52 protein-coding genes and 3 pseudogenes (1 of these 55 running past the window's edge) are annotated in these 57,671 nt (G+C 59.7%); 33 read left to right on the forward strand and 22 right to left on the reverse strand.

Translation table 11 applies throughout. From position 1 onward, the window contains the following. From ACFFP0_RS17700 to ACFFP0_RS17745, 10 genes are all read left to right on the forward strand, one after another. A partial coding sequence (locus ACFFP0_RS17700; protein WP_377263328.1) for a DNA methyltransferase occupies positions 1-578 on the forward strand: 578 nt, incomplete at its 5' end. Between the two features lie 593 nt (positions 579-1,171). Continuing rightward, positions 1,172-2,788 (forward strand): GMC family oxidoreductase, encoded by a 1,617-nt coding sequence (locus tag ACFFP0_RS17705; protein WP_377263329.1) that lies wholly within the window; start codon positions 1,172-1,174, stop codon positions 2,786-2,788. 73 nt (positions 2,789-2,861) lie between these two features. After that, on the forward strand, positions 2,862-3,986 hold the full coding sequence (locus ACFFP0_RS17710) for a transporter substrate-binding protein (RefSeq protein ID WP_377263330.1): 1,125 nt from the start codon (positions 2,862-2,864) through the stop codon (positions 3,984-3,986). Next, complete coding sequence (locus tag ACFFP0_RS17715; RefSeq protein WP_377263331.1) at positions 3,979-4,575, forward strand: ANTAR domain-containing response regulator; 597 nt, start codon at positions 3,979-3,981, stop codon at positions 4,573-4,575. Before ACFFP0_RS17710 ends, ACFFP0_RS17715 begins: the two co-directional genes overlap by 8 nt. 383 nt (positions 4,576-4,958) lie before the next feature. Then, a complete protein-coding gene (locus ACFFP0_RS17720; RefSeq protein WP_377263332.1) occupies positions 4,959-6,179 on the forward strand; it encodes an ABC transporter substrate-binding protein in 1,221 nt (406 codons plus the stop codon). Between the two features lie 102 nt (positions 6,180-6,281). Beyond that, entirely contained in the window at positions 6,282-7,148 is an 867-nt protein-coding gene (locus ACFFP0_RS17725) for an ABC transporter permease subunit (protein ID WP_377263333.1), read from the forward strand. Further along, positions 7,145-8,134 (forward strand): branched-chain amino acid ABC transporter permease, encoded by a 990-nt coding sequence (locus ACFFP0_RS17730; RefSeq protein ID WP_377263334.1) that lies wholly within the window; start codon positions 7,145-7,147, stop codon positions 8,132-8,134. Before ACFFP0_RS17725 ends, ACFFP0_RS17730 begins: the two co-directional genes overlap by 4 nt. Then, entirely contained in the window at positions 8,131-8,865 is a 735-nt protein-coding gene (locus tag ACFFP0_RS17735) for an ATP-binding cassette domain-containing protein (protein ID WP_377263335.1), read from the forward strand. The genes ACFFP0_RS17730 and ACFFP0_RS17735 overlap by 4 nt, the downstream gene beginning before the upstream one ends. Next, positions 8,858-9,568 carry an ABC transporter ATP-binding protein gene (locus ACFFP0_RS17740; RefSeq protein WP_377263336.1) on the forward strand — a complete coding sequence of 237 codons (711 nt, stop codon included), beginning with the start codon at positions 8,858-8,860 and terminating at the stop codon, positions 9,566-9,568. Before ACFFP0_RS17735 ends, ACFFP0_RS17740 begins: the two co-directional genes overlap by 8 nt. Positions 9,569-9,610: 42 nt before the next feature. After that, entirely contained in the window at positions 9,611-11,095 is a 1,485-nt protein-coding gene (locus ACFFP0_RS17745; protein ID WP_377263337.1) for an amidase, read from the forward strand. 39 nt (positions 11,096-11,134) lie between these two features. On the opposite strand, the gene ACFFP0_RS17750 is transcribed toward ACFFP0_RS17745, so the two are convergent. Beyond that, positions 11,135-11,824: a GntR family transcriptional regulator gene (locus ACFFP0_RS17750; protein ID WP_377263338.1), complete on the reverse strand. Its 690-nt coding sequence runs from the start codon at positions 11,822-11,824 to the stop codon at positions 11,135-11,137. 136 nt (positions 11,825-11,960) lie between these two features. Here ACFFP0_RS17750 and ACFFP0_RS17755 point away from each other — a divergent pair, with 136 nt between their 5' ends. From ACFFP0_RS17755 to ACFFP0_RS17770, 4 genes are all read left to right on the forward strand, one after another. Next, a complete protein-coding gene (locus tag ACFFP0_RS17755; protein ID WP_377263339.1) occupies positions 11,961-12,539 on the forward strand; it encodes an amino acid synthesis family protein in 579 nt (192 codons plus the stop codon). Between the two features lie 74 nt (positions 12,540-12,613). After that, positions 12,614-13,948 carry an amidase gene (locus ACFFP0_RS17760; RefSeq protein ID WP_377263340.1) on the forward strand — a complete coding sequence of 445 codons (1,335 nt, stop codon included), beginning with the start codon at positions 12,614-12,616 and terminating at the stop codon, positions 13,946-13,948. 21 nt (positions 13,949-13,969) lie between these two features. After that, entirely contained in the window at positions 13,970-15,127 is a 1,158-nt protein-coding gene (locus ACFFP0_RS17765) for an FAD-dependent monooxygenase (protein ID WP_377263342.1), read from the forward strand. An 11-nt stretch (positions 15,128-15,138) separates the two neighbouring features. Beyond that, positions 15,139-15,861 (forward strand): enoyl-CoA hydratase/isomerase family protein, encoded by a 723-nt coding sequence (locus tag ACFFP0_RS17770; RefSeq protein WP_377263343.1) that lies wholly within the window; start codon positions 15,139-15,141, stop codon positions 15,859-15,861. A 152-nt stretch (positions 15,862-16,013) separates the two neighbouring features. On the opposite strand, the gene ACFFP0_RS17775 is transcribed toward ACFFP0_RS17770, so the two are convergent. The 3 genes from ACFFP0_RS17775 to ACFFP0_RS17785 are packed head-to-tail and all read right to left on the reverse strand — an operon-like array spanning position 16,014 to position 19,061. Then, positions 16,014-17,291, reverse strand: a complete 1,278-nt coding sequence (locus ACFFP0_RS17775; RefSeq protein ID WP_377263344.1) for a TRAP transporter large permease — start codon at positions 17,289-17,291, stop codon at positions 16,014-16,016. Then, positions 17,288-17,851, reverse strand: a complete 564-nt coding sequence (locus ACFFP0_RS17780; RefSeq protein ID WP_377263345.1) for a TRAP transporter small permease — start codon at positions 17,849-17,851, stop codon at positions 17,288-17,290. The genes ACFFP0_RS17775 and ACFFP0_RS17780 overlap by 4 nt, the downstream gene beginning before the upstream one ends. 19 nt (positions 17,852-17,870) lie before the next feature. Next, positions 17,871-19,061 (reverse strand): amidohydrolase family protein, encoded by a 1,191-nt coding sequence (locus ACFFP0_RS17785; protein ID WP_377263346.1) that lies wholly within the window; start codon positions 19,059-19,061, stop codon positions 17,871-17,873. 179 nt (positions 19,062-19,240) lie between these two features. Here ACFFP0_RS17785 and ACFFP0_RS17790 point away from each other — a divergent pair, with 179 nt between their 5' ends. Beyond that, a complete protein-coding gene (locus tag ACFFP0_RS17790; RefSeq protein ID WP_377263347.1) occupies positions 19,241-20,248 on the forward strand; it encodes a TRAP transporter substrate-binding protein in 1,008 nt (335 codons plus the stop codon). Between the two features lie 225 nt (positions 20,249-20,473). Here the strand turns inward: ACFFP0_RS17790 and ACFFP0_RS17795 are convergent, their stop codons facing one another. From ACFFP0_RS17795 to ACFFP0_RS17840, 10 genes and pseudogenes are all read right to left on the reverse strand, one after another. Next, on the reverse strand, positions 20,474-21,184 hold the full coding sequence (locus ACFFP0_RS17795) for a GntR family transcriptional regulator (protein WP_377263348.1): 711 nt from the start codon (positions 21,182-21,184) through the stop codon (positions 20,474-20,476). A 107-nt stretch (positions 21,185-21,291) separates the two neighbouring features. Beyond that, positions 21,292-22,236 carry an ABC transporter permease gene (locus ACFFP0_RS17800; RefSeq protein ID WP_377263349.1) on the reverse strand — a complete coding sequence of 315 codons (945 nt, stop codon included), beginning with the start codon at positions 22,234-22,236 and terminating at the stop codon, positions 21,292-21,294. Next, positions 22,233-23,309, reverse strand: a complete 1,077-nt coding sequence (locus ACFFP0_RS17805) for an ABC transporter permease (RefSeq protein ID WP_377263352.1) — start codon at positions 23,307-23,309, stop codon at positions 22,233-22,235. The genes ACFFP0_RS17800 and ACFFP0_RS17805 overlap by 4 nt, the downstream gene beginning before the upstream one ends. After that, on the reverse strand, positions 23,306-24,121 hold the full coding sequence (locus ACFFP0_RS17810; RefSeq protein WP_377263437.1) for an ATP-binding cassette domain-containing protein: 816 nt from the start codon (positions 24,119-24,121) through the stop codon (positions 23,306-23,308). The genes ACFFP0_RS17805 and ACFFP0_RS17810 overlap by 4 nt, the downstream gene beginning before the upstream one ends. Positions 24,122-24,364: 243 nt before the next feature. Continuing rightward, positions 24,365-24,847: pseudogene (locus ACFFP0_RS17815) on the reverse strand (ATP-binding cassette domain-containing protein); the annotation flags it as partial. Next, positions 24,844-25,875, reverse strand: a complete 1,032-nt coding sequence (locus tag ACFFP0_RS17820) for a BMP family lipoprotein (protein WP_377263353.1) — start codon at positions 25,873-25,875, stop codon at positions 24,844-24,846. The pseudogene ACFFP0_RS17815 and the gene ACFFP0_RS17820, both read right to left, overlap by 4 nt. A gap of 156 nt (positions 25,876-26,031) precedes the next feature. Then, complete coding sequence (locus ACFFP0_RS17825; protein ID WP_377263354.1) at positions 26,032-27,009, reverse strand: aldo/keto reductase; 978 nt, start codon at positions 27,007-27,009, stop codon at positions 26,032-26,034. A 12-nt stretch (positions 27,010-27,021) separates the two neighbouring features. Then, on the reverse strand, positions 27,022-28,440 hold the full coding sequence (locus ACFFP0_RS17830) for an aldehyde dehydrogenase family protein (RefSeq protein ID WP_377263439.1): 1,419 nt from the start codon (positions 28,438-28,440) through the stop codon (positions 27,022-27,024). 94 nt (positions 28,441-28,534) lie between these two features. Beyond that, entirely contained in the window at positions 28,535-29,263 is a 729-nt protein-coding gene (locus ACFFP0_RS17835; protein ID WP_377263356.1) for a cysteine hydrolase family protein, read from the reverse strand. Positions 29,264-29,269: 6 nt separating this feature from the next. Further along, the gene (locus ACFFP0_RS17840) at positions 29,270-30,244 is read right to left on the reverse strand and encodes a nucleoside hydrolase (protein WP_377263357.1); all 975 of its coding nucleotides are present in this window, start codon (positions 30,242-30,244) and stop codon (positions 29,270-29,272) included. A gap of 577 nt (positions 30,245-30,821) precedes the next feature. Here ACFFP0_RS17840 and ACFFP0_RS17845 point away from each other — a divergent pair. Then, positions 30,822-31,244, forward strand: coding sequence for a transposase (locus ACFFP0_RS17845; RefSeq protein ID WP_377263358.1), 423 nt, complete (start codon positions 30,822-30,824; stop codon positions 31,242-31,244). Next, complete coding sequence (locus tag ACFFP0_RS17850; protein WP_377263359.1) at positions 31,180-31,659, forward strand: IS3 family transposase; 480 nt, start codon at positions 31,180-31,182, stop codon at positions 31,657-31,659. The genes ACFFP0_RS17845 and ACFFP0_RS17850 overlap by 65 nt, the downstream gene beginning before the upstream one ends. On the opposite strand, the gene ACFFP0_RS17855 is transcribed toward ACFFP0_RS17850, so the two are convergent. After that, a protein-coding gene (locus ACFFP0_RS17855; protein ID WP_377263361.1) for an IS630 family transposase occupies positions 31,631-32,585 on the reverse strand; the annotation gives its coding sequence in 2 pieces (ribosomal slippage) (positions 31,631-32,248 and positions 32,250-32,585; 954 coding nt in all). The genes ACFFP0_RS17850 and ACFFP0_RS17855 overlap by 29 nt on opposite strands. 214 nt (positions 32,586-32,799) lie before the next feature. Between ACFFP0_RS17855 and ACFFP0_RS32085 the strand changes: the two genes are divergently transcribed. The 10 genes from ACFFP0_RS32085 (at position 32,800) to ACFFP0_RS17905 (ending at position 44,670) form a co-directional block, all read left to right on the forward strand. Continuing rightward, complete coding sequence (locus tag ACFFP0_RS32085; protein ID WP_512699794.1) at positions 32,800-32,994, forward strand: integrase core domain-containing protein; 195 nt, start codon at positions 32,800-32,802, stop codon at positions 32,992-32,994. Positions 32,995-33,457: 463 nt separating this feature from the next. After that, complete coding sequence (locus tag ACFFP0_RS17865; protein WP_377263363.1) at positions 33,458-34,660, forward strand: acyl-CoA dehydrogenase family protein; 1,203 nt, start codon at positions 33,458-33,460, stop codon at positions 34,658-34,660. Between the two features lie 83 nt (positions 34,661-34,743). Next, positions 34,744-36,084 carry an NtaA/DmoA family FMN-dependent monooxygenase gene (locus ACFFP0_RS17870; RefSeq protein WP_377263365.1) on the forward strand — a complete coding sequence of 447 codons (1,341 nt, stop codon included), beginning with the start codon at positions 34,744-34,746 and terminating at the stop codon, positions 36,082-36,084. 21 nt (positions 36,085-36,105) lie between these two features. Next, positions 36,106-37,728 carry an ABC transporter substrate-binding protein gene (locus ACFFP0_RS17875; RefSeq protein WP_377263367.1) on the forward strand — a complete coding sequence of 541 codons (1,623 nt, stop codon included), beginning with the start codon at positions 36,106-36,108 and terminating at the stop codon, positions 37,726-37,728. 4 nt (positions 37,729-37,732) lie between these two features. Beyond that, positions 37,733-38,758 carry an ABC transporter permease gene (locus tag ACFFP0_RS17880; RefSeq protein WP_377263370.1) on the forward strand — a complete coding sequence of 342 codons (1,026 nt, stop codon included), beginning with the start codon at positions 37,733-37,735 and terminating at the stop codon, positions 38,756-38,758. Further along, on the forward strand, positions 38,755-39,603 hold the full coding sequence (locus ACFFP0_RS17885; protein ID WP_377263372.1) for an ABC transporter permease: 849 nt from the start codon (positions 38,755-38,757) through the stop codon (positions 39,601-39,603). The genes ACFFP0_RS17880 and ACFFP0_RS17885 overlap by 4 nt, the downstream gene beginning before the upstream one ends. Further along, positions 39,600-41,216, forward strand: a complete 1,617-nt coding sequence (gene nikE, locus ACFFP0_RS17890) for a nickel ABC transporter ATP-binding protein NikE (RefSeq protein ID WP_377263374.1) — start codon at positions 39,600-39,602, stop codon at positions 41,214-41,216. The genes ACFFP0_RS17885 and nikE overlap by 4 nt, the downstream gene beginning before the upstream one ends. Continuing rightward, a complete protein-coding gene (locus tag ACFFP0_RS17895) occupies positions 41,209-42,582 on the forward strand; it encodes an LLM class flavin-dependent oxidoreductase (protein ID WP_377263376.1) in 1,374 nt (457 codons plus the stop codon). Before nikE ends, ACFFP0_RS17895 begins: the two co-directional genes overlap by 8 nt. A 162-nt stretch (positions 42,583-42,744) precedes the next feature. Further along, on the forward strand, positions 42,745-43,737 hold the full coding sequence (locus ACFFP0_RS17900; RefSeq protein WP_377263378.1) for an MsnO8 family LLM class oxidoreductase: 993 nt from the start codon (positions 42,745-42,747) through the stop codon (positions 43,735-43,737). Between the two features lie 45 nt (positions 43,738-43,782). Continuing rightward, positions 43,783-44,670, forward strand: coding sequence for an aldo/keto reductase (locus tag ACFFP0_RS17905; protein ID WP_377263380.1), 888 nt, complete (start codon positions 43,783-43,785; stop codon positions 44,668-44,670). A gap of 172 nt (positions 44,671-44,842) precedes the next feature. Here the strand turns inward: ACFFP0_RS17905 and ACFFP0_RS17910 are convergent, their stop codons facing one another. After that, positions 44,843-45,559, reverse strand: a complete 717-nt coding sequence (locus tag ACFFP0_RS17910) for a GntR family transcriptional regulator (RefSeq protein WP_377263382.1) — start codon at positions 45,557-45,559, stop codon at positions 44,843-44,845. Positions 45,560-45,711: 152 nt separating this feature from the next. Here ACFFP0_RS17910 and ACFFP0_RS17915 point away from each other — a divergent pair, with 152 nt between their 5' ends. The 6 genes and pseudogenes from ACFFP0_RS17915 to ACFFP0_RS17940 form a co-directional block, all read left to right on the forward strand. Then, positions 45,712-46,518 (forward strand): ABC transporter ATP-binding protein, encoded by an 807-nt coding sequence (locus tag ACFFP0_RS17915; protein WP_377263384.1) that lies wholly within the window; start codon positions 45,712-45,714, stop codon positions 46,516-46,518. Positions 46,519-46,537: 19 nt separating this feature from the next. Continuing rightward, a complete protein-coding gene (locus ACFFP0_RS17920; RefSeq protein WP_377263385.1) occupies positions 46,538-47,533 on the forward strand; it encodes an ABC transporter substrate-binding protein in 996 nt (331 codons plus the stop codon). An 86-nt stretch (positions 47,534-47,619) separates the two neighbouring features. Continuing rightward, a complete protein-coding gene (locus tag ACFFP0_RS17925; RefSeq protein WP_377263441.1) occupies positions 47,620-48,309 on the forward strand; it encodes an ABC transporter permease in 690 nt (229 codons plus the stop codon). Positions 48,310-48,322: 13 nt separating this feature from the next. Further along, positions 48,323-50,689 carry a CehA/McbA family metallohydrolase domain-containing protein gene (locus tag ACFFP0_RS17930; protein ID WP_377263387.1) on the forward strand — a complete coding sequence of 789 codons (2,367 nt, stop codon included), beginning with the start codon at positions 48,323-48,325 and terminating at the stop codon, positions 50,687-50,689. Between the two features lie 327 nt (positions 50,690-51,016). Next, complete coding sequence (locus tag ACFFP0_RS17935) at positions 51,017-51,244, forward strand: hypothetical protein (RefSeq protein ID WP_377263389.1); 228 nt, start codon at positions 51,017-51,019, stop codon at positions 51,242-51,244. Positions 51,245-51,629: 385 nt separating this feature from the next. Next, a pseudogene (locus tag ACFFP0_RS17940) lies at positions 51,630-51,830 on the forward strand (ATP-binding protein); the annotation flags it as partial. Here ACFFP0_RS17940 and ACFFP0_RS17945 read toward each other — a convergent pair. From ACFFP0_RS17945 to ACFFP0_RS17970, 6 genes and pseudogenes are all read right to left on the reverse strand, one after another. Then, positions 51,817-52,172, reverse strand: a pseudogene (locus ACFFP0_RS17945) (TrbI/VirB10 family protein); the annotation flags it as partial. The pseudogenes ACFFP0_RS17940 and ACFFP0_RS17945 overlap by 14 nt on opposite strands. A 76-nt stretch (positions 52,173-52,248) precedes the next feature. Continuing rightward, complete coding sequence (locus ACFFP0_RS17950) at positions 52,249-53,205, reverse strand: PLP-dependent cysteine synthase family protein (RefSeq protein WP_377263391.1); 957 nt, start codon at positions 53,203-53,205, stop codon at positions 52,249-52,251. Between the two features lie 85 nt (positions 53,206-53,290). Further along, positions 53,291-54,625, reverse strand: a complete 1,335-nt coding sequence (locus ACFFP0_RS17955; RefSeq protein ID WP_377263393.1) for a CapA family protein — start codon at positions 54,623-54,625, stop codon at positions 53,291-53,293. A 28-nt stretch (positions 54,626-54,653) separates the two neighbouring features. Next, positions 54,654-55,409, reverse strand: a complete 756-nt coding sequence (locus ACFFP0_RS17960) for a sulfite exporter TauE/SafE family protein (protein WP_377263395.1) — start codon at positions 55,407-55,409, stop codon at positions 54,654-54,656. Between the two features lie 79 nt (positions 55,410-55,488). Next, positions 55,489-56,619: an NAD(P)/FAD-dependent oxidoreductase gene (locus tag ACFFP0_RS17965; protein ID WP_377263397.1), complete on the reverse strand. Its 1,131-nt coding sequence runs from the start codon at positions 56,617-56,619 to the stop codon at positions 55,489-55,491. 52 nt (positions 56,620-56,671) lie between these two features. Then, positions 56,672-57,671 carry the 3' portion of a DHA2 family efflux MFS transporter permease subunit gene (locus ACFFP0_RS17970; protein ID WP_377263399.1) on the reverse strand. The gene runs 443 nt beyond the window's last position, so the window shows 1,000 of its 1,443 coding nt (coding positions 444-1,443); its start codon lies off the right edge, out of view; its stop codon occupies positions 56,672-56,674.

Here is a 57,671-nt window from a genome sequence, read left to right on the forward strand (position 1 = left end):
ATCTGATGGAACTGGGGATGATGTTTCGCCATGACATCACAGTTGAGGTGAAATCTACATTACCTATTCCCGGTCGATTATACCCTGCTCACTATTCATTACTTTATTTCACGAAGGGGAAGCCCAGGACGTTTAGGAAAATTCGCACGCCTATTGAGGTCTGTCGGCATTGTGGTGGAGAGATCAAAGATTACGGCGGGCATCGGCACGCGATGAACCCACTGGGCGTCAATCTGAAAGACGTGTGGACTGATATTCCGACAGTTCGACACTGGAAATTCAAATCGAAGGGCCGGCCAGCAAACGCCCTATCAACTAAACTCCTCGATCGCGTAGTTGAGATCAGCACGATCGAGGGAGATTTGGTCGTAGACCCATTTGGTGGGTCCGGTACGACTTTCGCAGTTTGCGAGAAGAAGAACCGTTATTGGATCGGCAGCGAACTGGACTTCTCACAGCAGATCAAAGAGCGGTTAATAAACCAAGATATAGCTCACCACGCAAACACCGATCACGTTGAGGATTTGAACCGCACCGGATTTGCCGGGGACTCTCATGAGAGAGTAAAGCCGATATGAGCAAGACAACGAACAAGTTCTCATCTGAAGTCCGTGAGCGTGCCATCCGCATGGTGCTGGATCACGAAGCCTTATCACGGCCGGTACGATAGATACTGCCTACGGCCTATATCTTTCCAACAACTGTCGCCCCGACGCGGCAGCGAGGCCCGGAACACCTCCAGCGCCATCGCCCAATCCTTCTCCGTCATATTCGTGGACATCGCCGACCTCCAAATCAGTCGGCTCTCCATGAATCAGACAAATCCCCTCAGAGGAATCCTAGCCTCTCTTCATGCGGCAATCCGTCCACCCTGCTTAGCGCATTGAAGGGGATCCGGTTCGACGGACGTGCTTCAGGTTCCTATCACAGGGGCCGGCGGCGAGAAGAAGCATTCGAACCGGGAGTGCGAGATTCTGCCCAGCTTCAGTCAATCTCATCGGATATGATGAACCCATTCCCGCACAATATAGATATCCATGGGCTCCATCATGCTGAGTATCTCCATTGGCAATTGTAACTTGACGATTTGATTATTGTCTTACAATCTGTCGATTATTGAATTCCGAACACCGGCTCGCAAGCAGTCGGATCGACAGGGGAATACGAGGAAATGCAGGAATTCGACTATATCGTCGTGGGTGCCGGCTCGGCGGGATGCGTGCTGGCCAACAGGCTGACTGAGAACGGAAACACGTCTGTCCTGCTGGTCGAGGCGGGCGGCTGGGACCGCGATCCGTTCATCCATATTCCTCTCGGCTGGGGCCGCATTCTCGGCAAGCGGCTGCATGACTGGATGTATTTTTTCGAGCCGGACGCCCGCTTCGGCGGCAGAGCCATCGAATGCGCCCGCGGCCGCGTGATCGGCGGCTCTTCCTCCATCAATGCCATGCTCTATTGCCGCGGCCACGCACAGGATTACGACCGCTGGGCCGATTCCGGGTTAAGCGGCTGGTCTTACGAAGACGTGCTCCCCTATTTCAGGAAGCAGGAAGACTGGGAAGGCGGCGCCGACCGTTACCGGGGCTCGGGAGGGCCGCTGAAAACCACGCTGTCCCGCTACGACGACCCCCTGACGCGGGCCTATGTTCAGGCGACCGTCGACAGCGGCCTTCCCGTTTGCGAGGATTACAACGGAGCAGAGCAGGAGGGTATCGGGCAACTGCAATCGACCATCGGCAACGGCAGGCGATGCAGTGCTTCCGTGGCCTATCTTCATCCGGTTCGGACACGGAAGAACCTGAAGGTCGAAACCCTCGCGCTGGTGCGAAACATCGAATTCGAAGGAACTGTCGCCACCGGCATATCCTACAGCCGTAGCGGGGAGGTCGTCCGCGTTCGGGCGCGGCGGGAAGTGATCCTGTCGGCCGGCGCGATCAATACGCCGCAGCTTCTCATGCTGTCGGGTATCGGCGACCCCGCTACGCTGCGCGACCACGGCATTCCGGTCATGGCCTCCTCGCCAGAGGTGGGAACGGGCCTTCAGGACCATGTTTCCGTCGCAATCGAATATCAAAGATCGCAATCCGGACCCTTCGTTCGAGCGATGCGCCTCGACAGGATTCTGGCATCTCTGGCGCAATGCTATTTTCGCGGCAAGGGCTTCGCAACCGAATTGCCGGCCGGTCTTACGGGCTTCTTCAAAACCACGGATGCCGAATCCATTCCGGACATTCAATTGATCTTCCGGGCCGGACCGCTGGCGGCGTGGCCGTACTTCGCACCTTTCCGGCAGCCGTTTCCCGACGCATTCGCCGCCCGCGCGGTGCTGCTGCGCCCGGAAAGCCGGGGCTGTGTCGAGCTTCGAAGCCGCGACCCGGCAGACAAGGTGCGCATCCACCACCGGTTCCTGAGCACGCCGAACGACCTGTCGCGCATGAGGATGGGCCTGCGCCTGCTGGAGAGGATCGGTATGCAGAAGCCGCTCGCCTCCTATGTCGCCGGGCAGGCCCCGCCCCGCCCCGGCGCATCGGACGAGGAACTCGACGCGCATATCTTTTCGACGGCGGCGACCGCCCACCATCCGCTGGGAACCTGCCGCATGGGCGCCGATGGAAATGCCCCCGTCGATGGCCGCCTGCGGTTGCGCGGGGTCCGCAATCTCAGGGTGGTGGATGCCTCGGCGATGCCGGATATGATCGGCGGCAACATCAATTCCGCCGTCATCATGATCGCCGAGCGTGCAGCCGACCTGATCGACGAAGACCGGAATGCCGCCACCGCCGGCTAGGGCCTGGCCTCTCGCCCGTTCGGGAGTGGCATAAATGTTGCTTCGCATATGGATGTCAAGAATGGGTTGAACGATGGGTGAATTGTTTTCAAGCCGCGAGCCTGTCCGCATCGGAGTGCTCTTCTCGCCAAGCAGTCTCTTCCGGGATTTCGAGACGGCATTCATGCAGGGAACGATCGCGGGCATCATGTCCGTCAACCGTGGCGGCGGCATAGGCGGACGGTCGATAGAGCCGGTATTCTACGATCCACAATCGGACCCGCCGCGTTATCCGGCGCTGGTCAGCCGGCTGGTTCTGGAGGATGACGTATCGCACATATTCGGCTGCATGACTTCGCCGACGCGCAAGGCGGCCATGCCCGTCGTGGAAAGGCTGGGGGCGCTCCTGTGGTACCCCAACCAGTATGAAGGCTTCGAAATCTCGCCCAACATCGTCTATGGCGGCCCCTGTCCCAACCAGTACAACGTGCCGCTCATCGAATATATCCGGGAAACGGGACGCCGAAGGGTCTTCATGGCCGGCTCGGACTATTCGTTCCCGCATGAATGCCTGAGGATCTTCCGCGAGTTGGCCGAAGGACTGGGAGTGGAAATCGTCGGGGAAACCTACCTTCCCCTCGATGCGCCGGACAACGCCTATTTCCGCATGGTCCGCGACGCGCGGTTGGCGGGAGCCGACATCGTCGTCTCGGCGGTCGTCTATCCTGGCCTCCAGAAACTGTTCCGGGCCTTCCGCGCCTCTGCCGTGAATGCCATCGACATGCCGCTTGCCAATGTCGCCGGCTCGGATCTGGATTTCTCCGTGGCCGATCACGAATGTGTCAGCGGCCATATCGCCGTCGGCTCCTATTTCGCCGGGGCCGAAGGTGCCGGCAACAGGTCGTTCGTCCACGACCTCCAGACTTTGTACGGTCAGCGGGCGCGGGCCAACATGCACACCCTGGCAAGCTACAACCAGATCCGCCTCTTTGCCAGAACGCTGGAGGCATCGGGCAGTCTGGACCTCGATGCGATGCGGGACGCCCTGCCGAATGTCAGCATCGATTCCATCGAGGGAAAGGTGAGCGTCGATTCGACATACCAGTGCATTCTTTCCTGCCCGAGGATCGGCGTTGCCAATGACCGGGGCCGATACGACGTGGTCCGCACCGCGCCGACGACCGTCACGCCTGACCCCTATATGGTCGCCTATGCCTGACAGCGCCCATAGAACCAGACCGTATCCCGATCTGCCGCGCAACCTCAGGAGCGCCCTTTCGGTTCTGCTTGTCCACCCGCCGGGAGCCGATGCGGGGATCATCATCTCGCAACTCGACCGCCTGAACGCCGATGTCGCCTCGCTATGGCCGTGGTCGGGGCCTCTGCCTCCGGCCGACCTCGCCGTGGTTTTCACCGAAGCTGCTCGAAGGGAGCAGACAGGCGACATGCTGCACGCATTCGACGGCGCTATCGTCGCCTCCGTCGACCCGCACGAGAAGGGCGTCATCGACAGCCTTCTCGCAGTCGGCGTTCATGCCCTGCTGGTCAGGCCGTTACGAATAGACACGATCATCTCCCAGATCGCCATGGCGCAGGCGATCCATGCGCAGCAATCGAGCTTGCAGCGGAAACAGGCGCATCTCGAGGAACGGCTGCGAATGCGCCGCACGATCGAAAAGGCTGTGGCGATTGTCACCCACCGGCTGGAATTGGCGCCCGACCAAGCCTATGGCCATCTGCGCAAATTCGCGATGGAAAAACGCCAGTCGCTCGAAGCCGTCGCACGGGGCATCGTGGATGGCGAATGAAGCACCGAGCGCCCGCTACCTCGGCAGCCCGGTGCTTGCCGCAATCGCAAATGCTGAAAATTTATGCAGATATCATGGTTTTCTGTAATTGCTCATGAAATCAGCAAGCATGTGTTGACAGCAAGACAGGCCCGTGCCAGATTTGAACGTAAGGAACGCGGCATTGTCGAAATCCGGCACCGCAGGCGGCAACGAAGCCGCCCCAAACCTTTTCTAAATCTGCCCGGCTTGGCGCTTGCGCAAGCGACTCTTTCACACCCTCCGTATCCGTGACATGCGTCGGCGAATGTCGTGACCCGTGCGTGTCAAGTTCGTGCACCTTCCTTTCCTGCAGTCGTCATCATCGGCGTCGCAAGATGTGCCGAACCATGGAGGTTTACGAAATGCAACTGAACAGACGTCTATTTCTCGCCGCCGCCGGAACCGCCCTGGCGTCGCCTTATGTATCGCGGTCGTGGGCTGCCGACGACGAAATCGTCATCGGCAGCATTTTCGACGGCACGGGCATCTTCCAGCCGCTCGGCCGGCCGAAAGCGAACATCCTCAAGATGGCGATCGATGAGACCAATGCCGGCGGCGGCCTGCTCGGCAAGCAGGTGCGGCTGGTGCATTACGATACGCAGTCCAGCAACCAGCTCTATGCCCAGTACGCCCAGAGCCTGATCCGCACGGACAAGGTAGACTTCGTTTTCGGCGGCGTGACGAGCGCTTCGCGCGAAGTCATCCGGCCGATCTTCAAGCGCAGCGGAACGCCCTATTTCTACAACATGGCCTACGAGGGCGGCCTGTGCGATGGCGGCACCTACATTACCGGCATCACCACCCCGCAGATCCTCGAATCGCTCATGCCCTATCTGGTAAAGACCTTCGGCAAGAAGGCCTACATCATCGGGCCGGACTATAATTTCGGCCAGATTTCCGAACAATGGATCCGGCAATATGCGCGCGACAACGGCTGCGAGGTCGTCGGCTCTGAACTCTTCCCGCTTGACGCATCGAATTTCACCGCCTCGCTGTCGAAGATCCAGGCGGCGGCTCCCGATTTCGTCATCGACAGCCTGGTCACGCCGCCGCAGTTCTCCTTCTACAACCAATGGGCGACGGCCGGCATGAAATCCCGTATCGGGCTGGCCTCCCAGACACTCGGCAGTTTCGGCCAGAATCTCATCATGCCTCCGGAAGTGCTCGAAGGGGTCGTCGTCGGCATCGACTACGTCCAGGAGCTGGACAACCCGTTGAACACGGCCCTCGTCAAGAAATACCAGGAAACCTTCGGCACCGGCGACTATCTCGGCAATCTTGTGGAGGCAGATTATGACGGCTGGCTGTTCTTCAAGGCAGCGGTGGAAAAAGCCGACACCAAAGACAAGGCCGATGTCGTTGCAGCGCTAGCTTCCGGCCTTGAGCTGGCGACACCGCGCGGACATGTGAAGCTCGATCCTGCAACCCATCATTGTGTCATGGACGTTCGCGTCATGGATATCCGCAATGCTGCCTATCGCGTCATCGAGACCACGTCCGCCGTGCCGCCGGCTGATCTCGTCGGGCGCTGCGATCTGATTGCGGCTCCGGCCAGCAACGTCCAACTCGGGCCGAAGGCGTGATCCGGCAACCTGTCCCCGGCGGGATCGCATGAAAATGCCAGAACGGCACAGAAACCGTGTGTTTCCGGCCGGCAGGCCGGAAACACACGGGAAGGAGCATTCATGGACCAGATGCTGATAGGTCTCATCCAGATATTTTACGCAATCGGACTGCTTTTGCTGACCAGCATCGGCCTTGCCGTCGCCTTCGGAATGATGCGCATCGTGAACTTCGCGCATGGCGAATTCATCATGCTGGGCGGATTCACGATGGTCTTCGCCTGTCAGGCGGGTATCAATTTCTTCGTTTCCATGCTCGTCGTCACGCCGCTGGTAACCGCGCTGCTCGGCATGATCGTGGAGCGGATCATCATACGCCCGCTCTACGGGCGCATCATCGACACCATACTGGCGACCTGGGGCCTGAGCCTGCTGCTCATCGGTCTGGCCTCGACCTGGATCGGCTACTATCAGACGGGGCTGACCGCGCCGTTCGGAAACATCGCCATCGGCGGCGAACTGGTCAGCACCTATACGCTCTTCATCATCGCTCTCGCCGCCGCGACCGCGGCCATCGTTTACGGCGTCCTGCGCTTCACATCCTTCGGACTGCTGTGCCGCAGCGTCATGCAGGACGTCGACATGGCCTCGGCGGTCGGCATCAACACAGGCCGTATCTACGCCCTCACCTTCGGCATCAGCACGGCCCTTGCCGGCCTCGCGGGTGCGGCGATCGCGCCGCTGACCGGTATCGTCCCGACGACCGGCATAGCCTATGCGACGCAGGCCTTCATCACCGTGATCTCCGGCGGGGCCAATGCCGTGATCGGAACGATCGTCGCCTCTTCCCTGTTCGGCGCCATCTACCAGATCGTCAGTCAGTACAGTTCGAACATTCTCGGCCAAATGGCGATGCTGCTGTCGGCAATCGTCATTCTCCGCCTGCTGCCCTCGGGGATCACCGGACGTTTCTTCAAGGGGTCGATATGACCGATACCGCATTTCGCAAACTGGAACTGGCCTTCGCAGCCCTGGCCGCCGCCATGTTCATGGTTCTGCCCGTATTCACGGGCGAAGGATCGCTTCTTTCCGTGACGGTGTTCCTGATTCTCGCCCTGCTTTCGATCAGCATGTCGCTGGTGTGGGGAATGGCCGGCATTTTCAGCTTCGGGCAGACCGTGTTCTTCGGCATTGCCGCCTATGCTTATTCCGTCATCATGATCAACACCGACAACACGCTTCTGTCGGTCGGAGCCGCCGTGGCGATCGCCTGCGCCGTCGCCCTGGCGATCGGCTATTTCACGATCTACGGCCGGGTCAGCGATCTCTACATCGCCGTCATCACGCTGGCCGTGTCGCTGCTGATCTACCAGTACATCAACACGCTGTCGGGGGATGCCGCCCGGATCGGCGCGGCCAATCTCGGAGGTTATACGGGCATGCCCGGTGTGCCGCCGCTGTCGATGCCGGGTGATCCAACGCTCTATGCGGATGTCTACGGCATGTATTTCATCTCGCTCGGCGCGCTGATTGCCGCCTTCACCGGCATACGGCTTCTGGAACGCAGCGTTTTCGGCCAGTCCGTCATCGCCGTCCGCGAAAACGAACTGCGCGCCGAACTGCTCGGCTATGACAGCCGTTTCTACCGGCTGGTCGTCTTCGTCGCCGGCGGTGCCATAGCCGGCTTCGCCGGTGTTCTCTACGCCGCCTGGGGCGGCTTCATCGAACCGAGCGTCTTCAGCCTCGCCTTTGCGGCGCAACCGATCATCTGGACCGTGGCCGGGGGCGTCGCCAGCCCCATCGGCCCGGCTCTCGGCTCGCTGCTGGTGCAGAGCCTCACCACCTGGCTCGGCGCCCGGCAGATCGCCGACAACAACATCGTTCTCGGCCTCATCTTCATCGCCTTCGTTCTCTTCGTGCCGCAAGGGCTGGTGCCGGCCATCCGTCGTCTGGTCGTTCGAGAGACCTCGCCATGACCGCTTCCCCCTCTTCACTTCTGTCAACGGATGCGCTGACCATGCGCTTCGGTGGGGTGACCGCCGTCGAGAATGTCGATTTTTCCATCGGGCCGGGTGAATTGCGCTGCCTCATCGGGCCGAACGGTGCCGGAAAATCCACCTTCTTCAAGCTTCTTTGCGGCATGCTCACGCCGACATCCGGGTCCGTGCGTTTCGACGGCAGGTTCATTTCCGGTCTCCAGAGGCACGAGATCGCCAATGCCGGCATCGGCATCAAGACCCAGGTGCCGAACTTGTTCCAGAACCTTACCGTGAGGCAGAACCTGACAATCGCCGCCCGCCGCAACCGCGAGGGCGCACCCTGCGCGGACGTCGTGGGCGATATTCTCGATACGTTCCGTCTCGGTCCGCTAGCCGATATGCTGGCCGCCCGGCTGGCGCATGGACAGCGTCAGAGGGTCGAGATTGCCATGGTGGTCGCCACCAGCCCCAGGCTCATCCTTCTCGACGAGCCTGTTGCCGGACTGGGCGACGAGGAGACGGAGCACATGGCCTCCCTCATTCTCGAACTGAAAAAGAGGGCCGCGCTGATCGTGGTCGATCACGATATCCGCTTCATTCGCATGATCGGCTCACAGGCCACGGTCTTCCATCGCGGCGCCGTGCTGATGGAGGGCGATATCGAAGCCGTCCTTTCCGACGAGACCGTGCGCGACGTTTATCTCGGCAGGATGTCCGGACATGCTTGAAATCAGGAACCTGAAAGGCGGTTACGGCTCCATCGACGTGCTGCGCGGCATCGACATCACGGTGGCCAAGGGCGAGTTCGTCGGCATACTCGGCCACAACGGCATGGGTAAATCCACGCTGTTGAAAACGATCATTGGCCATCTGCCGGCGGCGGGCGGTACGATGACCTTCGAGGGCCGTTCCATCGCTGCGCTCCCGCCCCCTGCGCGGGTGCATCTCGGTATCGGATATGTACCACAGGGCCGCCGCATCTTTCCCCAGCTCACCGTGCGGGAAAATCTCACTGTCGCCGCCCGCGCGACGCGCCGGCCTGCGGCCATCGTCGACGAAATCATCGCCGAGCTTCCGGCACTGGAACGGCTTTCCTCGCGCAAGGGTGGTGCGCTCAGCGGCGGCGAGCAGCAGATACTGGCGCTGGGGCGGTGCCTGTGCACCCAGCCCAGGCTGCTGCTGCTCGACGAGCCGACGGAAGGCGTGCAGCCATCCATCGTCGAGCAGATGGCCGCAACCCTCGCGCGGCTGCACGTTTCGCTCGGCCTCTCGACCATCCTCGTCGAACAGAATCTCGATTTCATCCGCGCGCTCGCGGATCGCATCGCGGTGCTCGAACGTGGACGCATCACAAGCGAGATGAGCCGGGCGGAAGCCCATGATGCCCATCGGCTCTCGGCCCTGATGGGTTTCGCAACCCCTTCCCCGTAAATCACCGGAACCAGATTCCGATTTTCAAAACTGGAGCATGACATGGCCTACCATTTCCCCGACGTGGACGGATTGTCCGCAATCGCCCGAGAACTCGGCATGAACCTGAACAGGGAGGACGCGATAGCGCTGCACGCGCTGATGGACGGCATGACGCCCGCCATGCGGCTGCTGGAAACGCTCTCTCCCGGGCAACCGGAAATCAAGTATCCGCGCACGCCCGGCTACCGGCCCGATCCCTCGGAAAACCGGTATAACGCTTGGCGCTACAAAACCTCGATCAAGGGTGCGCCGACCGGCAAGCTGGCGGGCAGGACCGTCGCCATCAAGGACAATGTCTGCGTCGCGGGTGTGCCGATGAGCAACGGCTCATCAATCCTCGAAGGCTTCGTCCCTGACGTGGACGCCACGGTAGTGACCCGCATTCTCGACGCCGGCGCGGAGATTACGGGAAAATCCACCTGCGAATATCTGTGCCTGTCGGGCAACAGTTCCACCTCCGCCGACGGGCCGGTGGAAAACCCGAACGCGCCGGGATGCACCACCGGCGGCTCCAGCAACGGTTCGGCGGCGCTGGTGGCGGCGGGCGAGGTCGATCTAGCCATCGGCGCCGATCAGGCAGGTTCCATTCGCATGCCGGCCTCCTTCACCGGCATCGTCGGCCACAAGCCGACCTGGGGCCTGGTCCCTTATACCGGCGCGCTCAGCATCGAATACACCTTCGACCACCTCGGCCCGATGGCCCGCAGTGTGGCCGATTGCGCACTGCTTCTCGAAGTGATCGCAGGCAATGATGGAATCGACGGCCGCTGGCGCGGCGCCAGGGCGGAAAATTATACCGAGGCGCTGGGCCGCGGCGTCAAGGGCCTTCGCATCGGTGTCGTGAAGGAAGGCTTCGGCCGCGAGGAATCGGAGGAAGGCGTGGATGCCGTGGTGCGGGCGGCCGCCGCCCGCCTTCAGGCCGACGGCACCGAAGTCGAGGAAATCTCCATTCCCTGGCACCTCTATGGCACCGAGATCTGGAAGCCCATCGCCCTCGAGGGCAACTACATGGCCATGATGTACGGCAACGGCGTGGGCTACGGTCGTGACGGAGACTATTCCATCGCCTTCATGCGCGCCTTTTCCGGCTGGCAGAAACATATCGACGAACTGGCTGCAACCGGCAAGACGACCGTTCTGGCCGGGGAAATATTCCGACGGCACGGCGGCATGCTCTACGCCAAGGCCCATAACCTGCGCCGGCGGCTTCGCGCCGAATACGACGCGGCGCTCGCCCGTTACGATGTGCTTGTGATGCCGACCACGCCAATGACCGCCCGCAAGATCGTGCCGCACGATGCGCCGATCCTCGAACTCCTGACCGATAGCTGGACGATGCAGAACAATACCTGCCCGTTTGACATCACCGGGCATCCGGCAATCTCCGTCCCCTGCGGCCATCACGACGGCAAGCCCGTCGGGTTCATGATCGTCGGCAGGCACTTCGACGATGCCACCGTCTTTCGTGTCGCGGATGCCGTCTGACCGCCGCGCGAAGGAGCCTGACTTCCGCAGGCGGCGCGATTACTGCGTCGCCTGCATCGCAGCCTTGGCCGCAGCGCAGGCATTCTCGATGTGGACGCGGGCGGCGGCACGGGCGGCGGCCGCGTCGTGCCGTGCAATCGCATCGTGGATGGCGGTCAGTTCCTGAAACGAATGTTTCGAGCGAGCCGGATGGGACATGGACCGCGCCCGCAAAACGTTGATTCTGGCATTCAGTCCTTCCAGAATGTCCTTGATCACGGCATTTCCCGCCATATCGGCGATAATCTGATAGAAGTGGGTCGAAGCGGAAACCTCGAGCAGCTTGTCCGAACTGGACATGCCCTGATGGAACTGATTCAGCGCTTCGCCGAGCGCCTGGATGCTTTCCTTGTCGGCGTGGTCCGAGGCAAGGGCGGCGACTTCCGGCTCCAGCAGGATGCGCGTCTGGTAGATCTGCTCGGCATCCTCCCAGGCGAGTTTGGCGACGAAACAGCCCCGGTTCGGTATGAACTGCACCAGACGTTCGCTTTCCAGATGCCTCAGCGCCTCGCGAAGCGAGGGGCGGGAAATTTCGAGCGCTGCGCACAGGTCGGCTTCCACGAGCCGCTGGCCGGGCAGGAAGTCCCCGGCAATGATGGCCTGCCGGAGGACGCGCACGACCTGGGCGCGAATCCCGTCCTTCTCGATCTTGATTTCCACAGCCTTCACATTGGCCCGAACAGCAGCCACGGCCCGTCCTCTTCGTTGTGCAATGCTTAATTGTTTCCATTCTCATATCGTTAGGGGAGCATGAAACGCAATTGCAAAATTGACAGACAATATGATAAAGACTATCGTAAGATTGTAAGACAATACGGAGATTTTTATGGATTTGAGTATTCGCAGGATCGTGACGCAGGTCGATGATCTTTATGAAGAGGGCGCAACGCGCGTGCAGACGCCTCTGCGCAAGGCAGCCGTGATTTTCATCGTCGAAAATCCCTATGTCGGCACGAAGGGCAGCGATCTCACCCCCCTCATCGAGGTCAGTCCCGAGCTTGGAAAACGTGTCGGCGAAAAGCTGCTCGCGGTCATGGGCGACCATGAGATCCAGGGCTATGGCAAGGGAGGACTGGTCGGGATCGGCGGAGAGGCCGAGCATGCCAACGCCCTGCTGACCACCGCTTTCGCCAATCCGATTCGCGATGCGATCGGCGGAGCCGATGCGTGGATCTCGTCGTTCCAGAAGCTTGCCTGCCCCGGCGACAAGATAGACATTCCGATGAACCACAAGGACGATGTCTACGTCCGCTCCCACTACGACGGCATGACTGTCAGCGTTGCGGGCGCACCGCAGGCTGACGAGATCGCCGTCATTTTCTGCGCCTCCTCCGGCAAGCGTCTGAACTGGCGCGTGGGCGGGCTGACGCATGAGGAGGTCGTCGCGCGCAAAGCTTCCGATTGATAGGCCTGTTGGCGTTCCGAAGAACGCCAACAGGCGCTTCTCCAGAGAAAGATGTTATTTCGGGAATCCAGCAGATGCCAGAGAATGTTTCATACGTGTCCCGCGCCGGGGCCTTTCGGACGGGCGCGGATTCGCCTGTTCAGGCCCTCGAAAATCATCTGCGGGTTATCGGCGCACGCGAGCCCGATGTCCGCGCCTTCGTGTGTCTCGATGTGGATGCCGCCAGGCGGCAGGCCAAAGATTCCGAGGCCCGGTGGCGGAAGAATGCGCCACTCTCTGCGCTGGACGGCATGGTCATCGGCGTCAAGGACATCATCGAGACCGTCGATTTTCCGACCGGACAGGGCCTGCCGGCTCTCGAAGGTTTCCGGTCCGGCCGCGATGCCGCCAGCGTCGCGGCGCTGAAAAGCGCCGGCGCGATCGTGATCGGCAAGACAACTACGACGGAATTCGCCTCCACCGAACTGTTCTACCCGACCCGTAACCCGCACGACGCCGCCCGCACGCCGGGCGGTTCGTCGTCCGGTTCGGCCGCAGCCGTCGGATGCGGCATGGTCCAGCTGGCGCTCGCCTCCCAGGTGGTCGGCTCCACGCTCAGGCCGTCGAGCTATAATGGCGCCTTCGGATACAAGCCGACCTGGGGCGGCCTCAACCGAAGCGGCAGCTACGATTATCTCAGCCAGAGCTGCGTCGGGATCATCGGCCGCCATCTCGACGACATGTGGGTCGGTACGCGGCAGATCGCCATCCGCGCCGGAGGCGACCCGGGCCATGTCGGCGTTCTCGGACCCGACGTGCCGGTGTCCGTCCAACGGCCCGCGCGCGTTGCGGTGCTTCGCACGGATGGATGGCTTCGGACATCCGATGCGGTGAAATCGGCCTTCGAGGACAAGCTCGTCCGTCTCGGCGCCGCGGGCGTGGAGATCGGAACGGCGCAGAACGATACCCTGGTTGCGGCATTGGAAAGCGCGATCGAAAACGCCCTCGACAAGACCTGGAACGTCCTCGTATGGGAAATGCGCTGGCCGCTTAACGTTTATGGCGATCAGTCCCACCTTGGCATGTCCGATGCCATGCGCATGCGGCTCGCCCAGGGGGAAGCCATGAACCAGGCAAGCTATGCCGAGGCCCTGAGCATGCGCGACAGCGCACGGGCGCGATTGCGCGACGTATCCGGCGCTTATGACTGCATCCTCACGCTCGGCGCCGTGTCCGCCGCTCCCGCGGACTTCTCGACCACCGGCGATCCCTCCTTCAACGTGCCGGCCTCCTATCTCGGCGCCCCCGCGCTCAGCCTTCCGGTTCTGGAAGACGGTGGTCTGCCGCTTGGCCTCCAGATCATCGGCGGCCATCACCAGGATGCCCGCATCTTTGCCGTCGCAAAATGGTTGCTTGATAATATCCAATAACTGAAAATGGGAATATTCCAGATGACTAAAGTTCGCAAGGTACTGGTCGCCGGCGGCGGTGTCGGGGGACTGTGCGCCGCGATAGCCCTCACATCGCGGGGCGTGGAAGTCGATCTCGTCGAAAAGCGGCCCGATTTCAACGTGCCGGGCGTCGGGCTGGGTCAGCCTGCTTGCGCGCTTCGCGTCTACCGGGAATTCGGCATCCTTGACGAGATTCTCGATACTGGCTTTTCCTACAATCATATGTCGATCTTCGACCCCCAGCGGACGCTGATTGCCGAGCATCGTTTCCTGATGGGCGGTAACGGGCTGCCGGCTTTCTGCGCCCTGTCCCGATCGAGCCTCCATTCGACCCTCTACCGGCGCGCGCTGTCGCTCGGCGTCGAATTCCGTTTCTCGACCGAAGTGGCGGAATTCGTCGGCCCGCTCGGCACCGCGGTACGCTTCAACGACGGAAGCGAGGCGGACTATGATGTCGTCGCAGGCTTTGACGGCATTCGTTCCACGGTTCGGCAGTTCATTGTCGGCGACATGTTCGGCCCCCGTCCTTCCGGCATCGGCGCATGGCGCATCCAGGTCGACCGGCCATCCTGCGTCACCGGCATGGAGTTCCTTCAGGGCATCGACGGCAAGGCGGGAGCCATTCCGATCGCACAGGACAAGATGTACCTGTTCAACATTCGCCCGGAGACGCCGGGAGAAATATTCCCCCGGGAGAAACTGCATGTCCTGCTGAAGGAGCGCCTGGCGCAGTTCGGCAGTTATGTGGCGGAGATCGCCGACAGCCTCACGCCGGAAAGCCCGATCGTCTACGGCGCGCTGGAACCGTTCATCGTTCCCTATCCATGGCACAAGGGTCATGTCGTCATGGGCGGCGATGCGGCTCATATCGTTCCGCCGCACCTGACCGCCGGCGCCGCCATGGCCGCCGAGGACGGCTATGTTCTCGCGAAGCTTCTGCTTTCCGGTGACGGCAGCGTCGACGATCGTCTGACGGCCTACGGAAAAGTGCGCTTCGCCCGCAACGCTTTCGTTTATACCTTCGCAAGGGAATGGCTTTCCATGGAACAGTCCGTTCATTCCCCTGCCGATCTTGCGGCCGCCAAGGACGAATATGCCAGAAACGCCGATGGACGCATCGCCGTGGCGGACCGTATTCTCGACGCCTTCGAATGCTGACGGAGAACACTATGACAGTCATACGCTCCTGCACTAACGATGTGCTGACACTCGGCCTCAACCGCCCCGAGGCTGGTAATCGCATCAGCCCCGAAATGATCCGCGCTCTGCTGGAAGATTACCGCAATGCCGACCCGCTGAACGGCGGCCCGGCGGTCGTCATCCTCAAGGCGGAGGGCGATGTTTTTTCGCTCGGACGGCAGCGGCCGGCGCAGCAATCGGCCGATCCCGCCGACATCGTCGCCGAATTCAGCCTGATCCAGGAACTGAACGAAGCCGTGCAACATTGCCGTGCCGTCACCATCTCCGCCATTCACGGCCGGTGCGAGGGTGCAGGTCTCTCCCTTGCCGCCCGTGCAGACATCGTGCTGATCGCAGAGGATGCCGTGGTGAGCTTTCCGGAAATTCCGCACGGCATTCCGCCGACCATCGTGCTCAGCCACTACCGCTATGTCCTGCCGCGCAACATTCTCGGCGACCTGATCTTCACCGGGCGTGAATTGTCGGGGACCGAGGCGGTGGCCGGCGGGCTTGCCGCCCGTGCCGTTCCGGCAGGGGATCTGTCGTCCGTCGCCGAAACGCTTGCCTCGCAAGTTGCCGGTTACGACCGGGCGTCCATCGCTCTGGTCAAGGATTTCCTCCTTCAGACGGAGGCTCTGCCTGCGCCGCTGGCGCCAAAACTTGGCATTTCCCTCTACGCCAACGAGATTTCTCACCGGCAACTCGGCAAGTAACGGTCCGGGACGGGATCTTCAAAAGTCTCATAAAGTTAAAGGCGCCCGCGATTGCGGGCGCCTTTCTCATTGGTGTACATGTTTACGAAAAGCTGGCCGCCGCTCGAAGAACCCGCCGGCATCGGCGGATTTCCCGGGCGGTGGCGGCCGGGTCAGTTGACCCAGCCGACGGGAACCGTCGTCAGTTCCGGTATATAGGTAATCAGCGCCAGCACGATGAGATAGATGACGAGGAACGGCATCACGCCTCGATAGAGGGCGGGCAGCGGAACCTTGAACAGGGCGTTGGCGGCGAAGAGGTTGATGCCAAAGGGCGGCAGGAACATCCCGATGGCGAGGTTGATGGTCACGATCAATCCGAAATGAATCGGGTCGATCCCGGCATCGACGACGATGGGGACCAGAAGCGGCGTCAGGATCAGGATTGCCGGAGGCGGTTCGAGAACCGTACCGACAAACAGCAGGACGATGTTGAAGATCAACAGAATTTGCCAGTTGTCGAGATGAAGGCTGTCGACAAAGGAGACGAACAGTTGCGGCATGCCGGAGGTCGTTATGACCCAGCCGAACACGGTCGACGCAGCCACGAGCAGCATGATCTGCGCAACAAGGATCGTGGATCGCACGCTGATGTTCCAGACATCGCGCCAACTCAGTTCCTTGTAGACATGCACCGAAATGAGCATCGAGTAGGCGCAGGCAATGCCTGCGGCTTCCGTGGGGGTGAAGATCCCGCCATAGATTCCCCCGATGATGATGACGGGAGCCAGAATGGCCCAGATGGCAGCCCGCGCCGCCTTGACGATCTCGCGCGGTTTTGGCCGGGCCGTGATCTGGATATTGAGCATTCTGGCCTTGAACATCACAAACAGAGCCAGAAGGATCGCGATGATGATGCCCGGCACGACCCCGGCGACGAACAGTTTCGTGACCGAAACCTGCGCGGTGATCGCGTACAGGATCATCGCGATCGAGGGAGGGATGATGATGTCGATCACGCCCGTCGCGGCGATCAAGCTGGTGGAGAATTTCTTGCCGTAACCCTGTTCGACAAGGGTTGGTATGGTGAGGTTGCCGATGGCGGCCACACAGGCTACGGACGAGCCGGACATCGCCCCGAACGCCGCCGCGCTGCCGATGGCCGCCACCCCCATCGAGCCGCGAATGCCGCCGACCATGGACAGAATGAGAGCGATCAGCCTGCGGGCGATCCCCCCCTGTGCCATGACGTCGCCGGCGAGGATGAACAGCGGAATGGCCAGCAGAGGAAAGCTGTCCAGCCCGCCGAACATTGCCGACTGTATGACCTTCAGCGAGGCGAGATCCAGTTGCAGGATACCCGCGACCGAAACTGCGAAAAGAACCAGAAAAATTGGAATGCCCAGGCAGATCAGAACGATCGGCATTACGGCGAAGATGGCCAGTGTCATAGTTCCTGATCCTCCGCGGCAAAATCATGCGCCTTTGGCAGCGGATCGTGCGCAACGAGACGCAGCAACATCATGAGCGCCACCAGAAGCAGGCCGATCGGCACGAAACTCTGGGGAATCCACATCGGGATTCCGAGTGCCTCCGATAATTGCCCGAAACGATATAGCTTCGCGACCACATTCCAGGAGGTGGCGGCGAGCAGCACCAGCAGGCCCACCGATGCGAGCGTCCCCACGTAGACGATCAGGCGCTGCATGCCCTTCGGGAATTTCCGCAGGGCCATATCGAGATTGAGATGCTGCCCCCGCCAGGTAACGGCGGCGGAGGCGAAAAAGATCACGAAGATCATGCAGTACACCATCGCTTCCTCCGCCCAGGAAAAGGCATGCAGGAAAACGTAGCGACCGATGACGTTGAAGGTGCAGATCAGGACGATTGCTATCAGGGCCAGGCCCGATAGTTGCGTACAAAAGAGGCTGATGCCATCGCCCACTGCGATTGCGATACCGCGGATGCCCCTTTCCGCGGTCGGAGAGACCGATTCGGAGCTGTGTTGCATTGCTGTTCCCGTCTGTTTTTTAATGCGTTTCGGAAGAGAAATTCTGGATGATCGTCGATTTGACTACGCGTACCTTGCGCATGGTTGCGGGGGTGTTGCGGCTGCGGCCCACGAACCGAGGAACGCCGCCGGAGATGACCGCGCCGATAGCGGGAATGTCGCCGTTCAGGAGGCCCGAAAGTGCGTCGGTTTGCGAGCCGCCGTCGCAGGCATCGATCAGAACGATGTCGGCATCTTTCCCGGGAGCGATAATTCCGCTGTTGAGACCGAAAACCCGGGCATTGTTACCGGTCGCGGCGGCAATACCCAGTTCCGGCGGCAGCACCCCGAGGGAGGCCAGATAGGAAATCGTGTACCACATGCCGAGAGGCATGATGCCGCTTCCGGTCGGCGTGTCCGTCGCGATGAGCAGGCGGTGCAGGTCGTCCTTGGCTAAAAGCTGCCGTGTCACGAGAAGCGAGGTGCGCAGGTTGCCCGCCGTGCACAGCTGCAGCGCGATGTCGGATTCGTGGACAAGGCGGGCGAAGCCCTCCTCCGGCATGGCCGTCGGCCCGCCGTTCACATGGTAGGAAACATCCGGATTGATGGCGAGGAGGTTTTCTGCCCATATCCCGCCGGACCCGGGAATGGAGGAGCCGCCGGTGTGAACCATCGACACCATTCCCAGTTCACGGGCGATGCGGACCAGCGGCGCATAGTCGTTGGCGTTGGAAAAAGCGCCGAACCCGGCCTTTACCATCCATACGCCCAGCGCGCGGACCTGCTCGAGATCGGCGCGGGTCAGTCCCGGCTCGAGAATGAGCGAGCCGGCATGCACGCGCATCCCGCTGGGCCTGTAGTCGAGAAAACACTTCATCGCCGCGACGGCGAGCGCCTTGACACCTTCCGGGTCCCGGGGACGTCCCGGCACATGGACCTCCGATGCGGAAATCGAGGTCGTGACGCCGCCATGAACATAGCTTTCAAGAAAGCCGACCGTCTTCTGGCGTGGCGTATAATCGCCGAACGTTATGTGAACATGGCTATCGATCAGTCCCGGCGCGGCGATCATGCCGCCCGCGGCGATCACGACATCGCAATCCGCTGTATCGGCCGGAACGCCCACGGACTGGATCCGCCCGTCCTCGATGACGATGTCGCCGCCTTCGGCCAGCGGCCGCTCGATATCGCCCGTTGCGATTCGCTCAATATTGGTAAGTGCTATTCTCATGTCGGTTCCCCATATGGCCTTGGCCTATATTGACAAATCGTAAGACAATCTGTCAATAATCCTTTATCCGGTGGATGCCAAACGTAGCAAGCAGTCGCTTGAGACGCAGTATCGGATCGGCAAAAGACGATTATGCAGATGGCGCGGCCTCGCGTGCATTGGAAAAAAGGGGAATGATAATGAGACGCAGGACATTTCTTTCGGTTTTGGCGGCTGGCACGGCGGCGAGCGCGATGCCTGCCCGGGTTTTCGGACAGAACCAGATCATCATGAAGCTCGGCACCTCGACCCTGCAGGATTCGCAGCACCAGTGGATGATCGATTTCGCGAAGATCGTGGACACCAAATCCGAAAGCCGGATAAAGGTTGAGATCTATCCGGCGAGCCAACTCGGCGCGACGCCGCGCATGATCGAGCAGACCCAGATGGCGACGATCCAGGGCGTCGTTACCCCGCCGGAATTCCTCGGCGGCATCAATGAGGCCTATGGAATTCTTTCGGCTCCGGGCGAATTCAGCGATCTCGAACACACGGCCCGCACCCTGTCCGATCCCGAACTGAACGACTTCGTCTTCAGCCTGGGCGAAAGCAAGGGTCTGAAGGGGCTTGGCCTGTTCATCTCGGGGCCGACGGCTTTCTGTACGCGCACTCTATGGAAAACACCGGAAGAATTCTCCGGCGCCAAGGTTCGCGTTCTCGCAGCCAAGCTTCAGCAGGAGCAGATCAGGGCCCTCGGCGGCACGCCCATTCCGATGCCCCCGTCTGAAATCCTCCCCGCGCTGCAGCAGGGTACGCTCGATGCCGTGATGAGCTGCATTCCCGTCATGGAAGGTCTCGGCTTCATGGATGGCGCGAAATATTTCCTGGAAACGAACCACGGCTCCATTTCCTCATTCGCTGCCATCTCGATGGAATGGTTCGAGGATCTGCCGAGCGATCTGCAGGAGATCATTGTCACTGCCGGTCAGGAAGCGACGCAAACCGTCAAGCAGTTCTCTATCGATGACGTGAGCGACGCAAAGGCGCAATGGACGAAAAAGGGCGGTGAAATCGTGCCGCTGTCCGCTGATGAGCGTCGGAAATTCCTCGACACTCTTCTTCCCGTAGGGCCCAAAATCGTAGCAGAGAACTCCGGCATGCAGTCGGCATACGATATCTACAAAGCAGCGATCGAACGTACGCGCTGATTCAGGCAGGCCCATGAACCTTGGTCATTACCGATGAAGGTTCATGGGCCGACGATTGGAGGAATTCCAGCAAAAGTGCGAAGCGGTTTTGCGGCGGCGAAATGTGATAAGGCAAAGACCCGAAGCGTAGGGAGCGGATCTAGAAGATCGCGACACGCTTTAGATAAGGCATTGAAGGCGCTTCGCCTTCACCGGAAATACCCTGAGCTTAAGCGCCCTGATTTCCTATTCGGCAATCGCCGAAACGTCACGGCGTGAACGTTCGACGCTCTTGTCGTTTGCCGCCGCGGCAAATGCAAGTTCAGCGGCCTTTGAAGCGTTTTCTATGTGTATATGCGACGCCGCGCGGGCCGCATCCGGCTTTCCGGCCCGAATTGCGTCACGGATGGCCGTCATTTCCTTGAGGCTTTCCCTGGCTCGCTGGCCATTCGCCATCGATCGCGTGCGAAGATAATTGATACGCGACAAAAGCCCCTGCAGAAGTTCCTCTATGATCTGGTTGTCACTGCCGGTCTGGATGGCTTCGTAGAAGTCCGAGGTGCTTTTGATCCGTCCCGCCGGATCGATCGCCTTCACGGCGCTTGCGAAAGCCTTCAGCGCAGTTTCCATCCGTTCAAGCACGCCTTTATCGGGCCGCGCGGCGCAAAGCGCCGCCGCCTCACCTTCCAGAAGCGCACGAACCTTGTATATCTGCTGTGCGGTCTCCCAGGACAGAATGGCAACCGAAGGTCCCCGGTTGGGCGTGATGACGATGAGTCTTTCTGCCTCAAGCGTGCGTAGGGCTTCTCGCAGGGATGGCCGGCTGATACGCAGGCGGGCCATCAGATCCGCCTCGACGAGCCTCTGGCCAGGCGTGAAGACACCCTCAAGAATAGCTCGGCGAAGATTTTCGACCGCCAGAGTGAGTACGGTCCTTGGCTCAACTGCAAGCTTCAATAAATCCTCCCCCGAGGGTTTCTACATCATACATCCATTGCACATACTTCCGTTTACGAACAGATGCTCAAACGGTGCGCCCAATTAGAGCGGCATCTTCGCCGTTCTCACCCGCGTGGTACGATCACCGGCATGCTGGACGTATCCGTCGTCTCGAACCTGTCGCGTCTGCGGTTGATTGCGCCATGAAGGGCAAGAGCTGCGATCGTGGTGGCGTAGGGCAGCGCCTGAAGAAGCTGCTGGTTGAGGACGCCGGTTCCCTGCAGGACGATCACCAGGGCGCTGAACGTGGCAAAGAGCACGGCGGCAAGGATAATACCCGGCGAAGTCGCCCGCCCGAAAATGACAGCCGAGAACGCGATGAAACCAAGGCCGCCGGTCAGGAAGGGGTTGAAGGACCCGACAGAACTGAGGCTGAGATAGGCGCCCGCAACCCCGGCGCCGGCGCCGCTGACCACGAGTGCAACCGTGCGCACGAGCCAGACGCGGATACCAACGGCCGCCGCCGCATCCTCGGTATCTCCAACCGCCCTCACCCGCACGGCAAAGGCGGATCTATCCAGGAGAACCATCTGTCCCACCACCAGGGCGAGTACGAGATAGACAAGTATGCTTTGGTTCTTCAACATGCCGCCGATTACCAGCACGGACGAGAGCGTGCCGATGTCGACCCGCGGCAGCAGCGACACATCGATCGGTGAGAAATTACCTGCGGCATCGAAGATGGATCGCAGCAGCAGATAGGACAACCCGGTGGCCAGCATGTTGAAGGCGATCCCGGCGATGATGAGATTGCACTGCAGTCCCAGGGCGAAAAGAGCCAGGAAGGCAGCACACAGCATGCCGGCCGAAATGGCTGCGACGAGGCCCAGCCACGCATTTCCCGTGCCATAGGCGACAGCAAGCGCCGCGAAAGCAGAGAGCAGCATCGTGCCGTCGATGGCGATGTTGGTGGCGCCGGAACGTTCCGCATATCTGCTGAACAGTGCCGCGATGAGGATGGGGGTCAGGCTCGACAGAGCCAGATTGAGAAAATCTCCGAAAGCGGTCATTTCTGTGCCCTCGCTATGCGCTGGCTGGTGACGAGAAGGATGAGAACACCCTGAAGTACGTAGACCAGCGCGAACGGAACATCGGTCATGGTCTGCATGGCGGTCGCCCCCGTGATCAGGATGGAATAGAGAACTGCGGCCGCGACGACTCCGAACGGATGCAGCCGGCCGATCAGCGCAACGGTCAGGCCGAGGAACCCGTACTGCGGTGAGAACCCCTCCTGATAGACATGCGAAATTCCGAGAATGGCGACACCCCCTGCCAGACCGGACAAGGCGCCGCTGCCGAGCATGACGCAGACGAGGTAGAGATTGGCCGGAATTCCGAGATACTGGGCGAAGGCAGGCTGCAGGCCCATCGCCTCCATTCGCATGCCGGATCGCGTGCGGGACAGCCAGAACCATATTGCAACGGCGAGAACGATCAGCAGGATGACGCCCACATTGGCGTTGGACGGCGGCAACCATCGCAATAGCCATCGGTCAGGCGGAATCGGCAAGGTCTCGATGGAACCGGCTTCCGGGTCGCGGAAATAAGTGTTGACGAGAAACAATGTCACCGATGCCGCGACATAATTCATCATCAGTGTCGTCAGAAGCTCGTTGCAACGCAGGCCGACGCGTAGCGCAACCGGAATCAGGATCCACAGCGCTCCGGCGACGGCAGAAAGCAGCAGCGCCAGGATAACGACGAGCCATCCCGGCCCCGGCGCATAGATTGCCACCAGCGCGGCGGTCAATCCTCCGACAAGGATCTGGCCTTCCGGGCCCATGTTGAAGACGCCGGCCCGAAAACCGAGCGCGGAACCAAGCGCGGTGATTCCGAGGACGGTGGCGATTGCAATCATCGTACCGAAGGAATAACGGCTTTCGAATGTGCCGGTTACGAAGGCCGTGAATGCTTCATACGGAGAAGACGCAACCATCAGGATAAGCAGGAGGCAGACAGCCAGGCCCAGCGCAAGCGCCATACCCGACTGGCGCACACCCAGCGGAACAATTCGATAAGCGTCCAAGGCCACGGTGCGCGTACGCGCGCTCCTGTCGTCCGGTTTCATGGCCGTATCGTTCATTTCGCGTCTCCAAGCATTGCCCGGCCCACATCCGCTTCAGCGGCGCGCCCGGCAAATTGCGCCACGATCCGACCATTCAGGATCACCAGCACACGATCGGCAATTGCCAGCACTTCCCGGATTTCGCTGGAAACGAGAAGCACGGCAGCGCCCTGATCCCTCCGTTTGACCAGTTGGCGACGCACAAAGTCGGTCGCTGCCAGATCCAGGCCGCGCGTCGGTTCGGAGCAGACGATAATCGACGGATTCTGCGAGAGTTCTCGGGACAAAACCATCTTCTGCGCATTGCCGCCCGACAGACGCCGGGCTAGGTTTTGCGAAGAAGCGACACGCACATCGAACGCCTTGAGCAGTCCCTTGACCAGTTCCGATTTTGCCTTGCGGCTGACAACATGCTTGCCGATCCGCCCGGTGTCGAGAAATCCGATGGCGATATTGTCTTCGACCGACCAGAAGCCGGCCATGCCGCGACCGATGCGGTCCTCCGGTATGTGCCCCATTCCGGCACGCCGGAATTGCGCCACGGTATCCCTTCCGCCTGTGCGGACGCTGCCGATAGCGGCATAGCCGCCTGTCGGCCGGCGAAGCCCGGTCACCGCCTCGACGAGTTCCGTCTGCCCGTTCCCCGCAATCCCGAGAACGCCGACGATTTCGCCGCTTCTGACGTCGAAGCTCACATCATCGACCATCGTTTTGCCGAAACGGTTCTTCACCGACAATTGGCTGACCTTGAGGACTGCCTCGCCGGGCGTGGCGAGCGGGACATCCGAGAGTTCGTCATGCTGCTCGCCAACGATGAGTTCGGCAAGCATTTTCGCATCGACGTCCTTGATCGACCGGCGCGCGACCCTTTTTCCACGCCGAAGGACCGTGACCTCATCCGCAACCTTGAGTACTTCATCGAGATGATGGCTGATCAGGATCACGGCCAGGCCCCGCGCCGCAAAGCCCCGCACCGTTTCGAAGAAGCGGTCGGTCTCAATCGGGGTCAGGACCGCGGTCGGTTCGTCGAGAACGAGCGTGGTGATGTTCTGCGACAAGGCCCGCAAGATTTCGACACGCTGCTGCGCACCGACGGAGAGGTTTCGGACGAGTTGCCCCGGGCTGACATCGAGGCCGTATTTGCTTGCGATTGCCGCAAGCTCGGCCTCGCTGTCTGCTTTCCGGACGAGCCCGTAGCGGGTCTTTTCGCGGCCGAGGAAGACATTTTCGGCAACGGTCAGCGTCGGTGCCAGCTTGAAATGCTGGTGAACCATTCCAACGCCCAGTTCGAGGGCGTCGCGCGGCGAATTCATTTCGGCGCGCCGCCCCGAAAGGCTGATTTCGCCCTCATCGCATTTGACGAGGCCGAAAAGGCAATTCATCAGCGTCGACTTGCCGGCCCCGTTTTCACCGAGAAGGGCGTGAACGGTTCCCGGCATCACTTCGAAGTCGACCGCATCGACCGCCACCATGGAGCCGAAGCGTTTTGTTATTCCCCGCATCGAAACGGCAGGAACGATGTCCTGCCGTCGGGTTGCTGCCGCTGCCGCGCTCATTTGTTGAATGCCGAGTTGACCTTGATCTCGCCGGAAACGACCTTCTGACGATAGGTGTCAAGCTCGCCGGTGATCGAGTCAGGCGTAAGCTTCGGATTGACGACGAAGTCTACACCCTTGCTCTTGAGATCGCTGATGAGCGTCGTACCGGGCTTCAGTTCGCCCTTGGAAAAAGCTTCCGCGGCGTTGAAAACGGCAGCGCCGACGTCCTTCAGCGCACTGCCGACAACAGATTCGGGCTGCAATGGGCTCTGGTCGGTGTCAGTGCCGATCGTGTAACGGCCGGACGTCTGACCGGCCTTCAGAATGCCGATGCCGCTACCGCCGGCGACCTGATAGATGACGTCGACACCATCATTGAACATTGCCGTAGCAACGTCGAAGCCCTTCTGGGCGTTGCCGAAATCATCCGTGAAGCGAATGTCCACGGCAATGGACGGGTCGACGGCCTTGGCGCCCTGTTCGAAGCCGATGATGAAGTCGCGAATAACCGGAATATCCTTGCCGCCGATGACGCCAACCTTCTTGCTGCCCTTGGCGCGCGGGAAAAGATCGGGATGGTCGGTGACCAGTGCTGCGAGCGCGCCCGCGAGGAAGGCTCCTTCGTTCTGGGCAAATGCAATGCCCGTGACATTGGGACCAACGGTGGCGTTGTCGAAAATGACGTACTTCTGATCGGGAAACTGTGCCGAGACCTTCTTGAGCGTCGAGGAGATCTGCGTGCTGCCGGCGATGATCAGTCCGTACTGACCGGTCGAGGAAATCTGGGTGAGATTGCGTTCCCAGCCGGGCGCATCGCTCGTGTTGCCCTCGAGGACGCGAACCGGGATGTTCAGTCCACTGGTGATCTTCTTGAAACCGGCATTGGCCGAGTCCATGAAGCTCAAATCGCCGAGCGGTCCGGACAGGACACCCGCAATGCTCTGCTCTTCCGCAAAGGCGGGATGGCCAGCACCGCTGGTCGCCAATGCGAAGGCGGCAAGCGCGGCGCCAAAGGTGGTGATGATGACTGATCTTCTGTTTTTCATGTTCGCCTCTTTGTTATCGATCGCTGCCGATTGCCGGAATTTATGATTTTGCCATAATGTCAGAATTCGGCATTGTCTGACAATTTTACCGTGAACTTTCTCCCTGACCTCGCATCGGGGTTTGTGTTAGAAGATTGGGCATTATCGCGAGATCGATCAGAAAACCGGAATGTCCCGCGCGGTATAAGGCTGTTCGATGCTTGCGACCTCCTCCGCCGTCAGTTCAAGATCGACAGCGGCCAGGCAATCCGACAACTGATCGACCTGCGTCGGACCGAGGATGGCGGTATTCACCGGAGATTTACCGAGAACCCAGGCAAGCGCGATCTGGGCACGGCTGACACCGCGCTCGCTGGCAATCCTGCCCACGGCATCGATGATTGCCCGATTGGAGTTCTGGTCCTGGGTGTATAGTGTCGCACCATAAACATCCGTCTCGATGCGACCGGTCGTCTCGCCCCATGCGATCGCCAGGCGGCCGCGGGCGAGCGGGCTCCACGCCATGATCCCGACGCCGCGATCTGCGCAATAGGGATGCATTTCGCGTTCCTCTTCGCGCATCAGGAGATTGTATTGGTCCTGCATCGATACGAAGGGCGTCAGTCCGTTCAGATCCGCGGCATGTTGCAGTTTGGCGAATTGCCAGGCAAACATGGACGAGGCGCCGATATATCGAACCTTGCCGGCGCGGATGAGGTCGTGCAGCGCCTCCATCGTTTCCTCGACAGGAACATCGGGATCAAAGCGATGAATCTGGTAGAGATCGATATAGTCGGTGCGCAGGCGCCTGAGACTCTCGTCGACCTGCCGCAGGATCGCCGCCCGTGAAAGGCCGCCACCCTTGGGACCCGGCGCCATGCGCGCCCAGACCTTGGTCGCCAGAACGATCTCGTCGCGCACTCCCGCCTCCTGCAGAAGTGTGCCGATGATTTCCTCGCTCGACCCATCGGAGTAAAGATTGGCGGTATCGAACACCGTCACACCCGCATCCAACGCGGCGTGAACGACTTTGCGAGCCTCATCGATCGACACTGTCCAGGCATGCGCACCCTTGGCGGGATCGCCAAAGCTCATGCAGCCGAGCGTGAAACGGGATACGACGAGACCCGAGCGGCCCAACCGAGCATATTTCATCGCCATTACCCCTTACGAAATGATCGCCTTGACTTCGAGATACTCTTCAAGGCCGAATTCACCCTGCTCTCGTCCGTTGCCCGACTGCTTGTAGCCGCCGAACGGCGCACGCGTATGGGCGCCCATGCTGTTGAGATAGACCCGTCCCGAGCGCAGCCTCGGGGCCAGTTCGCGGGCTTCCGCCTTCGTTTCAGCCTGGATATATGTGGCCAGCCCGTAGGGCGTGTCATTTGCGATTGCGACGGCCTCATCAACGCTCGAATAGGAAATGATCGGCAGGACAGGGCCGAAAATCTCTTCGCGGGCGATGGTCATGCTGTTGTCGACATCGCCGAAAATCGTCGGCCGTACGAAGTGACCTTTCGACAGCCCCTCCGGCTTGCCCAGACCGCCCGTCACAAGGCGAGCGCCTTGGCTGATCCCGCTTTCTATAAGGGTCTGGACCCGGTCGAACTGCGTTTTTGAGACAACCGGACCGAGGAACGTGTCAGGATCCGAGGGTGCGCCGACCTTGACCTGTTCGGCGGCATTGCGGGCATGTATCAGCGCTTCTTCGTAACGGCTTGAATGGACCAGCATGCGTGTCGGCGCCTGGCAGGACTGGCCGGCATTGGCAAACAGCCGCTGTACGTTTGCATGAGCGGCGGCGGCGACATCGGCATCGGGAAGCACAATATGAGCCGACTTTCCGCCGAGTTCCTGATGAACGCGCTTGACCGTATCCGCGGCAGCCTTGGCGATAAGCACGCCGGCGCGCGTGGAGCCGGTAAACGAAACCATATCGATATCAGGATGGCTCGCTATGGCGTGACCGACAACCGGACCCGTGCCATTGACCAGATTGAAGACCCCGGCGGGGACCTCTGCATCATGAAGGACCTGCGCGAGCATGAGAGCCGAAAGCGGAGATATTTCGCTCGGCTTCAGGACGACCGTGCAGCCGGCCGCCAGCGCATAGGCGAGCTTGGAGGCAATCAGGCTGAGCGGCCAGTTCCATGCCGTGATGAAGCCGCATACGCCGATCGACTCGCGAACCACCTCCGCGCCGTCGATCTCATGGGTGAAGGAATAGCTTTGCAGGGTTTGTATCGCCGTGCGGAAGTGATCCAGCGGGCCGCAGGCCTGCGCCTTATAGGCAAAGGAAATCGGCGATCCCATTTCCCGGGAAATGACACTGGCAATATCGTGGGTGCGGGATTCGAAGACCGAGACGATGCGTTCGAGCAATGCCAGACGCTCGCTCTTGCTTGTTGCGGAAAAGGACGGAAATGCGGCTCGGGCGGCCTTGACGGCGGCATCAACATCCGAAGGAACCCCTTCGCCGACGACACCGATAATTTCTTCCGTCGCCGGGTTTTCGACATCGATACGGCCAACTCCGCCTGGAGCTACCCAACGCCCGTCAATGTAAAATTCAGTGCGTCCAAGCATTGCCAAGTTATTCCCTTTGCAAACCATCCATGGATCGGCCGAGAACTGCGCTCGACCCTGTTTCGCTGTTTCCGGAGGCCGGTCCGGCTGCCAGTCATTCGACGCCAATTTCCTGTAGGAACCGGAACCGGTCCATGACACGCGCATAGCCGCGCCGCATCGTCAGGAGCGTCGCCTCATGGCAGAGCGCGATGTCGGTCGCGGTCAGGTCCGACATGAAGACGACGTGATAGCCGCGATCGAACGCACTGCGGGCGGTGGCCTCGCAGCAATAGTTCGTCATCGTGCCGGTAATGATGACCGTATCGCGCCCGCGCGAGCGCAACTGCATGTCGAGGTCGGTTCCATAAAACGAATCGTAGGTCCGCTTCGTTGTAATGAGATAATCGCCCTTTCGGTGGAGACCGGTCATGATCTCGAGACCGGGCGCATCATCTCCCAGATTCCCTTCCGCCATCGCCTTGGAAAACCGAGGCGCATCGTTAGGGGCCGGGCTCAGCGTATTGGCCGACGTCAGCAAAACCGGAATTCCAGCATCGCGGCAGGCATCGGCAAAACCGATCAAGGGCGGAAGCATGCGCTCGGCCTGCGGGATCCACTGCGCACTGCCGTGCGCAACGAAGCCGACCTGCATATCGATGACCACCAGCGCACATCGTTCCGGCTTGATCTCAAAGGCGTCATGCCTATCGAGCGCATAATCGGCGGCGGCGTCGAGAACAGCCTTCGTTTCCGAAACGCTGTCCTCCATCAACTGGCTCTCGTCGAGCCCATATGTTTCCATATAGGCGCTCAATATCTGGTCACGGGATTGGCTGGGCATCGTCGATCACTGATACATTGCAAGGGTTTCGTTCAAGAGCTTGAAGAAGCCGTCGACATCCATGTCGACGGCGACCTCGACATTCTCTTCAAATCCGGAAACGACTGCGGAATCATTCTCGAACTCGGCGTCGTCGCGCTTGACGCGGCGGCCATCGCTCGACCGGTAGTCGCAGACGGTCATGCCGCGCGTGAGTTTGCCGTTGAGTTCGATCTGAACGTTCATCTTCTTGAGGGTGAACAGTTCCGGAGCGATGAAAACGGCGATCGCCAGCGGATCGTGAAGGGACGCACCCTCAAGTCCGAATGCCTTGTTGAGCGCCATCCTGTAGTATTCGATGAGGTCGGCAACGGTTGCCGCAAAGGGAGTGCCGATTGCACGAATATCAGCGATTCGCTCCTTCGTCGCATTCGCCATGCGCGTGACGTTGAGACCGAACATCTTGATCGGAACGCCGCTGCGGAACACCACGTCGGCCGCTTCGGGATCGAGATAAATATTAAGTTCCGCCGCGGGCGTCGTATTGCCGAAGGTCAACGACCCGCCCATCAGCGAAATCCCCTTCAGGCGCTTCGCAAGCGTAGGGTCCTTGATCAGGGCCGAGGCGACGTTGGTCAACGGTCCCGTCGGCACTAGGACGAGATCGTCATATTTGAAGCTCTGCTCGATAATGAAGTCCACGGCATGCAACGGCTGGATATCCACGGTCGCTTCCGGGAGTTCGGCTCCGTCAAGACCGGTGTCGCCATGGATATGCGGCGCGTATCGCGGCTCATTGACCAATGGACGGACGGATCCCTTCGCAACCGGAATATGATTCAGATTGCCCATCTGCAGGCACCTCAACGCGTTGCGCGTCGTATGTTCGACGGAACTGTTGCCGAAGGTCGTGGTCAGGCCTACGACATTCACATGCTTCGCGGCGAGATACAGGGTGAGCATGTCATCGTGGCCAGGATCGCCATCAAGCAAAAAGTGCATTTAGTTTCCCTCTTTCATATCTGCTATCATCTTGTCTTATTGTCTGACGATTTGTCAATATTCAAAATCCGTCTCGTCCACCTAAGAATGGCTTTGTGTCGAGCGATGCATAATTTTTATATATTTTTCAATATATTATGTGTTCGAGAACCGCTATCCGATCAGTTGAATACCGACCGATCATTTCCAGACTATGCCGGAGGATTTGATATGGAAGGCATGCGGAGAGACACCCGCATTGGGGTGAACAGCCACAGGTCTTGATAAAGATCGAACCAAAAACATCTCGGTTTAGTCGGCAAACTTTGATACCTATGCAAATGCTCGTGTTAAGGTCTTCACAGAGGCCACATCGGCGTCGATCCGTCTGAAACTCCGATCGCCCAGCGCCACGCTTTTCTACACGAATCTGCACGGCAATCCGTTCGATCATTGCAGCGACGTGCGTGATGACGCCAACTTTCTGACCTGTTGATTGCCACTGGGAACTGACCCCGCGTTGGAGTGAACCCCTCGGGCTGGACCACGGGAGACGGAAAAACTGATACGCTCTGTGGGCCTCAATCGGAGAAGGCTCATGAAGTCCCGAGGACTATATCGACGGCATTCGACGCCGTTCAAGCTGCAGCTTTGCCAGGATATTCGAAACGGTGTCATTGGACGGCGCGACGCGCAACGCACGTACGGCGTTTCGGCCAACCTTATCCAGTTGTGGTTGACGCAGTTCCACCGCGGCGAACTGAACGATGAAGAGGCAGAGGCTAGCGTCATCGCCGAATATGAGGCGCAGATCGCGGCGCTCGAACGCAAAGTCGGCCAGCTCACGATGGAGTTGGACCTGGTTAAAAAAACTCCGCGGCAGCCGATCGCCGGCGGCAACGAGAATTCCTCCATCGTCACCGGCCCGCGGCCTGCTCCGTCCGATGGGGTGCAAGATGATCGACCTCCCGAGAAGCAGCTACTACTACCGCTCCACAGCAAGGACTTTGAATCTCGATGATACCGAACTCGTTGCGATCATCGAGTGCATTCAGGATGAATTGCCCTGCTACGGCTATCGCCGCGTGACGCACGAGCTTCACCGACGGGGGCACCTCGTCAATCACAAGCGCGTGGCTCGTGTCATGCGGGCCAATGGATTGGGCATCAAGCCTCGAAAGCGCTATGTTCGAACGACGGACAGTGGCCACGATTCACCAATCTACTCGAACCTCTACCGCAACCTGATCCCCGCTCGGCCCAACATGGTCTGGGTGGCGGATTTTACCTATATCCGCATTGCCGCGGGCTTCTGCTATCTTGCTGTTATTCTCGATGCCTGCAGTCGGAAAGTCGTCGGCTATGGTCTGCCAAAGCGACTGGACACGCCGCTACAGCATCGGACAATTAAGCATACGCATATCCTGCGTCTTTGATGAAGTTCCAACATTCAGTTGGAGTGAAGAGATTGCAGATGTCGCCGACAGCTCGCCACAAGGCGTCGAAGGTTCTGGTTTTCGCTTTTCTCAGGTGTGCCTTGAGCTTGGCGAAGGCCATTTCTATGGGATTGAGATCGGGACTGTAGGGCGGCAGGAACAGGAACCATGCGCCTTTGTTTCTGAGGCATGCGGCTGCCTTTGCGCTCTTGTGAACGGCGAGATTGTCGAGGATGACGACGTCGCCCTTGTGCAGGGTCGGTGCGAGCTGGGTCTCGACATAGGTATCGAAGGCTGCTCGGTTCATCGCCTTGTCGATGATCCAGGGAGCGGTCAGCCCATCGCATCGCAGGGCTGCGATGAAGGTCTGCGTGCCCCAATGACCGAAAGGAGCGTGTGCTTTGAGACGTTCTCCCTTACGGCTTCGTCCACGCAGACGTGTCATCTTCGTGGTGACGGAGGTTTCGTCGATAAAGACCAGGCGACCGGGCTGATTGCGCATGCGCGATTGACGGGACTGCCGCCATCTGTGCCGGGCCTTGGCGACGTCAGCGCGTTCGCATTCCGACGCCAGCAGCGCTTTTTTTTTATGTGAAGCCACATCGGCACAGGAACCGGGACAGTTCCGCCGGGTCTGCCTTCACCGTGTGTTCCTCAAACAGTCGCACCGCCAGCTCCGGCATGGTGATGTCGGGCTGCTTTTCGACCGTGCCGACCAAGAAACCCTCGAACGGCACGAGCCGGCCGCAACGGGGGCGACCCTGACGAGCGGGAGACAGCGTGCCATGTTCGGCAACCCGCTGCAGCAGCTTCACCGCGAAGCTGTCGCTGACACTGAAACGACGGGCCGCTGCGCGACGCGAATGACCCGCCTCCACATAAGCAACAACACGGGAACGAAGATCCGACGAATACGACTTGGCCATGCAGCACCTCCTGGCCAAGTGAATCACCATCCGATCCTATTGGGAAGTCAGAGATTCCGTTTTCCAATCCGATGCTCTAGCGCTGGCGGCGTTGCATTCAGCGATCGAGAATAGGAGACCTCCGCCGGGCTGCATTCATCACACGGACCGCGGATGCCAATACGCAAGCAAGACCTACCGACGGGCGCTTGATGCGGCCGGGCTGATAGGCTCCATGAGCGCCGTTGGAAACCCATATCACAATGCGCAAGCAGAGAGCTTTATGAAGACACTGAAAGTGGAGGATATCTACCCCGCAGGCTACGAGACCTTTGCGGACGTCGCCGAGCGGTTGCCGAAGTTCATCGAGGAGGTCTACAATTACAAGCGGCTGCACTCAGCCCTTGGACAGAGCGCCAGCAGAATTTGAAACCCAACTCGCCCAGCAGGCGGCTTAGTTAGAAGCGGCTCTCTGGTCCAGCCCGAGGGGTTCACTCCAACGCCGGGTCAGTTCTCAGTGGCAATCAACAGACGGCTGATCCGGTCACGTCGGTGCGTTTGACACGTGGCTTTGCTCTTATGCCATAACGAACCGCCGACCCATATGTGAATTTTGTTGACTGCCAGCACTACCGAAATCAGTTCGGTGAAGCCCCCAGTTAGCGCTGTGATCGCGGGGCGCGAAGGCTACGGCCACGCTCGGTAGGGATTAAGGTATAGAAACCTCGCGCGCCGCGCGCCACTCCGTTTCTCGGTAAGACGGCGAGATCCGGTTCGCGGGATAATTTTCTATAAATTTAGTGCATTTTAAAGCGTGATTTCTTCTTCTCCATCTGGCGGCCGTTACAACAGGCGCCTCAATCACATACGAACCTCCCCAGGCTGGTACAGTTATGAACAAAGCGATCGCGATCACCTCAGGGACCAGCCCTCCGCAGCCAGGCTCGGCGAGGCTCGCATCGATCATCACGCAGATCGGTGAAGGGGAATCGGCGCGCGACCTGACGCGCGAGCTTGCCTATGCGCCATTGGAGATCGTTCGTGAAAACCGCCTTGGCGCACTGCGTCTCCCAATCTCGGCGGGGGGCGCCGGGGCGAGCTTTCGCCAATTGATCAAGACTGTCGTTGATCTTGCGGCTGCTGACGCGAATGTCGCGCATATTCTTCGCAATCACTACTGTTTTGTCGAACTTTTTGCGCAGCCGAACATCGCCAGAAGCGAGAAATGGATAAAGCTCGTCGCCGAAGGCCATATCTTCGGGCTGGCAGCCGGTGAACTCGGTAAGACCGCCGGCGCAGGTCTTGTGGATACGACAATCGATCGGGTTGGTTCTTCGATCAGGCTTAATGGGACGAAATTCTATTCGACTGGCAGCCTTTATTCGGACTACATCCTCGTCCGAGCAGCCTGGAAGGACGGCAGGAAGGTGTCCGTCGTCATTCCTGCCAAGCGCGAGGGCGTAGAGATTGAAGATGACTGGGACGGCATGGGACAACGGCTCACCGGCTCTGGCACGACGCGCTTTTCCGATGTCGCGATCAACGAAGATGAAATTTATCCAGACGCTCCGGAAGACGGATTCCGAACCGCCTATTCGACCACACTGGGCCATCTTCTCGTCACCGCCGTCGTAGCAGGCGTCATTCGGGCGGCCGGGAACGACGCAGCGAGGTTGATCAAGCGCAGAAACCGGAGCTTCGCTCATGCTCCGACACCAAATCCTTCCGAGGACCCGATCCTTCAGCAGGCGCTCGGACAGATCGCAAGCGCCGCTTTCGCCGCAGAAGCGACCGTACTTGCAGCAGCCGATGCGCTCGACGCGGCGAACGACGGGGAATATACGTTCGAAAAGGCGCATTACGCGGCGCTCACTTCAGCGCAGGCAAAAGTGACGATCGACGAGATCGGCACCCGGGCGGCAAGTATGATCTTCGATGTCGGCGGTGCTTCGGCTGCCACGCGAAAAGCCAATCTCGACCGCCACTGGCGCAATATCCGAACGCTGATCTCCCACAATCCGGCATCCTACAAGGCCATTGCCATTGGCGCGCTGGAACTCAACGGGACATCCCTCCCGGACAACGGCTTTTTCTAAGGAGTTCGGTCCTTGTACGCGATCAACCGGAAGGCAGGACGGAAATCCGTCGAAGGCCGGCAATTTAAGGACGCTCTGGCGCCATGACCAAGCGCGAACTGCATCTCAACGTCAACGCGTTGAATTCCGGATTTCATGGCGCAGCATGGCGTGCTGGGGTCAGCGATCCGGCAGCCTTTCTCGATATCAAGCACTTTCTGGAGATCGCGCGGATCGCCGAACGCGGGACGTTCGATGCCGTCTTCATGGCCGATATTCCAGTCATAACGGGGCTGCCGCGGCTGCGCCCATACCAGGCGCTGGAACCGACTGTCGTTCTGTCCGCCATGGCTGTGGTGACTGAAACGATCGGCCTTATCGCTACAGCCTCAACCACGTTCAACGATCCTTACAATATTGCCCGACGCATTTTGAGCCTCGACCACGCAAGCCATGGCCGGGCCGGGTGGAACGTCGTGACCACGGCCGAGGCCGCCGCTGCCCGCAATTTCGGATATCGCGACCAGGTCCCGCATCATGACCGCTATCTCAGAGCCGATTCCTTCACGCGGGTGGTCAGGGCGCTCTGGGACAGCTGGGAGGACGGCGCTTTCGTCGGTGACAAGCAGTCCGGCCTGTTCATCGATACCGATCTGGTGCGGCCGATCGACTTCCAGGACGAGTATCACAGCGTGTCGGGTCCTCTCAGCCTGCCGCGTTCACCGCAGGGTTATCCGGTCCTGATCCAGGCTGGCGGCTCGAATGACGGACGCGATCTCGCGGCAAAATATGCCGAAGCGATCTTTTCCATTGCCCAGACCATCGAAGAGAGCGTGGAGTTTGCGACGGATATACGTCGTCGAGCGGCAGCCTATAGCCGCAAGGGTCCGATCCTCGTTCTGCCGGGTTTGTCGACACTCATCGGCTCGACCGAAGCAGAGGTGAAGCGCCGCGAGGAAGAGCTCTGGGGTCTGTTCCCTGAGCGGGCCGCCGTGGACCGGCTGGCAGTGCTGTTCCGCATCGACGCAACGCGACTGGAACTGGACAGGCAACTGCCGGACGATATCGAGATACCGGCCAATGGCGACCACACATTTGCTGCGGCAACGCTTGCGGCGGCACGACGGGACAAGCTGACAGCGCGGCAACTCATTCGCAGGCTCGGCGGCAGTATCGGTCACCGGTTTCTTGCCGGTACGCCGCAGGTCATCGCCGACGAGATCGAGGCCTGGTTCGTGGCGGGCGCCGCGGATGGCTTCAATCTCATGCCGGATATCCTGCCGCACGGGCTGTCGATCTTCGTCGACGAAGTGGTGCCGCTGCTGCGGGCAAAGGGCATTTTCCGCAAGCAGTATAGTGGCCGCACCCTGCGCGATCATTTCGGGCTTGCAATACCGGAGCGGCAGCCTAAGGCGCCGCCCGCCGAAGCAATTCAAAACACCTAACTTCCTGGCCAGGTTCAACTCATGAGCAAACTCTCAAGGCGTAATTTCATCAAGACCGTCGGCGTTTCCATTCCGCTGGTTTATCTCGGCAACGGTGTTGCCTTCTCGCAGTCCCGTAACGAAACCCTCCGTTATGTGAGCGGCGGCATCTTCAACACGCTCGACCCGATCGGCGTTGGTGCATCGGCGGACTCGGTCGTGTTAGGCGCGAGCGTCTATGATCGCCTCGTGCGTTTCGACCGCCTGCCGAGCAGCCGCAACAAGGGCAGTTTTATCTTCGATTACAACAAGATCATCGGCGAACTTGCCGAGCGTTTCGAGGTCAGCGAAGACGGGCTGACCTACACCTTCCACCTCCGTCACGACGCAACCTTCCATGACGGCCGGCCGGTCACGGCGGAAGACGTCAAATGGTCCCTCGATCGCGCCGTGCTTGGCAAGGTAACGGGTCGTTCGCAGCTGCAGACAGGTTCGCTGACCGATGCCGAGCAGTTTTCTGTCGTGGACGAGCATACGTTCCAGATCAAGCTGAAGCAGCCAGATCGTCTTGTCCTGCCGAACCTCGCCTCCATGTTTGCGCCGATCTACAATTCCAAGCTGGTGCGCGAAAAGGCCGGAGCGGCCGAGCCCTGGGGTGAGACGTGGCTCAAGGAAAACACGGCCGGCGGCGGCGCCTACAAGGTCGCAAACTATGTGCAGGGACAGCAGCTGACACTTGCCCGCCATGATGCCTGGAAGAGCGGCACCTTGCCGAATTTCCCGCGCGTCATTATCCAGACCATTCCGGATGCGTCCGCACGCGCAAACCTGATCTCCCGCGGCGATGCGGATGTGACGGTGAGCCTGCTGCGCGAGAATTTCACCACGCTTTCGGGCAATCCGGCCGTCAACACGATCGCCGAGCCGATGCCTGGCGGTTTTACGCTCCTCAATTTCAACACTCAGATTGCACCTTTCGACAATGTGAAGGTCCGCAAGGCGCTGTCGCTGGCGATCCCGTACGACGATCTCTTCAAGATCGGCGCCAACGGCTTTGGCGAACCTCTATTCGGAGCGACTTGGGAGAAGGAGCCCGATACCTACCAGTATCCGCAGGCCCTTCCCTGGAAAACCGACCTCGCTGAGGCAAAGCGCCTGCTGGCGGAAGCCGGCTACCCGAACGGCTTTACGACCAAGCTTCACTACACGACGAGCAAAGCGGCCTATCTCGCATCCCCGGCCGTGCTGATCCAGGAAGCGCTGGCCAATATCGGTGTCACAATTCAGGTCGAGCCCTACACCGATGCGCAATGGGCCGAATCCCTCCACACGAAAAAGGAACCGCTGTCCCTCGACCGTACCTTCGCTATGTTCCCGGTCACGGATTACTTCTTCCGGATCTTCTTCCTCGGCGGCCAGCGCTGGAACCGCTCGCAGTGGGACAACAAGGAAGTGGCGCAGATTCTGGACGCGATCCGCTTCGAGAAGGACGACGCGAAATATGCCGCCGGCGCAAAGCGGCTGATCGCCCTCGTTTATGAAGAGGCGCCGTCGATCCTGTTCTGGAAGCCCGCCCTGGAAATCGTGACCTCCGCATCCGTGAAGGGCTTCACGACCTGGTTCCACAATCAGGTCGATCCGCGCGATCTGTCGCGGTCGGCCTGACATCATGATCGGCCCCCGCACGCGCATGATCCTTCAGCGATTTCTGTCGGCCATTCCGGCCCTGGCAGGCGTGTTGGTGCTTATCTTTCTGCTGCTACGCGTGCTGCCGGGTGATCCGGCGGCACTTTTTGCCGCCTCGCCTTCCGCCACGGCAGCCGATGTCACCGAATTGAGGCAGCAGTTGCGCCTCGACCGCCCCCTGCCCGAACAGCTCGGGCTTTATCTCTGGGATATGACGCGCGGTGATTTCGGCCGGTCATTGATGACGGGTCGGGCTGTTGCTGACGACCTGTGGGACAGGCTGCCCGCGACGCTGGAACTGGTGTCGCTCAGCTTCGTCGTGTCTCTCGTCACCGCACTTGCGCTTGGGATAACCGCAGCACTCCGCCCGGATTCGCTGATCGACCACGGGGTTCGAATTCTTTGTACGATATGGGTGACGCTGCCCGCATTCGTCACCGGGTTGCTGCTCGTCTTTGTCTTCTATTATCTCGCCGGCTGGGCACCCGCGCCAACGGGGCGTCTCGATCTATTTGCAATTGTTCCGCCGACCGTGACCGGGTTCATCCTGATCGATACGCTCCTAGTTCGAGACCTCGAGACATTCGTGTCGGCAGTGAGCCAGCTTGTCCTGCCTATCCTGACCCTGACCATCGCCACGGTTCCTCCACTTGCCCGCGTCACCCGCGCATCGATGATTTCCGCGATGAGCAGCGATTTCATCCGCACGGCCCGCGCACTCGGCCTGCCCCGCCGCCAGATCGTCCTGACCTATGGATTGCGCAACGCGATCCTACCTGTCCTGACCATTCTCGGCACCACCGTCGCCGGTCTGCTTGGTGGCAGCATTGTCGTGGAGAAGGTCTTCGCCTGGCCGGGTATTTCCGCCTACGCCATGGATGCGCTGCTCAGCAGCGATTACGCGCCGGTGCAGGGCTTCGTCGTTCTGGTCTGCGGCGTCTATCTGTTCGTCAATCTTCTCATCGACATCCTGTCGGGACTGAGCGACCCGCGAGTATCGCTGTCATGACCGATATTCTCGACACGCCGACAATACGCAGCCCCCGCATCGGCCCGACGCTTCTTCTTGCCGGATCGGGCACGGCCATCCTGATTGCCGTGGCGCTGTTCGGTCCGCTCATCGCCCCTCACGACCCGTTGCAGTCCAATGTGCAGAACGCGCTTGCCACGCCGGACTGGCGGCACTGGGCCGGGACGGATCAGGTCGGCCGCGATGTGCTCTCGCGCCTCCTGGTTGCCACGCGGCTCGATATCTTCATTGCCGTTGTCTCGGTGCTCCTCTCCTTTGCGATCGGTGCCGTGATCGGCGCCTTTGCCGGTTATCTCGGCGGTTGGCCGGACAGGCTGGTCAGCCGCGCCGTCGACATGCTGATGGCGTTTCCGCTTTTCGTTCTGGCCATGGCGCTGATCGCGGTCGTCGGAACCGGCGTCATGAACATCGTTTATGCGACAGCCCTGATCAACCTGCCCTTTTACATCCGGGTCGCCCGTGCCGAGGTCAATGCGCGGCGTGGCGCTGGCTGGGTGGAAGCGGCGCGGCTGGCCGGTAACGGCCATGTCCGCATCATCCTGCTCCTGATCCTGCCGAACGTGCTTCCGGTCATAATGGTGCAGATCTCCATCAATCTTGGCTGGGCAATCCTCAATGCCGCCGCCCTTTCCTTCCTCGGCCTCGGTGTTCAGCCGCCGACGCCGGAATGGGGCATCATGGTTGCCGACGGCGCGCAATACATCACCAGCGGCAAATGGTGGCTTGTCGCCTTTCCGGGTCTCGCGCTGATGTTCGCCGTCTTCTGCTTCAATCTTCTGGGTGATGCCCTGCGAGACGTTTTCGATCCGAGGAAACGCCGATGAGCGATATTCTCCTTTCCATCGAGAACCTGACTGTCTCCTTCGCAACGCATCACGGTGTCAGCACCGGCCTCAACGGTGTGAACCTCTCCTTGAGACGCGGCGAAAAGCTTGCTGTCGTCGGCGAAAGCGGCTCGGGCAAGACGACGACGGCAATGGCTGCTCTCGGCCTTCTGCCGCAAAACGCAAGGATAATGGGCGGAACGATACGGCTGGACGGCGCCGAGATCGCCGGTGCATCCGAACAGCGATTGCGGCAGATCCGCGGTGTCCAGATCTCTGCGGTTTTCCAGAATGCCCGCGCATCACTCAATCCCGTTCGCCCGATCGGCCGCCAGATCGAGGATGTCATCCGCGCCCATCGCAGGACGAGCCGCAAGCTTGCGAGGGCGCAGGCGCTGGAGCTGCTCGAAGACGTGAAATTCAACGATCCGGCGCGCGCCCTGACTGCCTTCCCCCATGAGCTTTCGGGCGGCATGTGCCAGCGCGCGATGATCGCCATGGCGATCGCCTGCGAGCCGAAGCTGCTGATCGCCGACGAACCGACGACGGGTCTCGACGTGACGACGCAGAAGGCCGTCATGGACCTTCTCGACGACATCGTCCGCTCCCGCGATATGTCGCTGCTTCTCATCACTCACGATCTGGCGCTTGCATCGCGATATTGCGACCGCATCACCGTGATGCGCTGTGGAAAGGTCGTCGAAACCGCGGCGACCGAAAACATCTTTTCTGCGCCAAGCGAGAGCTATACCCGTACGCTGATTGAAGCAACGCCGCGCCTGCAAATTGTGAACGTTCGGCAACGTGGCACCGAACCGTTACTGGTGGTGCGGGACCTTCAGAAGTCTTTCGCCGGGCGGGCCGTGGTCAAGGGTGTCTCCTTCTCCCTTTCGACGAATGAAAGTGTCGGGCTGGTGGGAGAGTCGGGATCAGGCAAAAGTACGATTGCCCGCATGGTGTCACGTCTTATCGATCCGAGTTCGGGTTCGATCGAGTTTTCGGGCGAGCAAATCGGCGCAGTGCCGGCCCGGGCGTTTTACAGAAACCCCGTCAGACCCGCTATTCAGCTCGTGTTTCAGGATCCGACAGACAGTCTCGCCCCGCATCTTCCAGCCTTTGCCGCGATTGCCGATCCGCTGCAGAGATTGGAAAGGCTGAAAACCGATGCCCTGCGCCGGCGCGTCGAGACACTCGCCGATATGGTCGAATTGCCGCGTCAGCTTCTGCAAAGGCTGCCGCACCAGCTTTCCGGCGGCCAGAAGGCGCGTGTCGGAATTGCCCGCGCGATCGCGGTCAACCCGCGCCTGCTCGTGCTCGACGAGCCGACTGCTTCGCTCGATGTTTCCATCCAGGCGGTGATCCTCGCCCTGCTTGCACAACTCAGGAAAGAGCTCTCCATGAGCTTCCTGTTCATCAGCCATGATCTCAACGTCGTAAGCTCGATCTGCGACCGGACCATCGTTCTTAAGGCCGGACAGATCGTCGAGGCTGGCGAGAGCGTGCAGATCTTCGCCCGCCCATCCCATCCCTTTACCCGCCAGCTTCTGGAGGCCGTGCCCCAGCCGCCGGCGCCCTTTGCGGACGCGATTGCTCCAAGGAGACGACATGACTAAGCGCAAGGATCAGATCAAGCTCGGTGCATTCCTGCTTTATACGGGCCACCATGTCGCGGCATGGCGCCATCAGGATTCCATGCAGAACACCGAGCTTGAAGACTATATAGAGCTTGCGCGGATCGCAGAAGCGGCAAAGTTTGACGCGATCTTTCTCGCGGATGGACTGGAAGTGCGCCTCGAAAATCTAGATGCCGCGAGCCGCAAGGCGCATACTGGCCTTCTTCCATTTGAACCTATTACCCTTTTGTCTGCCCTCGCGGCGACAACAACCAACATTGGCCTCATTGCGACCGCCTCGGCAAGTTTTACGGAGCCGTTCAATCTCGCCCGGCAGTTCGCTTCGTTGGACCGCCTCAGCAAGGGACGCGCTGGCTGGAATCTCGTCACCTCGCCTGATCCCGGCGCAGGACTGAACTTTGGACGCGAAAACCAGATCGCACACCGAGATCGTTATGCCATGGCCGAGGAGTTCGCCGACGTCGTTTTGGGTCTTTGGAATAGCTGGGAAGACGACGCCTTTATCCGCGATCGCGAAAACGGTCGGTACTTCGACCCGGGCAAGCTTCACGTCCTTAATCATCAAGGCCGGTACTTTCAGGTCAAGGGGCCTCTCAACGTTCCACGCTCTCCGCAGGGTCACCCTGTTCTAGTTCAAGCCGGTGCTTCCGATCCCGGGCGCGAGCTTGCCGCTCGTACCGCGGAAGTCGTCTTTGCGGCCCAGATCACGCTTGAGGAGGCAACGACCTATTACGCCGACGTGAAGAGCCGCATGCCAACCTATGGCCGGTCCCCGGATGATCTGAAGATCATGCCCGGCATTTTTCCCGTCGTCGGCCGCAGCGAAGCGGAAGCGCAGGACAAGTTCGAGGCGCTGCAGGAGAAGATCCATCCAGAGGTCGGCGTGGATACCCTGTCCCGTTTTTCCGGCGGTTTCGACGTGTCCGGTCACCCGCTCGACGGACCCTTCCCGGATTTTCCCGAGACCAATGGCACGAAAAGCAGACAGAGGCTGGTGGTCGATCTTGCCCGCCGCGAAAATCTTACCATCCGCCAACTTTACCTGCGCATCGCCGGAGCTCGCGGCCACTGGCAGGTCGTCGGCACGCCGGAACATATCGCCGATGTGCTCGAGGAGCGTTTCGACAATTACGGCGCCGACGGTTTCAACGTCATGCCGCCGATTATGCCGGGCGGCCTCAGGGATTTTGCCGAACTCGTCATCCCGGAATTACAACGCCGTGGACGTTTCCGCACAGATTATGAGGGCCGCACGCTACGTGAAAATCTCGGGCTGAAGCATCCGGGCGGGCCGCCCAAGGCCGAAGCGCCGGCCTCGATCAGGTCTGAAAGTCTCACCGGCTAATGGCGACAAGAAAAGCACATGAATACCGGCCGACTGTTAAAGGCCGGCAAGCTCGCCGGCCGCATCTGTAGGACAGATCGCGGCAAAGGCATTCTTTCCACAGATCCGGTCCGCGCCGTCATCGGCAAGGCGCGGTCGATTCACCGGCATGAGAGGTAGAGCATGTACACCCTGAGCATTCTGGACAAGAGCCCTATCCCGCCCGGCAAAGATGCGCTGTCGGCCCTTTCTGGCACGGTTCGTCTAGCCAAGCGCGCGGATGAACTGGGTTATCACCGCTTCTGGGTGGCCGAACACCATGGCTCCGAAGAGCTTGCCAGCTCCGCCCCCGAAGTCCTGATTTCATGGATCCTCGCTAAAACGTCGCGTATCCGTGTCGGCTCCGGCGGGGTGATGTTGCAGCACTACAGCCCCTACAAGGTCGCCGAGGTGTTCAATGTCCTTTCTTGCCTTGCCCCTGACCGGATAGATCTTGGAGTCGGAAAAACACCGGGCGGTCTGCCGCGCTCGACGGAAGCCCTCCAAGTCTATTACAAGGGCAAACCCGGCTTTACCGAACAGCTGGGAGAGCTCAACCGCTTCCTCGACGCAGCCCAGAGCCAGGAGCGCGGTGACACCGCATTCGCCGGACCGTGTCCCAAGATTGGCGCCGAACGGTTCCTGCTCGGTGCGAGCCCGGAGAGTGCGCAGATCGCGGCCGATTTCGGCTGGAACTTCGTGTTTGCAGGCCATCTCAACGGTGACGAGGACAATCTGAAGCGCAGCCTCGATCTTTACCGGCAGGCAAGCGGCGGCAGATCTCCCGTGGTGGCGCTGGCCGTCTACGCGGCCGAAAACGCGAAACTGGCGGCTGCCAGGGTCGCGGAACTGAAGATCTTCAAGATCACGCTCGAAACTGGCCAGTCTCAGCTGGTCGGCAGTCTTGACAGGGCAAAGGAATTCGCGCGTCAGGCCGGCGTCGAGGATTATAAAGTGGAAGAGCGGATCCCGGCGGTTCTGTATGGCACGCCTGCGACCATTCGCGCCGAACTGGGCAGACTGTCCGCAACCTACGGGATCGAGGAATTTGTACTCGATCCTCCGGTCGTCGATGCACAGGAGCGGCTCGCCTGCATAGAATTGCTGGCACCCAAAGGCGTCACACTGGCCGCCTGAGCGGCACCCTTCCCACATACTCTCTTCCCACGGATCGGACCGCAGATGTCGCAGCCTTATGTCACCCTCAACAACGGCGTCGCCATGCCGGCTCTCGGTTTCGGCATATTGAACCGCGACCGGCCGTACCTGACTGTCGACGCTGTGCGGCAGGCGCTGGAAACCGGCTACAGACTGGTCGATACGGCCGCCAATTACAATAACGAGCGCGAGGTCGGAGAGGCGATCAGGAGTTCGGGCATCGATCGTTCCGAGGTTTTCCTCACCACCAAGCTGTGGATCGGCCATTACGGTTACGAAGAAGCACTCAACGGATTTTCGGGGAGCTTGCGCCGCCTCGGCCTCGACTATGTAGATCTTTACCTACTTCACTGGCCTTATCCGTTGAATTTCGAAGCGACGCTGGCCTCGTACAAGGCTGCGGAAAAGCTGCTGGCCGATGGCCGCGTCCGGGCGATCGGCGTGTCGAATTTCAAGCCGGAGCATATCGAAAGGCTGCTGGAGCATGCCGGCACCGTTCCGGCGGTAAACCAGATCGAGCTTCATCCCTTCTTTGCCCAGAAGGAGGCAAGAAAAACGAATCTGCGTCATGGCATTGTTACGGAAGCCTGGGCTCCGCTTGGAAACATCGTCGCAAGAAACCCGGTTAACGCGACGCCCGGCCCTCTGGATCATCCGCTTATCGCCGAAATCGGCAAGGTGCATGGTCGAACCAATGGACAGATCATCCTGCGCTGGCATCTGGAAAAGGGCGTCGTGGCAATCCCCAAATCCGTGACGCCGGAGCGTATTCGGTCGAATTTCGACATCTTTGATTTCAAGCTGTCGGTCGAGGAGCTAGAAGCGCTCGACGCGCTCGACACTGGCAGCCGCTTCAGCCGCGATCCCGAAATCGTTGATGTCGAGACGTTCCCGATCAAGGTGATCGACTGACTGAGTTGCACGCCCCGCCATACATGACAGGCATGAGGTCAGGCGCAGGCTGCCGCTGCGGTGGTAATCTTCCATCACCACGCGTTCGATAGTCAAAAGTTAAAGTCGGCCGGCGGGAGGTGCAGCTTAGAGCGCCATCCAACACGGTTCAAATGCGAAGTGGCGTCTGTGTTTAGGCAAGCTGGCTTGCCAGAATGAACTTGTAACGTTCGGGACGAATGTAGAATTCCGACTTTTCCGCACGGGCCCCGCTGTCGAAAAATGAGGCACGTTCCATCACCAGCAGAAAAGCGCCGGCCTCGACCCACAATGGTCCAGCAATCGCCGCGTCGACAACCTTGGCACCGATTTCAATCTCGGCGCTGATGATCTTTTCTTCCGATTGCGCATCGACAAGGGCATAGGTCGGATTTCTCTCAATCACCTCAACGTCCAGCGTCGAAATGAATTGGGGCAGGAAACTACGGCCAAGTGCGACCGGCTCGTTCGAAACTAGATGCAGCCTGATCAACCGTGTGCACCTTGGCCCAAAATGCGGGATAAGCGAAGTCGGAGTATCAATGGCTTGGACATCGATCATCCGCATCGTCGCATCCAGCCCCTGGATCTTCAAGGATTCATGAAAGCTGCGAAGCGTATCGATCCGGTGTCTGACCTGTTTGCCAACCACAAACGTGCCTTTTCCCTTCCGTCGCTCAATCAACCCCTCGTTTTCGAGGTCATCAAGTGCGAGACGAACGGTCACGCGACTGACCGCGAATTGCTCCATGATCTGCGCCTCCGAGGGAAGCCGGCCCGTCGGCTCGTAGGATCCCTGTGCAATGTTGTGGCGAAGATGGTCAGCGATCTGTTTGTAGAGCGAGACGGGATTATTACGAAGGAGCTGCATTCACATGCCGATGGGTAAAATTAAGCTAGCAACCAGCCTGGCTCGGGAATTCCATTCTCCCCAATCCCAGAAAAGGGACGAACTCAGCGTTGGGTAACTTGTATTATAATGTATTATCATCGTAAGTCCATGTTCAACGGGTCATTCCCCTCATGCATCCAGACCTGCTGGTACAATCTTTATCCAGATCGTCCTTCACGGCGGATAGCATCACCTTTGCTTATGATGGCAGAGTTGGACCAGTCTTTCAAAACTTCTCACTTCACACACAGCCAGAAGAGTTCGTCGCCATCCTTGGCCCATCCGGATGCGGCAAATCCACACTTCTCAACCTGTTATCAGGCTTCCTCACGCCGCAGAAGGGGACGATCGAGATCAATGGATCAGCTGTATATCCTGAACACCCGGCTCTTGGTTATGTCTTTCAGTCACCCAATCTGTTTCCATGGCTAAGCGTTCTGGAAAACGTTCGCTTCGGCCTTCGTATGGCCGCGAAGCTGTCAAACGGGCAACAATACCAGACAGCGAAGACATTCTTGGACTTGGTTGGTCTTGCTGATCACGCCAACGCCTTTCCGCATCGCTTGTCAGGCGGGCAACGGCAAAGAGTTGCCCTGGCGAGATCGCTCGTGATGAACCCGGCCCTGCTTTTGATGGATGAGCCTTTCTCAGCGCTGGATGCGATAACGCGCGCGACGCTAAACGATGAAGTTCTTCGCCTCTGGTCGACACTTGGGCAGTCAGTCCTCTTCATCACCCATGATATCGATGAGGCCATTTACCTCGCCGATCGGATTATCGTCCTGGGACTGGCTCCCGAGGGCATCCGTGCTGAGGTCAAGGTCGGGCTCCCGCGCCCGAGGCACCAGGTCGAAACCCGCGATGCCCCGCGGTTTCACGCGCTAAGGCGGCAACTCTCGCAGGAGATCGCCAACGCTCAATCCAAAACACAGTTCTGACTTTCCAGGAGTCCTGCCCATGAAAGCTATCCTTACTAGCCTAATTCTGACCGCTCTTGCCTCCTCCGGCCATGCCGAAGAAGCTGCACATCACCTGAGGATCGGCTGGGTGCAGGCCATGGCAAACGCGCCCGCAATCATCGCTGAGGAAAAAGGGTTCTATAAATCCGAAGGCCTAGATGTGGAATTGAAGGGTTTCGGAGACGGTCCGGTCATCCAACAGGCGGTGGCGAGCGGCGAGATTGATGTGGCCTATATCGGTGCGCCCCCGGTCTATCAATGGGCAGCGCGCGGCCTCAAAGCGAAGATCATCGCCAAAGTGAACTATGGCCAGGCCGCTCTGATCGCCAAGGCGGAAGGCCCAATCACGTCGCTCAGTGATATCAAGGGAAAGACTATCGCTAGCGTCAGCCGTGGTAGCGGCATGGATGTTCTCCTTAGAGGCTTTGTCCTGAAGGAGAAAGCACGATTCGATCCGGACAGCGACGTGACTATTTCTCAGATGCCGGTCGGCAACATGAACGCCGCTCTCGACACGGGTCTCGTCGATGCGGCGTTCCTCTGGGAGCCGTTTATCAGCCAGTCGTTGCTGCGCGGAACCGGAAAGGTCGTTCTCGACGTCAACAAGGAACTGCCCGAATATCCATGGTATGTCATAGCGGCACCAGAAAAGACTTTGGAAACGCGTAGATCAGACCTGGAAAGGCTGCTGCGTGCACACGCCAAGGCAATTGCGTTTCTGAATGAGCAGCCCGATGAAGCAAATCAGATTATAGCAAAAGCGTTCAACCTGGAGGCCATCAAGGCAAAGGACGGCTCGGAAGTCCAGCCGGCTGTGATCGTCGCGGAGGCAAGAAAGAGACTTGGATGGTCGGCTCAGATTTCGTCTTCCGATCGTGCCTTCATCCAAAAGCTGATCGATTACTCTGTCTCTCTCGGCTTTTTGAATGCCAAAATCGACGTCTCTGAGGTTGTCGACGATACGATCGCCAAGAGTGCCGGTCTTCAAAACTAATGTCACCTCTCCCATCCAAAGAGCGCCAGCGCCTGTTCAAACCAAACTGGGGTTGGGCATCGCTTCCCGCCCTCCTCTTCGTGTGGATGCTTGCGGCCAATCGCGTGCCCTCCTACGTGCTACCGCAGCCTTGGGAGGTTCTGCAGGAGGCAGAGGCATGGATCCGGTCCGGTAAACTATGGCCTCACTTGCTAGCGAGCGTCCTTCGCGAATTCGGCGGTTTTGGCGCTGCAACGTTGATAGCCACTCTCCTTGGTCTTGCGACCGGACGATGGCGATCATTTCGTGAGTTCGCTCAACCGCTGATCAGCCTCTTCATGTCGATACCGCCCATCGCATGGGCACCCCTATCGCTGATCTTCTTCGGAATTGGATATCTTTCGATCGCCGCCGTCATCTTTGTCGCCTCCGTTTTTCCGATGATCGTCACCATTCAAGACGGTGTTCTTGCTATGCGGGATGGCGAGATTCGTGCGGCGCGCATGTTGGGGACCCGGCCGATCCAGCTATTCGCGCATGTTTACCTACCAGCCTCGCTCCCGTTTCTGACGTCAGCCCTCAGGATCGGCTTTGCTCAGGCATGGAGAGCGCTTGTGGCTGCAGAAATGATCGGAGCTTCGCAGGGCATCGGTTGGATGGTGGCGATGGGCGGCCAGGTTGGCAATGCCAGCCAGGTCCTACTCGGCATTGCGCTCATCGGCTTCATCGCCTGGCTCATGGAAGGCCTGGTGTTTCAACGCATCGAACGACAATACGCGCAGTGGCGCGGCCAATAATAGGATCACGAATATGACAGTTCCCCAATCCCCTTCTCTGCCGGGGACGCCGCGCGCGCCTGCGGGATATGTCGACTATCTCGATTCCCTGCCCTTCCTCGGTCGGTTGACCTGCAACAAAGGGGACCTTAAGGCCGGCGAGTGGACCGAGCTTGTGCTGGTCTACGAGGTGGGTGCTGTTGGTCTTGCCGATGGCGCCTGGCTAAAGCTGGCGTTCAAGTTTTATTCCGACTGGGCCTTGTTTCAGACGAGCGACCCAAGCGCAGCCAACTTCGTGTCTGCAGAGTATCATGCCGGCCCCCTCGGTCCTGGCCAAACTCCCTCGAACGTTCAGGCGCTTAAGGTGCGCTTTGACCAGAAGGGCCATGAACGACCCTTTCAAAAAGCGGTTATCGTTGATGTCGTGGACGGGTACCTCAACCCCGGCGATCGGATCGTCATCCGGCTTGGTGACCGCCGCCAGGGCGGCGCCGGTACGCGGGTCCAGACATTCGTCGAAAAAGCATTCCGCTTTCGGATGTTCATCGACCCACTGGGGAGCTCTAAATTCGCAGAAGTTCCGGGCGATTGCACTATCGATATTGGGCCAGGCGATGCCAGCGCCTTGAAGGTCATAGCGCCGCGACTTGTTGCGCTTTCTGACAGCTTCAATGTCCTCGTGCGCGTTGACGATGTCTGGGGAAACACTGATCGCGATCGGGAACGGCGCGGTAGGCTTGATTTAATATCGCCGAATGGCGTTGTTATCGCAAAGCCCCTGATTTTCGAGAAAACGGGCTGGTCTGTCGCGACGATAGCGAACACTAAGCTGGAAGAGACGGGCGAATGGCGTTTGGAGGCACACCTCGACAACGCTCCTGGCGTTCCCGCATGTATAGCGTATATCACCGCCGAGGAAGGCGTGAGCCGTCCGCTGTACGCCGACCTGCACGTCCACTCGGACGATACGGTTGGGACCAACGATGCCACCTACAATCTCACCTACGGCCGCGACGTCGCTGGCCTCGATATTGTCGGTTACACAGTCAACGACTTCAACATCACCGAAGAGAACTGGAACAAGGCCGTCGATATCATCCACGACTTAAACCAGGACAACCGCTTTGTCTGCTATCCAGGAACCGAATGGTGCGGCAACTCGGCTGCGGGAGGCGACCGCAATATCGTCTTCCTTCGCGACGGAAAGCCCCGCTTTCCCTTTGATCGTGACGGTCAATCGATGCGTTCCTTCGAATGGAATGAGAACACAAAGGGCACGATCCGACCGAGCCTGTGGCCTGTCGACCGACTATATCAAGCGTATGAAGACGATCCCGAAGGCCATCTGCTTATCCCGCACGTCGGTGGAAGACGCTGCAACCTCGCCTGGAGTCATCCCGAACTGGAGCGTCTGATCGAGATCACGTCTGCCTGGGGGCAATTCCATTGGCTCTACACTGACGCTCTTTCCCGTGGACACAGGGTTGGTGCATCGGCGGCAAGCGACGAGCATCAAGGACGATGCGGAGGCGGTGCGCCGGCGACTGGAACCTTCGGCTCGCGTGGCGGCCTGACAGGTGTCCTGGCCGATAGCTTTGATCGTGAAGGTGCTGGACGTGCCCTTAGAGCCAAGAGAACCTTTGCGACAACTGGCGAACGTAATTTTGCGCGCCTGGCATCCGGCGCAAATCTCATGGGCGAAGTCTTCAACGCAGACCCCAGCGTTCCCATCAGCTACCGGCTTCTCGGCAGCTCGGGCTGGGAGGAGGCAGTGTTATTCGACGGTGACAAGCCAGTTTGGCGCCGTGACCTGCACAAGGAAAACGGCTTTAGTGATCGGCGAGTGCGCGTGCGCATTGGCGGGGCCCGGATCAAGGACCGCTATCGCGCGGCCTATTGGAACGGTGAGATTTCCGTGATTGGGGCAGCCCTCCTGGATGTACAGAGCTTCGGCTTCGATCATCCTGAACAAACCGCATGGCGTAAGGGTCTAGGCACGCTTGGGTTTGCCTCGGCCACCCATGGCGATACGGATGCCATTGAGCTCACTTTATCTGATTTGAAGCAAGCGCAGTTCGCGATTTCGGCTGAACTATTCGGCTATACGAAAGTTGGCGATCCGTTGCAGCCACCGCCACACATTCATGCACCAAAGGTGTCGCTGAGCGCTACGGGAAAGCAATTGATAGAAGAGAGGGAAATCCTTGTCGAAATTCCCGGCGTAGAGCTCCGGATTATTTTGGAACGTGTATCTGATACGGCCCTACCCCGTGAGCTTTGCGGAGAGATATCGTTCGGCGAGCTCGCCTTGGCGCCCGGGAGAGAACATCCACTGTTTCTGACTGCTCGCGAGCGTGATCAGTCGCGTGTTTGGACATCGCCGTTGTTCGCGACAGTGTGAGGGCAACATCTGCCATCCCACGGCGTCCTTGCCTTCCCGCCGCTTACGCCTAAATCAAGCAGTCCAACATCCACGGAGATAGTGTCATGGCGGAAGCAGACGGGAAACCTTGGGTGGTCAAGAAGCAGCATCGTGATCTACAATGTCGGCGGGGTGACCGTGCAGGACAAGTTCTTCGCCAACGAGGCTGATGCCGACGCCTACCTGCAGGAGCAGCAGGCCTTAATCGACGAAGGCAGGGATGCGTGACGCGTCTTCGAACAAAATGAGAGATGTTCATCTATGGCGGGTCTGTTAAAAACGACGCCGTCGAATGGAGTAGGCGTCATGGCTGTCACGAGTTTGGTCCCCGATGCGCTCTACTGGGCGCGTTCATCGAAGTACTTTGACGGCAGGGTTACGGTGGTCCAGGTTTCTACCGTGTTCGGCGCGGAGCGCGACTACTGGACGTTGGCGCTCCTGGGCACTGACCAGCACGCCATGCCAGACGACTTCGAGATCCTCGCGCCTGCTGAACACCTGGCAGAATATCCGCTGCGTCAAGCAGCCGAGTAGCCGGCCAGGGTGCGGCGGCTTCGCAGGGACTCAACACACTCATTCCCGTAGCAGCAGGACTTTTCGCGACACGATTTCAACGTCGGGGTCGGCGAAAACGGACCGATCGGATCATCTGCGTCCGCAACTTCTTCGGCCCTACGCTCTTGAAGGGATCCGAACCTTTGACAAGTGATTTCGGCAGATGGAATCCAAGAAGAACAGCTACTTAGGCCGAAAGTCATCAGGATTAGGCTTTCCCGCTATTTGCGGACCGTCTGCTTCCGCAAGCGGCTTTTCAAGCTTCTGAAACCAAAAGAAAAACGCTACAGATCTCTCTCCACCAATACCACCGTCAATATTCTCTAAGGTTGCGTGATCGCCGAATACGCATCATGGGTCTACCGGCACCTTTGTGGCTGACCAGCGCAACGTCGTCCTCGTCGGCGGCACGGGAACCGGCAAGAGCCATCTGGCCATCGCGATTGCCCGTGCTCTCATCCGCAACAGCACACGTGGCCGCTTCTTCAACGTTGTCGATCTGGTCAATCGGTTGGAAACAGAAACGCGCAACGGCAAGCAAGGGCGGACGGCGGATCGACGCGCGGCGTCTGGATATTCGGCGCGGCAACCGGCTTGCCCTGTTCCTGCGCCCGCAGGATCGGGCGGCCAAGATCGCTGGGAAGCGCGGGACCGAATTTGGGGACATTGGTATAGTCTTTCGGCAGACCGGCAAGCCCATCGGCTAGTGTCTTGTTGTCGACGTTGTAGAGTTGCGTCGCCGACTGGTTGCCGCGGCGACTGGTGTCGAGCGCCCAGAACAGAGCACCGGCAATGGCGATGCCCGCCACGCCGCCGGCTCCGATCAGAATTTTCCGCGAAAGCCGCTAACGCGCGGCGGTTCTGGCCGCAGGCGCAATTGCGCCGTGAAATCGGGAGAATCCATCATCGGTCGCCCCCAGAGGAAAACAGCGACGTGCGCTTCGCCGTCGCCAGCGCCTTGCGTAGCCTTCGCGAACGCCGTCTCAATCGGTGGCGGCAAAGAGTGAAAGATAGCGCTCGCCGCTATCGGGAAATATAACCGCTATGGTTTTGCCATGGTTTTCCACGCGACGCGCCACCTCAATGGCGGCGGCGATCGCGGCCCCGGAAGAGGTTCCAACAAGAAAACCCTCCTCGCGTGCGACGATACTTGCCGCCTGCCGTGCCTGATCCGTCGTCAACGCGATCACTTCATCGATGACATGCTTGTTGTAATTCTCCGGGAGAAGGCTCTCCTCCACCTCCGTGACCTTATGTACGCCTTCGATCGTCAGCGCACCCGGGTTGTCCGGCGACGGCACTGAATCTTCGGTCGGCTCCGCTACCACGACCTTGATATCTGGATTCTTCTCCTTCAGGAAACGGCCGGCACCCGACAGCGTGCCCCCTGTTCCGATGGTGCCGACGAGAATGTCGACCTTGCCGTCTGTGTCGGCCCAGATCTCCGGTCCCGTCGTCTCAAAATGGATTCGTGGGTTGGCTTCGTTCGAGCGCTGTCCGCTGTAAAATGCGCCGGGGTTTTCCGCCCTTATGCGTTCAATGATGCGATGGATGGCGTCGGGCTGAAACAGTTCCTCATTCTCGATAAGTTCGATTTCGGAGCCGAACTGACGGAGGATGTCGAGCTTGTCCTTGCCGATTGTATTTCTGAGATAGAATTTCGATCTGTATCCCCGCGCCGAGGCCACGGCGGCGAGCCCTATCCCGGTGTTGCCGCTGGTGAGATCGATAACGAGGTCGCCGGGCCGTATCTCGCCTTTTTCCTCCGCCTCACGGATGATGCCCCACGCTGTTCGATCCTTGATACTGCCGGCGGGGTTGAGATATTCGAGCTTGGCGAGAAGCCTGGATTGCAAATCGTACTTCTTTCCAATCCTGCCGAGGTGGACCAAGGGCGTGTTCCCGACAAGTTCCGTGAAATCGTTATAGATCTTTCCCATTTTCAACCTCTGTAGCTATTCATTTAGAAGTGGATGCTGAGTTGGCATGACAGCCGGAACGGACCGGCGGATCATCTGCTGCTCGTCAAGCCGGATGGATGTAGCCGACATTTTCAGAAACCCGGATATGGGTGCCCCATTCGGTGGAATAGTCCTGCATCCTTCGAAGGATATCGGCGGCGTGCTCGTCTGGCGCGAGGCGGGGCAAGCCGCGCTGTGAGCGTCGTTCGTGGTAGTTCCACACCGGGTGAAGACGGATTTCTACCAGACGCGGCCCCTCGAACACGACTTCTGCCAACAGCGCCTCGAACCACTTCATATAGGCCTCGCCGGTGCGGCCCGCGATCACTTTATCACTGGCGGTGCGGCCTGTACGCAGGCTGTCGCGGAAGTCGAGCGCATCCTGCGGGGTTGCATCATGGCCAAGCCCTGCGCGCTCATAGAACTCGGCGGGGAAGCGCTTGATCGTCTCACTCTGGTAGAAGAAGTTTCCGAGGCTATAGAAGATCGGCCGCCCCTTGTAGATCTCGACGCCCTGCAGAACATGCGGGCCATCGCCAAGAATCACGTCAGCGCCGGCATCGATAAAACTGCGGCAAAGCGTCTGGATGCGATCAGCCGCCCGGTGACCTGTCTTGGTGCTTTGGTGAATGTGGATCAGGACATAATCGGCGGCGCGCCGGGCTTCGGAAATGGCGCGTATGTTGCGCTCGAAATCCGCCTGCCGCGCCGTGTGGATGGCCTGAGAGCGCTCCGCCTCAACGAAAAGCTGGTCAAAGGAAATGATGCGGTCGCCCTTGACCCGGTTGGCAAGGCCGAAGTCCTGCATTGCCGATTTTAGACTGGCGAAGGCTGCGGTATCCAACTCGTAACGAGTATCGAAATGAAAGGCGTTGATGCCTGGGCGGCCCTGCATGTCCGGCCTCTGTTCGCCTGCCGGGCAATGGGGCGGAAAATCGGTGCAGAGCGAGATGAGCGCCACGCGGCCACGCGGCGTTTCGAAATAGGCGGGCCGGGTAGCTGCCGCAAGATTCATCCCCGCGCCGGCGTGGACAAAGCCTGCGGCATCGAGAATTTCGCCTTCCTCCTCCACCATTTCCGGGCCGAAATCCATGCCATGATTGTTGGAGCGGGCAATCATGTCGAAGCCCATCCAGCGCAGTTCTTCCGCCACGAAAGGATCGGCCTGTTGGTAGGATTGCCCATGGCCCATCGTATCGGTGGGCATGGGGTAGCCCTTGAAGGTGTGGACGCGGGTTTCGAGATTGGTCACCGATACGTCCGCATCGCGGATCAGATTGACCAACCCGGTAAAAGGCGCGTCGTCATAGCTCGAATGCCTGCGGGTGCAGAGCGTTTCTCCCGCCAGCGCGAGAGTGATGGGGGATGCGGTGTCAGTCATGTTCTGTGTCCTTGTCATGGTTTCGCGCGAAATGGTGTGTTGCCGCTCATTGCCGGCTGAAGGCGCTCCAGAGAATTTGCAGGGCGAGCAGCGTCATCACGATTCGGAAAGCCAGGCGGAACAGCTGCTCCGGCAAATTGTCGAGCGCCATGGTGCCGGCCAGCGTGCCGAGAACGCCGCTCACTATCATCGCCGCCAGCATGGGAAGCCATTGCATATAGGCGAAGCCGATCAGCCCGAAAACGAGGATTTTCAGGCCGTGTTGCAGCACCATGCAGGCGGCATGGCTGGCAATCAGCGGCTGTTTCCTCAATCCGCGTGCGGAAAGAAGCGCCGCCACCAGCGGCCCGGTCGCACCAACGATCATTGTGGCGAAGCTGGTTAGCGTTCCACCGACCATGAAGAACAGGTGGCTCACGGCCTCCGGTTTCGGTTTCTTGCCGTAGACGGACCAGAGGATGAACAAAGCCATGGTCATCTTGGCGAGACTATCAGGAATGAAGGAAACCACCCATCCGCCGAGCGCGATGCCTATGATACTGCCGATCAGGAACCAGAGAACGAGCCGCCAGACGATATGGCGGAACTGGATGACGCTTCGGCCAAAATTCGAGCCGAGCTGAACAATGCCATGAACAGGCAGAAGACTGGCAATAGGCATACCCGTCGCCATCAGCGCGAGCATGGCTACGCCCCCGCCAAGGCCAAGGGCGGCAGTGAGGGCTGAGGTGCAAAAACTGGCGGCAACGAGGAGTGCTGCAAACCACGGGCTGATTTCCGGGGGTAAGAAAAAATGGGTCACGTCTGTTCATCGAGCCTGCAAACGCTGTCGTCAGAGCAACGTTGCAGGGCGGGCTCCTTTTTTGATGATCCGAACGTTTTCATGCGGTGCTGGCAAACCGCTCTGGCCGGAATGGCGCAAGCAGGGGATGGCGCTCGTCAGTTGCGATCTCGTAGGCAAGCAATTCGCCCGCAATCAGCCCGAGGGTTGCTCCGCTGTGGCTGAATGCGACATAGTAACCCGATGTGGACTGCAATTCGCCGAACACGGGTTCGCCATCACCCGGTATGGGTTTTGCCCCCACGCCATGGCTTTCGACTTCAAGTACCGGGTTGCCTTCCAGCACCCTGGAAGCCTCGGCAAGGAGCGCAACCAACGTTTCGACGCGCACGTTCGGGGTGCCGTCTGCCCTGCGGGTCACTTCACTCGCCGCCCAGTCGGCATCCAGCACGAAAGCGCCGCCTGGAGCCGGCCGAATGGCAACGCGGGGCGTGTTGAGCACGGCGCGAAGCGGATGAGCAAGGGGCCTGGTGCGGATGAGAAGCCCCGTCGATGTGCGATCACCGATGAACTGGCCGGTGGTGGCTGCGACAGCTTTCGGCACGCCGGCGCCGGTTGCCAGCAATATGGCATCGGCTTCAAGCCACTTGCCGGACGCGGTTGCCGCGCCCTTTACCCTGTTGTTCTCGACGATTACGCTTGCCGTACCGTCCTGCGTGAGCAGGATGCCGCTGCGTCTGGTGAATTCCTCCAGCAGAACGCCTGCGAGCAGCGGCAAGTCCACCCAACCTTCACCTGCGTTGAAGATCGCGCCTTGCGGCGGGATCGTCGTGACATCCACGCCGGGCGTTACATCGCGCACAGCTTCAGCCTGAACATGCCGGGTGTCATAGCCGGTCGCGGTTTCATGGCGAAAAGCCTCTCCGATTTCGTTGTCGGCTTCCGCGTCCCAGGTCAGGCCGCCGTCGAAACGCAGCCATTCTGCGGCGGGAAAGCGGGAGGACAGCGTGCGATAACGGTCGATGCCGAGAACGCGGAGTTGGTGATATGCCGTCGAGCGCCGCCGCGCGGAATTAAGCCAGGACAGCGAGCGGCCCGATGCGCCATTCACGACTGGGCCGTCATTGACAAGAGTGACGCGAACACCCCGCCGGACGAGTTGTACGGCGGCGGAAATGCCAAAGATGCCAGCCCCGATGACGATGACGGTGGAAATGCTGTTGACGGTCATGGTTTCCTCGCCGCAAGCTTGAAAATGGCGAACGGGTGGACGGTCATGCGCATCAGGCTGCCTCCCGCCTTTGCCGTCGACCGGTAAGAACGTCGCCCGCTGTTTGTGGTAGCTTGAAGAACGAGATGCAGGATAGGGAGGTGATGGCCGCGATTGCCACGAATGTTGCGGCGAAAGTGCTTTCCGTCATCTCACCCCTGGTAGCGGCGAAGAAATTCAGCAATGCGGCGGCGATGGAAACGCCCAGTCCCTGCGAAACACGTTGCGCGACCTGCGAAAGCGTCGTGGAGTGGCTCATCTCCGCGTTTGTCACCTCGGCAAATGCCAGTGAATTGAGACTGGTGAATTGCAGGGCGCGGCAAACACCGCCCATGAAGATGATAGTTATCATCAGCGTCAGCGCGGTTTGATGCGTGAAGATGGCGCAAAGCGCGATGGACAGGCTGGAAAGCAGGGCATTCCAAAGGAGGACCGAACGGAAACCGAAGCGGTGTAGAATTCGGCGTGTCAGGGCGCGCATTCCGAAGGCGCCGATGGCGGAAACAAAGGTAATCGCCCCGGACTGGAACGGCGAATAGCCGAAAATTTCCTGCATCAGCAACGGCAGCAGAAAAGGCATGGCGCCGAAGCCGATGCGAAACAGCGTTCCGCCGAACACGGTAGCCTGGAAGCTGCGATAGCGAAAAAGGCCGAGGTTGAGAATGGGAGCAGGCCAGCGGAGCGCGTGCCGGACATAAAGCCCGAGGCAGGCTGCGCCGACCGCGAAAACCAGAGCAAGCGCCGGAAGGTCGATGTCACGGGATATGGAATCGAGGCCGAAAATGAGTGCGCCGATGCCGATGCCGGATAACGCGAAACCGCGAAAATCGAAAGACACATCGTTTTCCGGCGGAATCGGTTTTACGAGCAGCAACGTCATGACCACGGAAATGATGCCGACCGGCAGGTTGATCCAAAAAATGCCGCGCCACGAGCCGACATCGGTGATGAAGCCCCCCACCAGCGGACCCACTACCGGGCCTATGACGGCGGGCATACTCATGAGCGCCATG

It is taken from the genome of Neorhizobium puerariae (genome assembly GCF_042429745.1).
GTDB lineage: Bacteria > Pseudomonadota > Alphaproteobacteria > Rhizobiales > Rhizobiaceae > Neorhizobium > Neorhizobium puerariae.

Coding starts and splice junctions, on each gene's coding strand:
- ACFFP0_RS17900 (WP_377263378.1), top strand. CDS start 42,745: ATGTACACCCTGAGCATTCTGGACAAGAGCCCTATCCCGCCCGGCAAA.
- ACFFP0_RS17755 (WP_377263339.1), top strand. CDS start 11,961: ATGGATTTGAGTATTCGCAGGATCGTGACGCAGGTCGATGATCTTTAT.
- ACFFP0_RS17870 (WP_377263365.1), top strand. CDS start 34,744: ATGACCAAGCGCGAACTGCATCTCAACGTCAACGCGTTGAATTCCGGA.
- ACFFP0_RS17705 (WP_377263329.1), top strand. CDS start 1,172: ATGCAGGAATTCGACTATATCGTCGTGGGTGCCGGCTCGGCGGGATGC.
- nikE (WP_377263374.1), top strand. CDS start 39,600: ATGAGCGATATTCTCCTTTCCATCGAGAACCTGACTGTCTCCTTCGCA.
- ACFFP0_RS17745 (WP_377263337.1), top strand. CDS start 9,611: ATGGCCTACCATTTCCCCGACGTGGACGGATTGTCCGCAATCGCCCGA.
- ACFFP0_RS17915 (WP_377263384.1), top strand. CDS start 45,712: ATGCATCCAGACCTGCTGGTACAATCTTTATCCAGATCGTCCTTCACG.
- ACFFP0_RS32085 (WP_512699794.1), top strand. CDS start 32,800: ATGAGCGCCGTTGGAAACCCATATCACAATGCGCAAGCAGAGAGCTTT.
- ACFFP0_RS17955 (WP_377263393.1), bottom strand. CDS start 54,625: ATGACAAGGACACAGAACATGACTGACACCGCATCCCCCATCACTCTC.
- ACFFP0_RS17735 (WP_377263335.1), top strand. CDS start 8,131: ATGACCGCTTCCCCCTCTTCACTTCTGTCAACGGATGCGCTGACCATG.
- ACFFP0_RS17715 (WP_377263331.1), top strand. CDS start 3,979: ATGCCTGACAGCGCCCATAGAACCAGACCGTATCCCGATCTGCCGCGC.
- ACFFP0_RS17830 (WP_377263439.1), bottom strand. CDS start 28,440: ATGCTTGGACGCACTGAATTTTACATTGACGGGCGTTGGGTAGCTCCA.
- ACFFP0_RS17760 (WP_377263340.1), top strand. CDS start 12,614: ATGCCAGAGAATGTTTCATACGTGTCCCGCGCCGGGGCCTTTCGGACG.
- ACFFP0_RS17775 (WP_377263344.1), bottom strand. CDS start 17,291: ATGACACTGGCCATCTTCGCCGTAATGCCGATCGTTCTGATCTGCCTG.
- ACFFP0_RS17885 (WP_377263372.1), top strand. CDS start 38,755: ATGACCGATATTCTCGACACGCCGACAATACGCAGCCCCCGCATCGGC.
- ACFFP0_RS17950 (WP_377263391.1), bottom strand. CDS start 53,205: ATGGGAAAGATCTATAACGATTTCACGGAACTTGTCGGGAACACGCCC.
- ACFFP0_RS17850 (WP_377263359.1), top strand. CDS start 31,180: ATGATCGACCTCCCGAGAAGCAGCTACTACTACCGCTCCACAGCAAGG.
- ACFFP0_RS17785 (WP_377263346.1), bottom strand. CDS start 19,061: ATGAGAATAGCACTTACCAATATTGAGCGAATCGCAACGGGCGATATC.
- ACFFP0_RS17725 (WP_377263333.1), top strand. CDS start 6,282: ATGGACCAGATGCTGATAGGTCTCATCCAGATATTTTACGCAATCGGA.
- ACFFP0_RS17845 (WP_377263358.1), top strand. CDS start 30,822: ATGAAGTCCCGAGGACTATATCGACGGCATTCGACGCCGTTCAAGCTG.
- ACFFP0_RS17920 (WP_377263385.1), top strand. CDS start 46,538: ATGAAAGCTATCCTTACTAGCCTAATTCTGACCGCTCTTGCCTCCTCC.
- ACFFP0_RS17935 (WP_377263389.1), top strand. CDS start 51,017: ATGGCTGTCACGAGTTTGGTCCCCGATGCGCTCTACTGGGCGCGTTCA.
- ACFFP0_RS17965 (WP_377263397.1), bottom strand. CDS start 56,619: ATGACCGTCAACAGCATTTCCACCGTCATCGTCATCGGGGCTGGCATC.
- ACFFP0_RS17835 (WP_377263356.1), bottom strand. CDS start 29,263: ATGCCCAGCCAATCCCGTGACCAGATATTGAGCGCCTATATGGAAACA.
- ACFFP0_RS17810 (WP_377263437.1), bottom strand. CDS start 24,121: ATGCTTGCCGAACTCATCGTTGGCGAGCAGCATGACGAACTCTCGGAT.
- ACFFP0_RS17780 (WP_377263345.1), bottom strand. CDS start 17,851: ATGCAACACAGCTCCGAATCGGTCTCTCCGACCGCGGAAAGGGGCATC.
- ACFFP0_RS17840 (WP_377263357.1), bottom strand. CDS start 30,244: ATGCACTTTTTGCTTGATGGCGATCCTGGCCACGATGACATGCTCACC.
- ACFFP0_RS17765 (WP_377263342.1), top strand. CDS start 13,970: ATGACTAAAGTTCGCAAGGTACTGGTCGCCGGCGGCGGTGTCGGGGGA.
- ACFFP0_RS17730 (WP_377263334.1), top strand. CDS start 7,145: ATGACCGATACCGCATTTCGCAAACTGGAACTGGCCTTCGCAGCCCTG.
- ACFFP0_RS17925 (WP_377263441.1), top strand. CDS start 47,620: ATGCTTGCGGCCAATCGCGTGCCCTCCTACGTGCTACCGCAGCCTTGG.
- ACFFP0_RS17875 (WP_377263367.1), top strand. CDS start 36,106: ATGAGCAAACTCTCAAGGCGTAATTTCATCAAGACCGTCGGCGTTTCC.
- ACFFP0_RS17800 (WP_377263349.1), bottom strand. CDS start 22,236: ATGACCGCTTTCGGAGATTTTCTCAATCTGGCTCTGTCGAGCCTGACC.
- ACFFP0_RS17910 (WP_377263382.1), bottom strand. CDS start 45,559: ATGCAGCTCCTTCGTAATAATCCCGTCTCGCTCTACAAACAGATCGCT.
- ACFFP0_RS17905 (WP_377263380.1), top strand. CDS start 43,783: ATGTCGCAGCCTTATGTCACCCTCAACAACGGCGTCGCCATGCCGGCT.
- ACFFP0_RS17740 (WP_377263336.1), top strand. CDS start 8,858: ATGCTTGAAATCAGGAACCTGAAAGGCGGTTACGGCTCCATCGACGTG.
- ACFFP0_RS17770 (WP_377263343.1), top strand. CDS start 15,139: ATGACAGTCATACGCTCCTGCACTAACGATGTGCTGACACTCGGCCTC.
- ACFFP0_RS17720 (WP_377263332.1), top strand. CDS start 4,959: ATGCAACTGAACAGACGTCTATTTCTCGCCGCCGCCGGAACCGCCCTG.
- ACFFP0_RS17930 (WP_377263387.1), top strand. CDS start 48,323: ATGACAGTTCCCCAATCCCCTTCTCTGCCGGGGACGCCGCGCGCGCCT.
- ACFFP0_RS17805 (WP_377263352.1), bottom strand. CDS start 23,309: ATGAACGATACGGCCATGAAACCGGACGACAGGAGCGCGCGTACGCGC.
- ACFFP0_RS17710 (WP_377263330.1), top strand. CDS start 2,862: ATGGGTGAATTGTTTTCAAGCCGCGAGCCTGTCCGCATCGGAGTGCTC.
- ACFFP0_RS17790 (WP_377263347.1), top strand. CDS start 19,241: ATGAGACGCAGGACATTTCTTTCGGTTTTGGCGGCTGGCACGGCGGCG.
- ACFFP0_RS17865 (WP_377263363.1), top strand. CDS start 33,458: ATGAACAAAGCGATCGCGATCACCTCAGGGACCAGCCCTCCGCAGCCA.
- ACFFP0_RS17880 (WP_377263370.1), top strand. CDS start 37,733: ATGATCGGCCCCCGCACGCGCATGATCCTTCAGCGATTTCTGTCGGCC.
- ACFFP0_RS17895 (WP_377263376.1), top strand. CDS start 41,209: ATGACTAAGCGCAAGGATCAGATCAAGCTCGGTGCATTCCTGCTTTAT.
- ACFFP0_RS17825 (WP_377263354.1), bottom strand. CDS start 27,009: ATGAAATATGCTCGGTTGGGCCGCTCGGGTCTCGTCGTATCCCGTTTC.
- ACFFP0_RS17820 (WP_377263353.1), bottom strand. CDS start 25,875: ATGAAAAACAGAAGATCAGTCATCATCACCACCTTTGGCGCCGCGCTT.